At 64.1% G+C, this 56,887-nt stretch carries 54 protein-coding genes, 1 pseudogene and 1 riboswitch (2 of these 56 cut by a window edge); of the genes and pseudogenes, 19 read left to right on the top strand and 36 right to left on the bottom strand.

All coding sequences use genetic code 11. From position 1 onward, the window contains the following. Positions 1 to 152 carry the 3' end of an MBL fold metallo-hydrolase gene (locus tag C8N35_RS01290; RefSeq protein ID WP_107987820.1) on the top strand. 850 nt of this gene lie to the left of the window's left edge, so 152 of the gene's 1,002 nt are visible here — the last part of the coding sequence; its start codon lies beyond the left edge, outside the window; its stop codon occupies positions 150 to 152. A 716-nt stretch (positions 153 to 868) separates the two neighbouring features. Next, complete coding sequence (locus C8N35_RS01295; protein ID WP_245926701.1) at positions 869 to 1,129, top strand: BA14K family protein; 261 nt, start codon at positions 869 to 871, stop codon at positions 1,127 to 1,129. Positions 1,130 to 1,266: 137 nt separating this feature from the next. Here C8N35_RS01295 and C8N35_RS01300 read toward each other — a convergent pair whose 3' ends face one another. Continuing rightward, positions 1,267 to 1,968, bottom strand: a complete 702-nt coding sequence (locus C8N35_RS01300) for a glycosyltransferase (protein WP_170121983.1) — start codon at positions 1,966 to 1,968, stop codon at positions 1,267 to 1,269. Positions 1,969 to 2,138: 170 nt separating this feature from the next. On the opposite strand from C8N35_RS01300, the pseudogene C8N35_RS01305 reads away from it, so the two are divergent. Together C8N35_RS01305 and rnhB are read left to right on the top strand one after the other, a co-directional pair. After that, positions 2,139 to 3,221, top strand: a pseudogene (locus tag C8N35_RS01305) (PA0069 family radical SAM protein); the annotation flags it as partial. Between the two features lie 77 nt (positions 3,222 to 3,298). Next, entirely contained in the window at positions 3,299 to 3,973 is a 675-nt protein-coding gene (gene rnhB / locus C8N35_RS01310; RefSeq protein WP_210203352.1) for a ribonuclease HII, read from the top strand. A 233-nt stretch (positions 3,974 to 4,206) separates the two neighbouring features. On the opposite strand, the gene C8N35_RS01315 is transcribed toward rnhB, so the two are convergent. The 8 genes from C8N35_RS01315 to C8N35_RS01350 form a co-directional block, all read right to left on the bottom strand. Continuing rightward, positions 4,207 to 4,686 carry a F0F1 ATP synthase subunit B gene (locus tag C8N35_RS01315; RefSeq protein WP_107987825.1) on the bottom strand — a complete coding sequence of 160 codons (480 nt, stop codon included), beginning with the start codon at positions 4,684 to 4,686 and terminating at the stop codon, positions 4,207 to 4,209. A 13-nt stretch (positions 4,687 to 4,699) separates the two neighbouring features. Continuing rightward, complete coding sequence (locus tag C8N35_RS01320; RefSeq protein ID WP_107987826.1) at positions 4,700 to 5,287, bottom strand: F0F1 ATP synthase subunit B; 588 nt, start codon at positions 5,285 to 5,287, stop codon at positions 4,700 to 4,702. 170 nt (positions 5,288 to 5,457) lie between these two features. After that, positions 5,458 to 5,685 carry a F0F1 ATP synthase subunit C gene (locus C8N35_RS01325; protein WP_107987827.1) on the bottom strand — a complete coding sequence of 76 codons (228 nt, stop codon included), beginning with the start codon at positions 5,683 to 5,685 and terminating at the stop codon, positions 5,458 to 5,460. Between the two features lie 76 nt (positions 5,686 to 5,761). Continuing rightward, positions 5,762 to 6,511 carry a F0F1 ATP synthase subunit A gene (locus tag C8N35_RS01330; protein ID WP_107987828.1) on the bottom strand — a complete coding sequence of 250 codons (750 nt, stop codon included), beginning with the start codon at positions 6,509 to 6,511 and terminating at the stop codon, positions 5,762 to 5,764. Between the two features lie 189 nt (positions 6,512 to 6,700). Continuing rightward, positions 6,701 to 7,099, bottom strand: a complete 399-nt coding sequence (locus tag C8N35_RS01335) for an AtpZ/AtpI family protein (RefSeq protein WP_107987829.1) — start codon at positions 7,097 to 7,099, stop codon at positions 6,701 to 6,703. A 218-nt stretch (positions 7,100 to 7,317) separates the two neighbouring features. Next, positions 7,318 to 10,776, bottom strand: coding sequence for a chromosome segregation protein SMC (gene smc / locus C8N35_RS01340; protein WP_107987830.1), 3,459 nt, complete (start codon positions 10,774 to 10,776; stop codon positions 7,318 to 7,320). Positions 10,777 to 10,833: 57 nt separating this feature from the next. Next, the gene (locus C8N35_RS01345) at positions 10,834 to 11,484 is read right to left on the bottom strand and encodes a DsbA family protein (protein WP_210203353.1); all 651 of its coding nucleotides are present in this window, start codon (positions 11,482 to 11,484) and stop codon (positions 10,834 to 10,836) included. A 133-nt stretch (positions 11,485 to 11,617) separates the two neighbouring features. Continuing rightward, positions 11,618 to 12,145 (bottom strand): DUF721 domain-containing protein, encoded by a 528-nt coding sequence (locus C8N35_RS01350; protein ID WP_107987831.1) that lies wholly within the window; start codon positions 12,143 to 12,145, stop codon positions 11,618 to 11,620. 221 nt (positions 12,146 to 12,366) lie between these two features. On the opposite strand from C8N35_RS01350, the gene mutY reads away from it, so the two are divergent. Then, complete coding sequence (gene mutY, locus C8N35_RS01355) at positions 12,367 to 13,437, top strand: A/G-specific adenine glycosylase (RefSeq protein ID WP_107987832.1); 1,071 nt, start codon at positions 12,367 to 12,369, stop codon at positions 13,435 to 13,437. A 122-nt stretch (positions 13,438 to 13,559) separates the two neighbouring features. Beyond that, positions 13,560 to 14,108: a 2OG-Fe(II) oxygenase gene (locus C8N35_RS01360; RefSeq protein WP_107987833.1), complete on the top strand. Its 549-nt coding sequence runs from the start codon at positions 13,560 to 13,562 to the stop codon at positions 14,106 to 14,108. 37 nt (positions 14,109 to 14,145) lie between these two features. Here the strand turns inward: C8N35_RS01360 and C8N35_RS01365 are convergent, their stop codons facing one another. Both C8N35_RS01365 and C8N35_RS01370 read right to left on the bottom strand, forming a co-directional pair. Beyond that, positions 14,146 to 16,347: a sensor histidine kinase gene (locus tag C8N35_RS01365; protein WP_170121984.1), complete on the bottom strand. Its 2,202-nt coding sequence runs from the start codon at positions 16,345 to 16,347 to the stop codon at positions 14,146 to 14,148. A 188-nt stretch (positions 16,348 to 16,535) separates the two neighbouring features. Next, positions 16,536 to 17,984, bottom strand: a complete 1,449-nt coding sequence (locus C8N35_RS01370) for an AMP nucleosidase (RefSeq protein ID WP_107987835.1) — start codon at positions 17,982 to 17,984, stop codon at positions 16,536 to 16,538. Between the two features lie 206 nt (positions 17,985 to 18,190). On the opposite strand from C8N35_RS01370, the gene C8N35_RS01375 reads away from it, so the two are divergent. Both C8N35_RS01375 and C8N35_RS01380 read left to right on the top strand, forming a co-directional pair. After that, complete coding sequence (locus C8N35_RS01375) at positions 18,191 to 18,868, top strand: DNA-3-methyladenine glycosylase I (RefSeq protein ID WP_107987836.1); 678 nt, start codon at positions 18,191 to 18,193, stop codon at positions 18,866 to 18,868. Positions 18,869 to 19,045: 177 nt separating this feature from the next. Beyond that, complete coding sequence (locus C8N35_RS01380; protein ID WP_107987837.1) at positions 19,046 to 20,200, top strand: site-specific DNA-methyltransferase; 1,155 nt, start codon at positions 19,046 to 19,048, stop codon at positions 20,198 to 20,200. A gap of 200 nt (positions 20,201 to 20,400) precedes the next feature. On the opposite strand, the gene C8N35_RS01385 is transcribed toward C8N35_RS01380, so the two are convergent. The 6 genes from C8N35_RS01385 to C8N35_RS01410 all read right to left on the bottom strand — a co-directional run bounded on the left by C8N35_RS01385 (position 20,401) and on the right by C8N35_RS01410 (position 26,944). Then, positions 20,401 to 21,096 (bottom strand): VIT1/CCC1 transporter family protein, encoded by a 696-nt coding sequence (locus C8N35_RS01385; RefSeq protein WP_107987838.1) that lies wholly within the window; start codon positions 21,094 to 21,096, stop codon positions 20,401 to 20,403. 109 nt (positions 21,097 to 21,205) lie between these two features. Beyond that, positions 21,206 to 22,786, bottom strand: coding sequence for an aminomethyl-transferring glycine dehydrogenase subunit GcvPB (gene gcvPB / locus C8N35_RS01390; protein WP_107987839.1), 1,581 nt, complete (start codon positions 22,784 to 22,786; stop codon positions 21,206 to 21,208). Then, entirely contained in the window at positions 22,783 to 24,132 is a 1,350-nt protein-coding gene (gene gcvPA, locus C8N35_RS01395; protein ID WP_107989003.1) for an aminomethyl-transferring glycine dehydrogenase subunit GcvPA, read from the bottom strand. Before gcvPA ends, gcvPB begins: the two co-directional genes overlap by 4 nt. Before the next feature lie 259 nt (positions 24,133 to 24,391). Continuing rightward, entirely contained in the window at positions 24,392 to 24,763 is a 372-nt protein-coding gene (gcvH, locus tag C8N35_RS01400; RefSeq protein WP_107987840.1) for a glycine cleavage system protein GcvH, read from the bottom strand. Between the two features lie 28 nt (positions 24,764 to 24,791). Next, a complete protein-coding gene (gene gcvT, locus C8N35_RS01405) occupies positions 24,792 to 25,937 on the bottom strand; it encodes a glycine cleavage system aminomethyltransferase GcvT (protein ID WP_107987841.1) in 1,146 nt (381 codons plus the stop codon). Positions 25,938 to 26,103: 166 nt separating this feature from the next. After that, positions 26,104 to 26,194: riboswitch (glycine riboswitch) on the bottom strand. A gap of 132 nt (positions 26,195 to 26,326) precedes the next feature. Further along, positions 26,327 to 26,944 (bottom strand): hypothetical protein, encoded by a 618-nt coding sequence (locus tag C8N35_RS01410; RefSeq protein ID WP_107987842.1) that lies wholly within the window; start codon positions 26,942 to 26,944, stop codon positions 26,327 to 26,329. Between the two features lie 249 nt (positions 26,945 to 27,193). On the opposite strand from C8N35_RS01410, the gene ispH reads away from it, so the two are divergent. Genes ispH through C8N35_RS01430 form a run of 4 tightly spaced genes read left to right on the top strand, consistent with a single transcriptional unit; the run spans position 27,194 to position 30,584 of the window. Continuing rightward, on the top strand, positions 27,194 to 28,168 hold the full coding sequence (gene ispH / locus C8N35_RS01415) for a 4-hydroxy-3-methylbut-2-enyl diphosphate reductase (protein WP_107987843.1): 975 nt from the start codon (positions 27,194 to 27,196) through the stop codon (positions 28,166 to 28,168). Between the two features lie 9 nt (positions 28,169 to 28,177). Next, entirely contained in the window at positions 28,178 to 29,158 is a 981-nt protein-coding gene (locus tag C8N35_RS01420; RefSeq protein ID WP_107987844.1) for a homoserine kinase, read from the top strand. Further along, the gene (gene rnhA / locus C8N35_RS01425; protein ID WP_107987845.1) at positions 29,155 to 29,634 is read left to right on the top strand and encodes a ribonuclease HI; all 480 of its coding nucleotides are present in this window, start codon (positions 29,155 to 29,157) and stop codon (positions 29,632 to 29,634) included. Before C8N35_RS01420 ends, rnhA begins: the two co-directional genes overlap by 4 nt. After that, on the top strand, positions 29,631 to 30,584 hold the full coding sequence (locus C8N35_RS01430; protein ID WP_210203354.1) for a diacylglycerol/lipid kinase family protein: 954 nt from the start codon (positions 29,631 to 29,633) through the stop codon (positions 30,582 to 30,584). Before rnhA ends, C8N35_RS01430 begins: the two co-directional genes overlap by 4 nt. Before the next feature lie 14 nt (positions 30,585 to 30,598). Here C8N35_RS01430 and C8N35_RS01435 read toward each other — a convergent pair whose 3' ends face one another. The 5 genes from C8N35_RS01435 to C8N35_RS01455 form a co-directional block, all read right to left on the bottom strand. Beyond that, on the bottom strand, positions 30,599 to 33,514 hold the full coding sequence (locus C8N35_RS01435) for an EAL domain-containing protein (RefSeq protein WP_107987847.1): 2,916 nt from the start codon (positions 33,512 to 33,514) through the stop codon (positions 30,599 to 30,601). Between the two features lie 31 nt (positions 33,515 to 33,545). Further along, positions 33,546 to 34,190: a GNAT family N-acetyltransferase gene (locus C8N35_RS01440; protein ID WP_210203355.1), complete on the bottom strand. Its 645-nt coding sequence runs from the start codon at positions 34,188 to 34,190 to the stop codon at positions 33,546 to 33,548. Between the two features lie 30 nt (positions 34,191 to 34,220). Then, a complete protein-coding gene (locus C8N35_RS01445) occupies positions 34,221 to 35,552 on the bottom strand; it encodes a M16 family metallopeptidase (protein WP_107987848.1) in 1,332 nt (443 codons plus the stop codon). A gap of 4 nt (positions 35,553 to 35,556) precedes the next feature. After that, positions 35,557 to 36,963 carry a threonine synthase gene (gene thrC / locus C8N35_RS01450; protein ID WP_107987849.1) on the bottom strand — a complete coding sequence of 469 codons (1,407 nt, stop codon included), beginning with the start codon at positions 36,961 to 36,963 and terminating at the stop codon, positions 35,557 to 35,559. A 259-nt stretch (positions 36,964 to 37,222) separates the two neighbouring features. Further along, entirely contained in the window at positions 37,223 to 37,834 is a 612-nt protein-coding gene (locus C8N35_RS01455) for a YqgE/AlgH family protein (RefSeq protein WP_107987850.1), read from the bottom strand. 396 nt (positions 37,835 to 38,230) lie between these two features. Here C8N35_RS01455 and C8N35_RS01460 point away from each other — a divergent pair, with 396 nt between their 5' ends. Next, complete coding sequence (locus C8N35_RS01460) at positions 38,231 to 38,962, top strand: protein-disulfide reductase DsbD domain-containing protein (RefSeq protein WP_170121985.1); 732 nt, start codon at positions 38,231 to 38,233, stop codon at positions 38,960 to 38,962. 192 nt (positions 38,963 to 39,154) lie between these two features. Continuing rightward, the gene (locus C8N35_RS01465) at positions 39,155 to 39,640 is read left to right on the top strand and encodes a peroxiredoxin (protein WP_107987852.1); all 486 of its coding nucleotides are present in this window, start codon (positions 39,155 to 39,157) and stop codon (positions 39,638 to 39,640) included. 82 nt (positions 39,641 to 39,722) lie between these two features. Here C8N35_RS01465 and C8N35_RS01470 read toward each other — a convergent pair whose 3' ends face one another. From C8N35_RS01470 to coxB, 9 genes are all read right to left on the bottom strand, one after another. Beyond that, on the bottom strand, positions 39,723 to 40,490 hold the full coding sequence (locus C8N35_RS01470; protein ID WP_146177326.1) for an SURF1 family protein: 768 nt from the start codon (positions 40,488 to 40,490) through the stop codon (positions 39,723 to 39,725). Beyond that, entirely contained in the window at positions 40,480 to 40,863 is a 384-nt protein-coding gene (locus tag C8N35_RS01475; protein WP_107987854.1) for a DUF983 domain-containing protein, read from the bottom strand. Before C8N35_RS01475 ends, C8N35_RS01470 begins: the two co-directional genes overlap by 11 nt. Before the next feature lie 32 nt (positions 40,864 to 40,895). Then, complete coding sequence (locus tag C8N35_RS01480) at positions 40,896 to 41,390, bottom strand: L,D-transpeptidase family protein (protein WP_107987855.1); 495 nt, start codon at positions 41,388 to 41,390, stop codon at positions 40,896 to 40,898. Between the two features lie 7 nt (positions 41,391 to 41,397). Further along, entirely contained in the window at positions 41,398 to 42,270 is an 873-nt protein-coding gene (locus C8N35_RS01485) for a cytochrome c oxidase subunit 3 (protein ID WP_107987856.1), read from the bottom strand. A gap of 55 nt (positions 42,271 to 42,325) precedes the next feature. Further along, on the bottom strand, positions 42,326 to 43,000 hold the full coding sequence (locus C8N35_RS01490) for a cytochrome c oxidase assembly protein (protein WP_107987857.1): 675 nt from the start codon (positions 42,998 to 43,000) through the stop codon (positions 42,326 to 42,328). Between the two features lie 7 nt (positions 43,001 to 43,007). Then, on the bottom strand, positions 43,008 to 43,163 hold the full coding sequence (locus tag C8N35_RS23800) for a hypothetical protein (protein ID WP_170121986.1): 156 nt from the start codon (positions 43,161 to 43,163) through the stop codon (positions 43,008 to 43,010). Positions 43,164 to 43,167: 4 nt separating this feature from the next. Continuing rightward, a complete protein-coding gene (locus C8N35_RS01495) occupies positions 43,168 to 44,133 on the bottom strand; it encodes a heme o synthase (protein WP_107987858.1) in 966 nt (321 codons plus the stop codon). Positions 44,134 to 44,238: 105 nt separating this feature from the next. After that, positions 44,239 to 45,885 carry a cytochrome c oxidase subunit I gene (ctaD, locus tag C8N35_RS01500; protein ID WP_107987859.1) on the bottom strand — a complete coding sequence of 549 codons (1,647 nt, stop codon included), beginning with the start codon at positions 45,883 to 45,885 and terminating at the stop codon, positions 44,239 to 44,241. A 172-nt stretch (positions 45,886 to 46,057) separates the two neighbouring features. After that, positions 46,058 to 46,990: a cytochrome c oxidase subunit II gene (coxB, locus tag C8N35_RS01505; protein WP_245926617.1), complete on the bottom strand. Its 933-nt coding sequence runs from the start codon at positions 46,988 to 46,990 to the stop codon at positions 46,058 to 46,060. Positions 46,991 to 47,538: 548 nt separating this feature from the next. Between coxB and C8N35_RS01510 the strand changes: the two genes are divergently transcribed. From C8N35_RS01510 to C8N35_RS01530, 5 genes are all read left to right on the top strand, one after another. Then, positions 47,539 to 48,048, top strand: coding sequence for an invasion associated locus B family protein (locus C8N35_RS01510; RefSeq protein ID WP_170122041.1), 510 nt, complete (start codon positions 47,539 to 47,541; stop codon positions 48,046 to 48,048). 150 nt (positions 48,049 to 48,198) lie between these two features. Beyond that, a complete protein-coding gene (gene tldD / locus C8N35_RS01515) occupies positions 48,199 to 49,623 on the top strand; it encodes a metalloprotease TldD (RefSeq protein WP_107987861.1) in 1,425 nt (474 codons plus the stop codon). 50 nt (positions 49,624 to 49,673) lie between these two features. Next, on the top strand, positions 49,674 to 50,309 hold the full coding sequence (locus tag C8N35_RS01520; protein WP_210203356.1) for an HAD-IA family hydrolase: 636 nt from the start codon (positions 49,674 to 49,676) through the stop codon (positions 50,307 to 50,309). 205 nt (positions 50,310 to 50,514) lie between these two features. Then, a complete protein-coding gene (locus C8N35_RS01525) occupies positions 50,515 to 52,290 on the top strand; it encodes a monovalent cation:proton antiporter-2 (CPA2) family protein (protein WP_107987863.1) in 1,776 nt (591 codons plus the stop codon). A gap of 191 nt (positions 52,291 to 52,481) precedes the next feature. Then, positions 52,482 to 52,691, top strand: coding sequence for a DUF2093 domain-containing protein (locus tag C8N35_RS01530; protein WP_107987864.1), 210 nt, complete (start codon positions 52,482 to 52,484; stop codon positions 52,689 to 52,691). Between the two features lie 28 nt (positions 52,692 to 52,719). On the opposite strand, the gene lpxK is transcribed toward C8N35_RS01530, so the two are convergent. The 5 genes from lpxK to C8N35_RS01555 all read right to left on the bottom strand — a co-directional run. Further along, entirely contained in the window at positions 52,720 to 53,742 is a 1,023-nt protein-coding gene (gene lpxK, locus C8N35_RS01535) for a tetraacyldisaccharide 4'-kinase (RefSeq protein WP_107987865.1), read from the bottom strand. Between the two features lie 48 nt (positions 53,743 to 53,790). Beyond that, the gene (locus tag C8N35_RS01540) at positions 53,791 to 55,074 is read right to left on the bottom strand and encodes a 3-deoxy-D-manno-octulosonic acid transferase (RefSeq protein ID WP_107987866.1); all 1,284 of its coding nucleotides are present in this window, start codon (positions 55,072 to 55,074) and stop codon (positions 53,791 to 53,793) included. After that, a complete protein-coding gene (locus C8N35_RS01545) occupies positions 55,067 to 55,765 on the bottom strand; it encodes a lysophospholipid acyltransferase family protein (RefSeq protein WP_107987867.1) in 699 nt (232 codons plus the stop codon). Before C8N35_RS01545 ends, C8N35_RS01540 begins: the two co-directional genes overlap by 8 nt. A gap of 258 nt (positions 55,766 to 56,023) precedes the next feature. Continuing rightward, a complete protein-coding gene (locus C8N35_RS01550) occupies positions 56,024 to 56,266 on the bottom strand; it encodes a DUF4170 domain-containing protein (protein WP_107989006.1) in 243 nt (80 codons plus the stop codon). Between the two features lie 89 nt (positions 56,267 to 56,355). Continuing rightward, a protein-coding gene (locus C8N35_RS01555; RefSeq protein ID WP_107987868.1) for a 3'(2'),5'-bisphosphate nucleotidase CysQ crosses the window boundary here: on the bottom strand, positions 56,356 to 56,887 show its 3' portion. The gene runs 278 nt beyond the window's last position; 532 of the gene's 810 nt are visible here — the last part of the coding sequence; its start codon lies beyond the right edge, outside the window; it ends in the stop codon at positions 56,356 to 56,358.

Consider the following 56,887-nt stretch of genomic DNA (forward strand, 5'->3'; position numbering starts at 1 on the left):
CTGGCCAGACGAGAAAGCGGCTGTTCGACATGGTGGCGGCCGAGCGAATTCCCGTCGCCGGCTATCACATGCCCTTCCCGGCCGTCGGCCATATCGAGAAGCAAGGCGGCGGATACCGTTGGGTGCAGGCTGCCTACGAACTCTATCTGTAAAGCAGGTATCGCGAGGTGCTTCTCGGTCCCCAGACGGCAGCCGCATTCTGCGCCCATTCCGATGCGGAATGCGGCTGGCCCTTTCCGATCACGACCGGAAGAACAGATTTGAGACACAATCTCCTGTGCCTTCGCCCTGTCGCGCCTGAGCACCGGGCAACGCCCCTCTCCTGAGGTGCCTGCGCGAACAGCAAGAACCGTTGCGTCAATCTGTGCGCTTCAATCCACACATTACGGCCGCAGAATATTTCCTAGAGCTTCCATCTTATGCGCGTATTGTGATGTCAGTTACATCTGTGACGTCGAAAACCGACTAGAAAGGTTCAGTTTTCGGCTGAAACCTGCAGGTTCGAAACAGGTTCGGCAACGATGCAGCCCGCTCAGGCGTTTGTGTCCGGACCGAACGGTTTCACGCCGACATCGCATAACGGCGCTCGGATGTAGCCCGACGTTCGCCCGACAAGGCCTCAAGGCCCAGCACTGTCGGGTTCCGGTTCACGATCCGGCATCAAGGTGACAGGACGGCATTCGCCCTTCGCGTACGATTTTTGAAAGGGAGAGAACCAATGAGATTGGGACTATTGCGACGTATATTGGCACCGGCTGCCATTTTGGCCGCCGTTGTCACGGTCACGCCGGCGGGCGCGTCAACACAAAGCCCGATGACGACATCAACAGAAACGAAACTCGATGTGGAGGCTGCCGCTCTTGTTGGCATGCCCGTCGTCGGCCAGGAAGAAGGCACGTACCAACTGGCCCAGTGGGGACCCCCGCCGCCACGCTGGCGCCATCGCCGCCCGCCGCCGCCGCCGCGCTGGCGCCATCGTCGTCCGCCGCCGCCGCCTGCCTATTACCGCGGCCGGAGGGGACACGTGGACTGGTGCCTGCGGAGATATCGTTCCTACAACCCAAGGACCGACATGTTCATGGGTTATGATGGACGGCACCACCGCTGCAGAAGCCCGTACTGGCGCTAAGACGCGGCAATAGCGATAACCAACAGGCCGGAGGGCAGCCCCTTCTGGCCTGTTGCCATTTCAAGGGCAGCGAAGCGCCCGGCCATCAGGCAAGCCCCAGCCGCTTGCGCGCCCCCCAAATCGCAGCCACAGTCAGATCAGTGCATCGAAGTGCCCACAAGTCGGCCGATCACCGGAGCTGGCACGCGCAGAAAAAACAGCACCATCCCGAGCCCCTGGCGAAACCTGCTTTTCGAGGGGGCGGTCTCTGGCCCCAGGCGACGAACGGCGCGGATGGGTAGATGCGTCATGCGACGCCGCCCGATACGGCGGACGAGATCGGCATCCGCCAGCGGCGCTTTTGGATTGTGCCCCCCGATCCGCTCGTAGAAGCGGCGCGAGAGCAACAATCCCTGCCGGGCGGTGCCGATGCCGAGAATGCGCGAGCGCAGCCACGAGACCTTTTCCGCGACCCGCGCCTTGAAACCAAGATCGTCATTTGCCGCGCGAAAACAGGCCGCCTGCCGGTCACCTCTGCCGGATCTCTCCGCCCGCTCGACGAACTTCGAGACCTCGCGGTACCACCCCGGATCAAGTACCGTATCGGGTTCCAGGAAAAGCAGCCACTCGCCACGTCGCGCCGCTTGCGCCCCGGCAAGAAGGCGGGCACCACGCGTGCCTTTCGCCCCCACCCACCGGCACCCTGCGGCGTCGGCGATCTCTTCCGTCATGTCGCTCGACCCGGCATCGGCGACGATGACTTCGCGAACGACCCCTTCCGCCGAAGCAGGCACCAGCGCAGCCAGCGCCTCCACCAGCGTCGCCTCGTTGTTGAACGTGGATATGACAACAGCAAACATGTCATCTTTCATAGCATTCTTTGTTTCGCATTTGCGAGATACCTTGCCGCACTTGCGCCCCATATTATGTTCTTGATTTGTTCCTTTTCGGGCCCTATCTTTCCCAAATGACCCGCCATCAACCTCACCATCGTGAAACGGACGTCCCCCCGCCGACGGCGCTACCCGAGGGTGGCGAGGACTTGCGCATCGACGCGGAACGGCGACGCGGGCGGGCCGCAGCGCTGAACATGCCGGGGCGTTTCGAGACCGAGGCGCGGGAGATCACGGACGACGGATGGGGCAGCGCGGATGATCTGCCGCCGTTCAAGACCGAAGTTCAGGTGGAAGCGGCGCGAAAGATAATCACGCGCAACGATTCCCCCGACATCGCCTTCGACCGCTCCATAAATCCGTATCGTGGGTGCGAGCACGGTTGCATCTATTGCTTTGCCCGCCCGACCCACGCCTACATGGGCATGTCGGCGGGGCTCGACTTCGAGACAAAGCTGTTTGCCAAGCCGAACGCGGCGGAGTTGCTGGCGCGGGAAATTTCTGCCCCCGGCTACAAGGTGAAGACGATCGCGATCGGCACCAACACCGATCCCTACCAGCCGATCGAACGGCGGATGCGGATCATGCGCGAGATACTGGAAGTGTTGCAGCGTGCGCGGCATCCCGTCGGCATCGTCACCAAGTCCGCGCTGGTGATCCGCGATATCGACATTCTGTCGGAGATGGCGAAGGAGGGCCTTGCAAAGGTCGCTCTGTCGGTGACAACGCTGGACCGCAAGCTTGCGCGTGCCATGGAGCCGCGCGCGGCGACGCCTTCGCGGCGATTGGAAGCAATCGCCGCGCTTACGCAGGCCGGCATTCCGACATCGGTGATGGTCGCGCCGATCATTCCCGCACTCAATGATCACGAGATCGAGCGGATCCTCGACGCGGCGCACGCACAAGGGGCGTGCGAGGCCGGCTACATTCTCGTTCGGTTGCCACACGAGGTCAGCCCGCTCTTTCGCGATTGGCTGCTGCGCAACTATCCCGACCGCTACAGGCGGGTGATGTCCGTGCTTCAGACCATGCGCGGCGGCAAAGACTACAACGCGGAATGGGGAAAGCGCATGCATGGCGACGGTCCCTATGCGTGGCAGCTTGGCCGACGTTTCGAGCTGGCGGCAAACCGGCTTGGTTTCAACAAGCGCCGAAAACGTCTGCGCACGGATCTGTTCGTTCCGCCGCTGAAGGGAGCCGTGCAACTGAGCCTGTTCTGACAAGCAACGCACAGGCCGACAAGGGGATAACTGGGCGCGCCGCTTGCCCGCAAATGCAAGAGCGCTACAGTCGCGCGATGGTTCGTTCTCCCGCATCCCCCAACAGCTCTCTCTCTCGCAAGAAGCTGCTGCCGACGCTTTTGCACGAAAAGCGGCTGGCGCGGCAGCACCACGGGCTTGTCGCGGGAATAGACGAGGCCGGACGCGGCCCCTGGGCGGGACCGGTCGTCGTTGCCGCCGTCATTCTCGATCCGCGCGCCATTCCCGAGGGCCTCAATGATTCGAAGAAGCTGAGCGAGGAACGGCGCGAAGCGCTCTATGGCACGATCCTCTCGCAAGCCAACGTCGGTATCGTCCTGGCGTCGCCCGCGCGCATCGATGCGATGAATATCCGTGCCGCGACGCTGTGGGCCATGCGTGGCGCGCTCTGCGCACTTTCGCAACGCCCCGCGGCCGCGCTTTTTGACGGACGCGACGTTCCCGATGGCTTGCCGTGTCCCGGCGAGGCGCTGATTGGCGGCGATGCAGCGTCGCTCTCCGTCGCAGCCGCCTCCATCGTCGCCAAGGTCACCCGTGACCGGCTGATGGTGCGCCTCAGTGAGGAATTCCCCGGCTACGGTTTTTCCGCGCACAAGGGGTACGGCACGCCCCAGCATCAGGACGCGCTGGCGCGGTTCGGCCCGTGTCCGCACCACCGCTGCTCCTTTGCCCCCATAAGAGCGCTTCTGGAGGCTTCAGGAGCGCCGACGTGAGCGCCCGCCCCCTGCTGCGATGTGCGCAGCCCGCCCGGTGGTCACGGTCTCACAGCCGTAGCGATCTCCGGCGCCGGCCCTGTACCGCTGCCAAGTTGCGCCGGCGAGTTCGTGAAGAGGTAGGCACAGCTCCCGGCGGCATGCTCCAAACGAAAAAGGCCGCCGGCTTTTCAAGCCGGCGGCCTTTTGAAAAATTCCGTAACTGCCAAGCCAATGGCCCGCAATCGCGCAGATCAGTTGATCCGGCTTCCGACTTCCTTGATGCTGTCGGCAAGCAGCTTTTCGGCAACCTTGCCGGTAACCTTCGCCTCAAGGATCTTCTCGGCGGCCGCGACTGCGACATCGGTCGCGCGTGCTTTGACCTCGGCCATCGCCTGGCTTTCCGCCATTGCGATCTTGGTTTCGGCAAGCCTGGTACGGCGTTCGATCATCTCGTTGAGCGCAGCCTCCGTCTGAACGGTCAGAAGCTCGGCTTCGCGACGGGCTTCGGCGACGATCGTCTCCGCCTCTTCCTCCGCCTCGCGATGCTTGCGCTGATAATCGGCGAGCAGCGCCTGGGCTTCCTCGCGCAACCGGCGCGCTTCCTCGAGTTCCTTGCGGATACCGTCGGCGCGGTCGTCAAGCGCGGACGTGATCTTTCCCGGCACCTTTGCCCAGATGACAATGCCGATGAAAATGATCAGACCGACCAGAGCCCAGAATGTTTGATCCATGGTTGGCGTGTCCTCAGCTCATCGAGGCCGAAACGGCCTTGGACGTCTCGGTCTTCGTGGGCGCCTTGCCGAGCAGAGACTCGACCAGAGCATTCGTTGCCTCGTTGGCGATCTCGCCAACATCGGCCAACGCGGCTTCCTTGATGCCGGAGATCCGCTTTTCGGCTTCTTCCAGCTTCGCGTTCAGGTCCTTCTCAACCGCGGCGCGCTTTGCCTCGGTTTCTCCCGCAAGCTTGTCACGGGTCGCCTGTGCGATGCCCCCGGCCTTCTGGCGGGCTTCCGCCAGCGCCTGTTCGTAGGACGCGATCGCGACTTCCGTTTCCTGCTTCAGCCGGCCGGCTTCAGCAATATCGCTGGCGATACGGTCACGGCGATCCTCAAGAATACCACCGATGCGCGGCAGCGCCATCTTCGACATCATGTAGTAGAAGGCGCCGAAAGTGATGGCCAGCCACAGAAGCTGGGAGGGAAACGTCTCGCCGTTGAAAGGCGGAAACATTGTCTGCGCATGCCCACCGTCGTGCGGCACTTCGGTGTGCGCCGTCGTCGCGCCGTGTCCGGCGGACGTCTCGTTCGTTTGAGTCTCTTGAGCCTGAGCCAAAGGCGCCTCCAGATGCCGCAGACGTTACGCCGGCGCATGTCGCGACCGCCCTTATCGGAGCATCGGTCTTGTCACGCGCCGCCGTACCGGAGCACTGCAAAAACCCGCGCCCCTAACGGGCGCGGATGCCGTCTTTACCGGCGAATGGCCGCCGGCGAACCGGTCTTAACTCAGACCGCGTAGAGCAGCAGAAGAGCGACCAGCAGCGAGAAGATGCCAAGAGCTTCCGTCACGGCGAAGCCGAAGATCAGGCGGCCGAACTGGCCGTCCGCTGCCGACGGATTGCGCAGCGCACCGGCGAGGTAGCTGCCGAAGATGTTACCAAGGCCAATGCCTGCGCCGCCCATGCCCAGGCAGGCGATACCGGCACCGATGTACTTTGCTGCTTCAGCTTCCATGATTGTGCTCCTTGAGTGGAAATTCGCGATCAGCAGGATCTGTTGATGGTCGAAAGGTCGTGCCTTCCATCCGGTCCTAGTGGCCAGGATGGATGGCGTCGTTCAGGTACATGCAGGTCAGCACCGCGAACACATAGGCCTGCAGGAAGGCGACGAGGAACTCGAGCGCCGTGAGGCCCACCGTCATTGCCAGAGGAAGGACGGCGCCGGCGACGCCGAGGGCGCCCAGGCTGCCGAGGCTGGCGACGAAGCCGGCGAAGACTTTCAAGGTGATGTGGCCTGCCAGCATATTGGCGAAGAGACGAACCGAGAGGCTGACCGGGCGCGACAGGAACGAGATGATCTCAATCAGCACGACCAGCGGCAGCAGGATCGCGGGGATCCCGGCCGGCACGAAAAGGTTGAGGAAGTGAAATCCGTGACGCATCACGCCGTAGACCACCACCGTCAGGATCACGAGCATCGCAAGCGCGAACGTGACGATGATGTGGCTGGTGATGGTGAAGAAGTAGGGGAACATCCCGAACAGATTGCCGACCAGCACGAACATGAAGATCGAGAAGACGAACGGGAAAAACCGCATTCCGTCCGTTCCGGCCGAACTTCGCAGCATGTTGGCCACGAATTCGTAGGACATCTCCGCCACCGACTGCCAACGGCTCGGCACCAGGCCGCGACCGCCCGTCGCCATCATCAGGAACACTGTCGTCACCGCGACGGTCGCCACCATGAACAGCGACGAATTGGTGAAGGAGAAATCGACACCGCCGATTTCAACCGGGAACAGATTGACGATGTGAAACTGGTGGATCGGATCGTTCGACACCGGGTCGGCCCCTCAAATCTGTTCTTCATGCCGCATCGCGGCGATTTACGTCTCTCGGACCGCCATACGGCGGTTTCTGCATCCGTTGCCCGTTCTCCTGAACGCACGGGACGCATCAGTCAAGAGTTAAGGCCGCGACAGGCTCGCGCCCGGTCCGGCCTTTCGTCCCTTCAGCGACGCCACGACCCCTCAGCGATCGTCACGCCCCTGCTTCTCGGCCGGATCCGCGACAACGCCAGCGGACCGCAGCACATTCAGTACACCGGCCACGAACCCCAGCAGCAGGAAAACGATCAGCCCCCAAGGCTTCGTTCCCAGCCACTGGTCGAACACCCAGCCGATTACCGCCCCCACAGCGACACCCGCGATAAACTCGCTCGACAGCTTGACCGCCTGGGCATAGCCAGCGGCATTGCCGGTGCGCGAGGCGCGCTTCTTTTCCGCCTCATCGCGATCGCTGCGCTCGCTCAGCGAGCGGTTCAACCGGTCCAGACGCTCGGTCAGGCCGTTATCGTCTTCGGGAAGAATGGCCTTGTCACCACCCTCATCCGGTTGCGCTCCATTCGCGGGCCTCTTGTCGTCGGCCATCTGACGTCGCACCTCCGGACATGGGGCATTCAGGCAGTTTCGCCCCCCGAAAAGTCGCGCGCACCATAGTCGGCACCCCCAAACCTGTCAAGAAGCCTTACGGATAGGTTAAGTACTTGTTTCGTAAGAAATTTAGTGCACCTGAAGAAGGCACTCGTCCCGCCATCAGACTTTCGTATGTGTCAGCGCGATCGGCCCCCGGCATCGCCGCAGAGCGCTCAGACCGCCTCCAGGAAGCGTTCCGCCATCTCCAGATCGACAGAGACGAGCTGGGAAACGCCGCGCTCCGCCATGGTGACGCCGAACAGCCGGTTCATCCGCGACATGGTGATCGGATTGTGGGTGATGACGACGAAACGGGTTTGTGTCAGGCGGGCCATTTCCTCCAGAAGGTCGCAGTAACGCTCGACATTCGCATCATCGAGCGGCGCGTCGACCTCGTCCAGCACGCAGATCGGCGCAGGGTTCGTCAGGAACACGGCAAAGATCAGCGCCATGGCGGTGAGCGCCTGCTCGCCACCGGAAAGCAGTGTCATCGTCTGCGGTTTCTTGCCGGGCGGACGGGCGACGATCTCCAGTCCGGCTTCCAGCGGATCGTCCGATTCGATGAGCTGAAGCTCCGCCGTGCCTCCGCCAAAAAGATGTGTGAAAAGTCGCTGGAAATGGTCGTTGACCACCTCGAAGGAGGTCAACAGCCGCTCGCGCGCCTCGCGGTTGAGATTGGAGATTCCCGTTCGAAGGCGCCTGATCGCCTCGATGAGGTCATCCCGATCCGACACCAGCGAATCGCGCTGGGTGGAGATCTCCTCCACCTCCTCTTCGGCGCGCAGGTTGACCCCGCCAAGCCGTTCGCGCTCCGCCTTCAGCCGTTCCAGACGGGATTCGGTCGCACGCACATCGGGGAGCGGCGCGCCATCGCGCAGTTCGGCCACGGCCGGAACCTCTTGCGGCGTCACCTCCAGCGCATCGGCGATGCGCTCGGCCACGTCGGCGGCACGGCCCCGGGCCGATTCGACCCGCTCCTCGGCGCGCACCTTCCCCTCCCGTGCACTTGCAAGAGCCTCAAGGGCCTCGCGCGCCGTGCGGTCGGCATCGCCCAGTGTGCGCTCGGCCCGCAACAACGCATCATCGGTCTGGCTGCGCGCTTCCTCCGCCTTTGCGACTTCGGAAATCAGCGCTCGACGCTGCTCCTCGATCTCGGCCGGCCGCTCGGTCAACTCCGTGATTTCGGCGACGGCTTCTTCCTGGCGTTCGCGCAAGATGGTGAGCTGGCGCTCGGCATTGGCGGCGCGCTCCTGCCAGGAACGGCGCTCGCGGGCGATGCCATCAAGCCGGCGGCGGCGCATGTCGTTCTCACGCTCCAGACCACTCGCAGCCGCCCGCGCTTCCGCGAGAATCGCACGATCGCTCGCGACCTCTTCACGCAGCCGGGCGATCTCGGCTTCCAGCGCCGAAGTGTCGGACAGTTCGGCCGAGATTTCTTCCGCTTCCGCCAGCTCGGTCTGGGCATCTTCCATCTGCCCCGCAAGGCGCGCCTCGGCTTCCTCCAGCGAAGCTCGGCGGACGGACAGGGCAGACAGCGCCCGCTCGGCTTCTGAAAGCGCGACGCGCGTCTGATCGACCCGGCGTTGTCCTTCGCGCGCGGCGTTGCGGGCCGCCTGTTCGGCCTCCACCGCGACAGCCACGGCCGTCTTGTGCCGCTCCAGATCCCATCTGCGGGCCTCGACCTCGCCGGCCAGTTCCTCGATGCGGGCTTCCAGCTCGGCCAGCCGATTGCGCTGGGCGAGCCGCTGGGCGGCGGCGGTCGGCGCTTCGGCGGTGGCGATGTAGCCATCCCAGCGCCAGAGATCCCCCTCACGAGAGACAAGCCTCTGGCCCGGCTTCAGCTGCGGCAGGAGACGCACGGCATCCGCGCGATCGACCAGGCCGATCTGCGCGAGCCGGCGAGACAGCACGGCGGGCGCGCGGACCTGAGCGGCAAGAGCTTCCACACCGTCAGGCAAGGCGGGGTCGTCCGCAACCGTCTGCGATTCGCTCCAGCGCACGGGGGCGGCGGGATCCGCGGGCGCATCGAGATCATCGCCGAAAGCGGCGCCAAGGGCCGCCTCATAACCGGGAGAAACCTCCACGGCGTCGATGAGCGGCACCCAATCCCCCTCGGCGGCGGAGGCAAGCAGGCTGGCAAGCGCACGGGCCTCCGCCTCGTCCGCACCAAGACGGCGTTCGGCATCGGCAAGCGGTTCGCGGGCCGCGGCCTCCGCCGAGCGCGCCTCGCTCGTGGCGATTTCCGTGACCTCGGCGCGCATACCGGCTTCTTCCAGCGCGGCTTCCGCCTGTTCCAGAGCAGCACGATGATCCGCGACGTCGGTCCGGGAGGCGATTTCCTCACGCAGGGCGGAAAGATCGCGCGCGACCTCCCCCGCCTGGACCTTGAAGCGATCAAGACGCTGGCGGGCATCGCTCAATGTCCGCTCCGCCTGCGCGCGACGGGCCATGAACTGGGCGTTTTCCTCTGTCTTTCGCGACAGGACACCTTCGCTCGCCTGAAGTTTTTCCTCCGCCTTCGCAACGCGATCGGCCACCTCTTGCGCGCGCTCGGCGACCATTTCGTTTTCGCTGTTGAGCGCGCGCTCCTCCTCATCGAGGGCAGCCAGAAGCTCCGCGTTCTCCGAGCCCATGCGCTGCTCGCGATCGAGATCCTGAGCAAGCTGCTGGCGGCGCTGATCGAGATCGCGCAACCGCTCGCGAATACGGCGGTCTTCCGCATCAAGTTCGTTACGCGCGATCACCAGCCGTTGCAGCGCGGCGCCCGCACGCGCGGCCGCATCGCGCAGGTCCGGAACCTGGTGGGCCGCGATCGCCTGTTCGCGCGCGCTCGCCGCTTGTGCCGTGGCCGCCTCGTTGACGCTCGCCATGACCGTGGCGAGCTCCGCCTCCGCCGCCTTCAGCGCCTCCCCCGCCTCAAGCCAGCGCAGATAGAGAATCGCCGCTTCAGCCTTTCGGATCTCGCCGGAAAGGTTGCGGTAGCGCGAGGCCTGGCGCGCCTGCCGCTTCAGGCCCTCAAGCTGACCGTCGATCTGGACCAGCACGTCTTCCAGCCGTTCCAGGTTCTGCTCGGCCGCGCGCAGGCGCAGCTCGGCCTCGTGGCGGCGCGAATGCAGGCCGGAAATGCCGGCCGCTTCTTCGAGGATCTTGCGGCGGGAGGTGGGCTTGGCGGCGATCAGCTCGCCAATACGGCCCTGGCCGACGAGCGCGTTGGAGCGGGCACCGGTGGAAGCGTCGGCGAACAGAAGCTGCACATCGCGGGCACGCACATCCTTGGCGTTGATGCGATAGAGCGACCCCGCTTCGCGTTCGATGCGCCGGCTGATCTCCAGCATGTCCGCATCGTTGAAGCCTTGCGGGGCCGTGCGGTCGGAATTGTCGAGAAAGAGGGTGACTTCGGCGGTATTGCGCGCCGGGCGGTTGAGGCTTCCGGAGAAGATCACGTCGTCCATGCCGGACGCGCGCATGTTCTTGTAGGAATTCTCGCCCATCACCCAGCGCATGGCTTCGACGAGATTCGACTTGCCGCAGCCGTTCGGACCGACGACGCCAGTGAGGCCGTCCTCGATCACGAACTCCATGGGCTCCACGAAGGACTTGAAGCCGAGCAGCCGCAGTTTCGTGAATTTCATGGCCGCCCCCCGCGCGCGCAGGTCCGCGCAGTACGCGCGGGGCGGTCCGCAAAAGCGTCAGAGCAGCGGTTTGATGATCTCGTCGAGCTGTTCAACCGTCAGCGCCCCAGGGTGCTTTTCGCCGTTGATGAAAAAGGTGGGCGTCGAATTCACCCCGAATTCCTTGTTCGCCCGCTCCCTTGAGGCACTCACACCATCAAGGATTTCCTGATTCGACAAGCATTCTTCGAAGGTCTTGTCGTTGAAGCCGATCTGCTTCGCCATCGTCTTCAGGTTGCCGAGCGGGTCCTGCGTGAAGGCCCATTGGTGCTGCGTCTCGAAGAAAAGTTTTGTGACATCGTAATACTTGTCTTCAGGAGAACAGCGGGTAAGCATAGATGCTGCAAAGGCAAGATTGTCAAGCGGAAATTCACGCATTATGTAATACACCTTACCCGTATCGATGTATTCCTTTTTCAGATACGGGAGGCTTTCGGTTTCGAAATGCGCGCAATGACTGCAGGTCAGCGAAGCATATTCGATCACCGTGACGGGAGCCTTGGGATCTCCAAGAGAGATATCCTTGAGAGATCCCGGCTTCAACAGCTCCATCGGCGAGTAGGTCTCGGCAAGAGCCGACATCGGAAACGCCGATGCGAGCATTGCGGCCGCACCAAGGGCGGCGGCACCTTCAAGAAACTGTCTACGGGTCACTGTCACGGGCTTCATCCTCAACTCGTCGTGTCTGTCTGTATCGTGCGGAGGATATCGAGACGATATCCCTGCTGCGGTCGTTCTTTCTTCACTCGGCAACAAACTGCCGGGGCAAACTTGAATCGGCGATGAACGTCAAAAACGCGGCTCATTTGCGGCGCCTGGCGATGATCGCCCGCCCGAGCCTGTCGAGAGCGGCCCGCAAGGGGGCTTCATCCACAGCATCGAGCCTGCCTTTCAATTCCGCTTCCTCCGCCTCGTCCAGCGCCCGCAGGGTCGGCGTCGCGCGTTGCGGCAGATGCTTCAGCGGCTTCTGGACAATCTTGATCCGGCCAACCGCGGCCCAGCCGAAAAATGTGTTGATGCGCTGCATCACCTGCGGCAGCTCGTGCTGCAAGAAAAGAGCGCTCGGCCCGTCGCAGCGCACGACCAGCGTGGCGGGTTCGGGAATGCCGCTCCCGCCATCCTGCCGGCGCGGCCAGTGGAGCGCTTCGGGCTGGGTGGTCTCGCCGTAGCGCTCCCCAACGATATCCGGCCACTGGGCAAGAAGGTCGGCGGTGGCAAAACCCCGCTTGCGGCAGGCAGGCGCCATCACCCCGCCGATCAGATCGGCGAGCGGTTTGGCGCCGCGTCTGCGCGCGAAAGACGATTGGGATCCCTGCGACTTCTCGCTCATGCTCTCTCATCACCGGGCATCACGCCCGTTTCCTTCATCCCTCAGACGCCTCGTCCGGCTTCGTCGGGCTTTCTATCGGCGCACCTTATCCTCCGGGCGCCTGTTTGTCCGCCCCATGACGATATGCTTTCCCCGCGAACCACCGTTCCCCCGACCGCCACAGCGAAGCGGTAACCGCTTGGGGCTTGTGTTTGGCCCGGGGCTGCGTTCCTGTTCCGCACATGGATCAACGATTCCCCGCGCCCGAAGCGCAAACCCTGCTCGACTGGTACGACCGGCACGCCCGCGCCCTGCCCTGGCGTGTGCCGCCCGAGGCTCGACAGCGCGGCGTGGTACCCGATCCCTACCGGGTCTGGCTTTCCGAAATCATGCTCCAGCAGACGACGGTCGCCGCCGTCAAGGCATACTTCGAGGCGTTCACGCAAAAGTGGCCGGATGTCAACGCTCTGGCGGCGGCCGACGAGGCCGACGTGATGAAGGCCTGGGCGGGCCTTGGCTACTATTCCCGCGCCCGCAACCTCAAGGCCTGCGCCGATACCGTGGCCCGCGACCACGCGGGCAAATTCCCCGATACGGAAGAGGGCCTGGTGGCGCTTCCCGGCATCGGACCCTACACGGCCGCCGCGATCGCGGCGATCGCCTTCGACAGGCCGGCGACCGTGGTCGATGGAAATGTCGAACGCGTCATCAGCCGGATCCACGCGCTCGAAACGCCCCTTCCGCAGGCAAAACCCGATATCCGCGCGCTGACCGCCGCCATCACGCCAGAAACGCGGCCGGGAGACTTCGCGCAGGCGATGATGGACCTGGGCGCCACGCTGTGTTCGCCGAAACGGCCCGCCTGTTCGCTGTGTCCCTGGCAGGCGCCATGCAGGGCACAGGCGGCGGGAACGTCGGAGACCTTTCCGCGCAAGGCGCCGAAAGCCGCCAAGCCCACCCGGCGTGGCATGGCCTTCGTGGCGGTGCGCAGTGACGGCGCGGTGCTGTTGCGCCGGCGCCCGCCCAAGGGCCTTCTGGGTGGCATGAGCGAGCCGCCCACGAGTACCTGGGCCCCGGATGCGGCGATCGACGACACGAAGGAGGCCCCACTCGATCTCGACTGGAAACGCTGTCAGACGCCCGTGCGGCACACGTTCACGCATTTCCATCTGGAAATGACCGTCTGGCACGCCCATGCGCCATCGACGATGCTGGCGCCCGAGGGGCACTGGTGGTCGCCACGACACGAGCTTGGCGGTGAGGCCCTTCCCACCGTAATGAAAAAGGCTGTCGCGGCGGGGCTGGGCAGTTAGCCGGCGTCAACCGACCGCCCGGAAAACCGCGCATCCGCGAGACGTTTCGACCGAATCCTGTTGCTTTTTGCACGGTAATGAACGACACGCGTGCACCTTCAGCCGTTGCGGAGACTTCGGCCATGTTCACGCATTCGATTTCAGGGCTTTTTTCTTCCAGCGAAGCACAGGAAGTCATCCGGCTTTCCCAGCGCGCGCAGGCCGCCTCCGGCGGACTTGTCGGGGGACTTCATCACCACAACATCCGCCGCGCCACGATAGCCTGGCTTGATGACGGCGCGGATGCCGCCTGGGTCATGACGCGGATCGTCGAGGGGGTCGCACGGGCTAACCGCGACTGCTTCGGTTTCGATATCGCCGAGTTCAAGGAAAGATTGCAGGTCGCAACCTACGACGAGAGCGATACCGGCCACTACGACTGGCATTCGGATATCGGCGAGGGCCCCCTCGCCCGCCACCGCAAGCTCACCATCGTTGTGCAACTGAGCGAGGGCGAAGGCTACGAGGGTGGCGCGTTGGAAATCAATCTGGGCGGGACCATGCTGAGCGCGGCACGCGAAGCGGGCGAAGCGATGCTATTTGCATCTTTCATGCTGCACCGGGTCACTCCGGTCACAAGGGGACGCCGCTATTCGCTGACCTGCTGGAGCCACGGACCACAATTCCGCTAAGGACACGCCTGCGGCGACCCGAGACAGATGCCCGATATCAAGGCCAGGTCTCTTTCGACGGACCTTTCCCGTTGCCGATCTCGAGGACGGGGCAATAGACATGCACCGTGGTGCCCCGCCCCTCCTCCGTTTCGATGATGACATGGCCGCCATTGGCATGGGCACGGTTTCTCACGCGGGAGAGACCGATGCCCAGGGTCTCGCCGACCAGCTTCGATGACTGCTTGGTGGAATAGAACGGATCGAAGGCGTGCTTCAGCTCCGAAGCCGTCATGCCGCGTCCGGTGTCGCTCACTGAAATGTCGACGAAGGTTCCGTTGAGAAGCTCGCCGCAGGTCGAGCAATAGGCGTCTCCGTCCAGCACAAGCCGTTTTGCGCTCAGCAGAATTTCGCCCCCGCCGCTGATCGCATCGCGGGCGTTGCTGATCAGTTCGCTCAGTATCAGCGCCAGATCGTCAAACTCGACCCCCACCTCGTCCATGCCGGTCTCCAGGTCAATCGACAACGCGATATCCCCGGGCAAGGTCGTTCGTTCGATATTCAGGAGGCCACGCACGACCGGCCCCACGGCCAGAACGCCTTGCGAAAGCTGGGAGCCAAGCGACATGGCCGAGATTTTTCCCAGCACGTCGCGCAACCGGTTGGCGCCGCTCAGCACCTTTTCGATATCCGCGCGTATCCCCGACTGTGCGTTCTCCTCGGCGGTATCGGCGGCCAACTCGGCGTAGTTTATGATCGGACCGAGCAAGTTGTTGAAGTGATGCGACAATTGGGCGGAGAGCTGATCGACGAGACGCATCTCGCGCTCCTGCCGTTCATGTTCGTCCGAGACATCGCGGCCGACGGAGACAAGATGCGTAAGCCGCCCCGCCTTGTCGGTCAGTGCAGAGACGTTCTTGCTCTCATAGAACAGAGTGCCGTCCTTGCGCCGGTTGATCCAGAGAGCCCGGACGTGCTGTCGGGTACGGGCGCGTTGCCAGACGGAGGCGTAGAAGCCCTCACTCTGTTCGTCCGATTGAAACAGACGCGGAGTTCTGCCGATAATCTCCGCGCGCGAATAGCCGGTCTTGCGTTCAACTGCGGGATTGGCGAACTGGATGGCCGTGTCCGGCGTGGTCACGAAAACCAGTTCGTCACTCTGTTCGATCACCCGGGCATAGATGCTCGCCCGCAGCTTGTCGCGTTCCGTGCGGCCCCGCCATCCCCCCCACAAGAACGCGACGGGAACGAGGGCGACAAGAAAAACGGCGATGACCACGCTCATGATCTCCAACCGCGCTCTTGAATTCGCATAGAGCTGCTCTTGGCGCACGACCGTCAGCAGGATCCAATACGGCTCCTCACTGACGATATTGCGTTCTATGTCATCGACCAGCCCCGGCGATGCACCGTGACTGTTGAGAAAAATCCGGTTGAACGCGAACTGACCGGCCGGCACCTCAAGTATTCCGCCAATGGGCCTGTCCAATAGCTTACCAAGCCCATCGACATTCGAAATCGTGGTGTTGCGGGAAAGCTGGAACCCCCAGCTCAGTGAAGGATCCTCGTTATAGAGCCAGTAGCCTTGCGGGTTGACGAGCCAGTAGCCGAGATCCGAATTGCGGTCGCGATGCGCAAGAAGTTGAAGGATTTTTTCGCCGTCGAGATTGAGAACAAGCAGGCCGAGTTTCTTTCCGCTCGGCCCGAACACCACCTGCGCAAGACGCATGGTGGGGCGGTGTGGGGTCTCTATCCTGCCGTTCTCGATATTGAGATCGAAACGGGAAAGGTAAACGTCACCCGCAGACAGTTGGATGCCTTTCGTGAAATAGGGCCGATGCGCCTTGTCTTGCAGTTCATCGGCGGGCACGATCCGCGTCTCCGCGTCGCGATGGTTGACCCGCAAACGTTCCATGCCGTCGGGACCGAGCAGGCGAATCTGATCGTAGATCCCCCGGTGACGGGCAAACCGCGCAAAGTCGAAGGCCAGTTCGCCGTTCGGCTGCCATCCGCCAGGATCATAGGCAGCCTGCTCCGCCAGCAGCGACAGGTCGTTCGCGGCCTCGCGCACCGGCGTGAGAAGCGCATCGCTCGCGATGCGAAGCGATGACATCTGCCGGGCCGCCCATTGACCTCGCTCCGTATAGGAATCGGCCCAGTGCAGGACGATCAATACGAGCAGGATCGGTATCGCAATGATGAGATAGAAGGAAACAGCCGCGGCGAGCGTTTCCTTCCACGATAGGTCCGATGGTTTCATCGTGCCCGCCTCGCATGATTCCTCAACGGAGCAGCCAAGCCGGGCCAGCCGCATACCTCACCGAGATTACTAGCTAAGCGCATACTTTGCGTAAATGAATCCACGTACACGTATCAATACATAGATATATTCGCCGTGCGAAAAGCCCGGGGAGGTTTCCAAGCCGCTTCAGTCAACGCGCAGGCGCGCTATTGAAACGCCGTTTCCGCAAAGCTGCGCAACTTGCGCGAATGCAGGCGCTCCTTCGGCATGGCGCGCAACTTCTCCATAGCGCGAATCCCGATCTCGAGATGCTGGGCGACCTGACGCTTGTAGAATTCGGTTGCCATGCCGGGCAGCTTCAACTCGCCGTGCAACGGCTTGTCGGAGACGCACAGCAGCGTGCCGTAGGGCACCCGGAAGCGAAAACCGTTGGCCGCGATTGTGGCCGATTCCATGTCCAGCGCAATGGCGCGCGACTGCGAGAAGCGGCGCACCGGTTCGCGGTAATCCCTGAGCTCCCAGTTCCGGTTGTCGATGGAGGCAACCGTTCCCGTGCGCATCACCCGCTTGAGCTCGTATCCTTCAAGACCTGTCACCTCGGCGACGGCCTCTTCGACCGCGACCTGCACCTCCGCCAGCGGCGGGATGGGCACCCAGGTCGGCAGATCGTCGTCGAGAACGTGGTCTTCGCGCACATATCCGTGCGCCAGCACGTAGTCGCCGAGTTTCTGCGTGTTCCGCAAGCCGGCGCAATGGCCCAGCATCAGCCAGGCATGGGGCCTGAGCACGGCAATGTGGTCGGTGATGGTCTTGGCGTTGGACGGCCCCACACCGATATTGACCATGGTGATGCCGCGACCGTTCGCTGCGGTGAGATGATAGGCGGGCATTTGGGGCAGACGGGCGAGCGCGGTACCCGACGACGGTTCACTCTCTCCGCGCAGCGTCATCAGATTGCCCGGCTCCACGAAACTCTCGTAATCGTTCGCACCATCGTTCAGCAGCGCCCGTGCCGTGTTGCAAAATTCATCGATATAGAACTGGTAATTGGTGAAGAGCACGTAGTTCTGGAAATATTCGACACCAGTGGCGGTGTAGTGCTGCAGGCGTTGCAACGAATAGTCGATGCGTGGCGCGGTGAAGGGCGCGAGCGGATGCACACCACCGATCGGCACCTCGTGGGTTCCGTTCGCGATGGCATCGTCCATGATGGCAAGGTCGGGAACGTCGAAGATGTCGGCGAGCGGCCGGTCGAGGTCGAGCGCATGAACCCCGTCGACGTTGGTCCCGTCGATGAAGGCGAAATGAAGCGGAATGGGCGTGTCCGATTCCCCCACCTCCACGGGAACATCATGGTTGCGAATCAGCAGGTCGATCTGCTCCTCCAGATAGGAGGCGAACAGATCGGGCCGCGTCACTGTAATGCCGTGGCGGCCAGGTCCGGGAACGAAACCATAGGACAGGCGCTGATCGAGGCGAGCGTGGCTCAAGGTTGTGATGCGAACTTCGGGATAGCAGGCGCGCACGGGCATCTGCGGCACGCGGCCGCCGGCAAGTCCGGCGAAGCGCTCTCGCAGAAAAGCCGTGTTTCTGTCAAATATCTGCTGCAGGCGTTCGACGGCGGCGCGGGCGTCGCGGAACGCTTCGAAAGGCATTGCCGGAGGCCGCTCGGTTTGCGACGAAACGGCCTGAGGGGGCTGGGTCCAAGGATCAACCACTATTAAAACTCCGGCTATGTTGTTTGCTAGGCAAGGTCGTTTGCGCCAGACGCCAGGTCAAGCGCTCGTCAGAGTTTCCCTCGCCATGCTCGTCCGAGCACTCGTTCCCGACCGGGACCGCGCAATCTCAATTGAGGAGTGTCATGCACAGCTTCGACGAGATCTTCGAAATGGCAACGAAACGCCATGGCGACAAGGGCGCCGTGGAAGCGAAGCTTGCGGATCTGACCCCCGTGAGCGCGGACGAGCTCGTCGCACTACCGGACGACCGCTGGCTTTCCATGTTCACGAAGTGTGTATTCCAGGCCGGCTTTTCCTGGAAGGTCATTGATGCGAAGTGGCCGGCCTTCGAGGAAGCGTTCTGGAAGTTCGATCCTCACCGGTGCGCGATGATGTCGGACGACGATCTCGACGCGCTTTTGAGCGACAACCGCATCGTGCGCAATGCGGCCAAGATCATTTCCGTGCGGGACAACGCGGTCATGCTTTGCGACCTAGCGGAGGAACATGGGTCCGCCGCGGACTTTCTCGCGCGTTGGCCGGTCGCCGATCATGTCGGCCTGATCGACCTTCTCAAGCATCGCGGCAGCCGGCTGGGCGGCACGACGGCGCAATACGCGTTGCGCTTCATCGGGCGCGACGGCTTCGTACTGACGTCCTCGGTCATTGCCGCGCTGGTGCGTGAAAAGGTTATCGAACGCGCCGTCTTTTCGCGCCACGCACTGACCTCGGTGCAGGCCGCGTTTAACGGCTGGGTCCGTGAATCGGGCCGCCCAATGATGCAGGTCAGTCGTCTGCTGGCGCTCTCGGTAGAGGAATGAGGCGCGAAGGCACCAATGCGCCCGGATGTGTTACAGGGGCTTAACACTTTAGTCAGGAAGCTTAACTTCCGTTAGCAAATGATTGATTCAACTTAAATTTTTCCTTTCGCCCTTAACACTCGATTTACCTAATCCGGTAACCATGACACTCGTAATTGCGTAAGGTTTTGCGTCGCAATGAGTGTACTGCGTACAGGGGCGTCGGCAACGGCGTCCCGCTACCCCTCTCTCCCCGGCACGGGTTCCGACCTTAAGCCGGACTGGCTCGACACCATCCTCGTCGGCGACTGCGTCGCCGCCCTGGAGAGGTTGCCGAAGCATTCGGTCGACGTCGTCTTCGCGGATCCTCCCTACAATCTGCAGCTTGGCGGCGACCTGCATCGGCCTGATCAGTCGCGGGTGGATGCCTGCGACGATGCCTGGGACCAGTTTGCCAGCTTCGAGGCCTATGACGCGTTCACCCGCGCCTGGCTTCTGGCGATCAAGCGCGTCCTGAAGCCCACGGGCACGCTGTGGGTGATCGGCTCCTATCACAACATTTTCCGCGTCGGCGCCAAGATGCAGGATCTCGGGTTCTGGCTCCTGAACGACGTGGTGTGGCTGAAGTCGAATCCGATGCCGAACTTTCGCGGCAAACGGTTCACCAACGCCCACGAGACGATGATCTGGGCGACGCCGTCCAAGGATACCAAGGGCTACACGTTCAACTACGAGGCGCTGAAGGCGTTCAACGACGACCTCCAGATGCGCTCGGACTGGCACCTGCCGCTATGCACCGGCGGGGAACGGCTGAAGGACGATAACGGCGACAAGGTCCACCCGACCCAGAAGCCGGAAGCGCTGCTCTATCGCGTGCTGCTGTCCTCCACCAATCCCGGCGACGTGGTGCTCGATCCCTTCTTCGGAACGGGCACGACGGGGGCGGTCGCCAAGAAGCTCGGCCGCCATTTCGTCGGCGTGGAGCGCGAGCGCTCCTACATCGAGGCGGCGACCAAGCGTATCGCCGCGATCGAACCGGCCGAGGGGATGGTTCTGGAAACGGTCAAGGGCAAGCGCGCGCAGAAGCGCATTCCCTTTGGTTCGCTGCTGGAAGCCGGGCTGTTGAAGCCGGGGGCGGAGCTGACCTGCTCGCGCGGCAAGCATCGCGCAATCGTGCGGGCCGACGGCTCGCTGGCATCGGGCGACTTCACCGGGTCGATCCACAAGGTCGGTGCGCTCGTCCAGGGTGCGGAAGCCTGCAATGGCTGGACCTACTGGCACTTCACGCGCGGCAGTCTGCTGGAGCCGATCGACACGCTGCGCGAGGAAATCAGATCCAGCATGCCGCGGTAATGAGTAACAGGCATGCTGGCCGTTCGCATCCCCGCGAACATGAACGCCCCTTCGCCCCGCTCGGCGAGGGGGCGTTTATGTTTCCAAAGCACCTCTGACGCCGGCCGAAACCGGCAAAGGCAGCCTCGAAAAGGCCAGATCCCCTTCGTCTCGGGGTGAGGATAGAATACATCCGGATCATCCAACGATGACCGGACCGGTCACATCGTTGCGCCGAAGAGCGCGCCCACACCTGCCGTCAGCGCCATTGCCACCGCCCCCCAGAACGTCACCCGGATCGTCGGCCTCGCAATGGCCGCACCGCCCGCCACGGCCCCCAAGGCGCCGAGGCAGCCCAGAAAGACCAGCGTCGAAGCCATGACGGCAGGAATGACGAATGACTGGGGCGAGAGCAGAACCACGATCAACGGCAGCGCGGCGCCGATGGAAAAGGTCACCGCGGAGGTGAATGCGGCCTGTAGCGGGCGCGCGGTGGTCAAGTCGGAAATGCCCAGCTCATCACGTGCGTGCGCGCCGAGCGCATCGGCCGCCATCAGCTGGCGCGCCACCTCGGCGGCGGTCTCGGGCGAGACGCCACGCCCGACATAGATGTCGGCAAGTTCCTTCAGTTCGAAATCCGGCTGATCGATCAGTTCCTGCCGTTCCTGGGCAAGATCGGCCTTTTCGGTGTCGGACTGGGAGCTGACGGAGACATATTCACCCGCCGCCATGGACATCGCGCCGGCAACAAGACCGGCAGCACCTGCAACCAGAACGTCGCTTATCTGCGATGAGGCGGCAGCGACGCCGACGACGAGGCTCGCGGTCGAGACAAGGCCATCATTGGCACCGAGCACCGCGGCTCTCAACCAGCCGACGCGGTGGGCTCCATGCTTTTCGACGTGTCTGGTGTGCATGTGATCCACTCCCCCAAACGGCGCCGAGGCGAGCGCCGGTCGCAGCGTGTGTAGCCGATCGCGGCGCGCGGAGGGAAGCCCTACTTCCCGCCCACGCGCCGCGACGATGCTATTCGGCTGCCTCCACCGACGCCGGCTCGGGCCGCACCCATTTCAGGATCGGCTTTCGCGCGGCGGCCGTTTCATCCAGACGACGACGCGGGCTGTGATAGGGCGCACCGGTGAAGCGCTCCGTCTCGCCCTTCTTTGCCGACATCACCAGATCGCGCAGCGTGGCGATGAAGAGATCGAGGCTCGCGAGGCTCTCCGATTCCGTCGGCTCGATCAGCAGCGCGCCATGGACGACCAGCGGGAAGTACATGGTCATCGGGTGGTAGCCCTCGTCGATCATCGCCTTGGCGAAATCGAGCGTGGTGACGCCGGTGTCCTTCAGGAATGAGTCGTCGAACAGCACCTCGTGCATGTTCGGCCGGTTGCCGAAGGGCAGGCTCATCAGGTCGGCGAGGCCGACGCGGATGTAGTTGGCGTTCAGCACCGCATCTTCCGACGCCTGCTTCAGGCCGTCGCAGCCGTGGCTCAGCATGAAGGAGAGCGCGCGGATGAACATGCCCATCTGGCCGTGGAAGGCGGTCATGCGGCCGAACGGCGTGTCGCCATGCTCCTTGGCCTCGGCACGCGTTTCAATGAACTCGGCCGTTTCGCCCTCGAAGCGCACGTAGGGGACCGGGGCAAACGGGGCGAGCTTGTCCGACAGCACCACCGGACCGGCACCCGGACCGCCACCGCCGTGCGGGGTGGAGAAGGTCTTGTGCAGGTTGATGTGCATGGCATCGACGCCGAGCTCGCCGGGCTTGGCCTTGCCGACGATGGCGTTGAAGTTGGCGCCGTCGCAGTAGAAGTAGGCGCCGGCCTCGTGCACCGCGTCGGCGATCTCCTTGATGTCGCGCTCGAACAGCCCGCAGGTGTTCGGGTTCGTCAGCATGATCGCGGCGACCTGATCGTCCAGCAGTTCGCGAACTGAGGCCGGATCGACCGTGCCGTCCTCGCGGGCGGGGATCGTCACGACCTTGTAGCCCAGAAGCGCGGCGGTCGCCGGGTTGGTGCCATGGGCGCTCTCGGGCACCAGCACCTTGGAGCGGCTTTCGCCACGGGCCTTCAGCGCGGCCTTGATCGCCATCATGCCGCACAGCTCGCCATGCGCGCCGGCCTTCGGGCTCATGGCGACGGAGGCCATGCCAGTGGTGACCAGCAGCCAGCGGCCCAGCTGCGCGATCAGCTCCACCGCGCCCTTGACCGTGGAAAGCGGCTGCAGCGGATGCACGTCGGCAAAGCCCGGCAGCCGCGCCATCTTCTCGTTGAGCCGCGGGTTGTGCTTCATCGTGCACGAGCCCAGCGGATAGAGCCCCATGTCGATGGCATAGTTCTTCTGGGAAAGCCGCACGTAGTGCCGCATCGCCTCCGGCTCGGAGAGCCCGGGCAGATCAATCGGCGCCTCGCGACGGTGGCTGCCCAGCCGCGGTTTGAAATCGAGCGGCACGTCGATATCGACGCCGGTGACATCGTTGCGGCCGGTCTCGAAGATCAGCGGCTCCTCGATCTGCAACGCCTTGTTGCCGGTGAACGTCTTGTGCTCGGCAACCATTCCCGCCTCGTTTGGCGTGGAGGGGCGACCCTGATTGTTCATGCTCATGCCAGCACCTCCTTCAGCGCGGCAGCGTATGCGGCGCGGTCCTCGTCGGTGTTGATTTCTGTGGCCGCGACGACCAGCAGGTCCTCAACGTCCTTCGACACCGGGTCAATGCGCTTGACCGGAACGCCGGCCATGATGCCCTTGTCGGCGAGCGTGTCGACGATGGCCTCTGCATCCTTGCCCTTCAGTCGAAGCGTGAACTCGTTGAAGAACGTCTCGTTGAGAAGCTCCACGCCGTCGATGCCTTCCAGCATCCCGGCAAGCTTCACGGCCGCCGCGTGGTTGGCCATCGCCAGTTGCTCGAAACCGGTCTGGCCCAGCAGCGTCATGTGGATGGTGAAGGCGAGCTGGCAGAGGCCTGCGTTGGTGCAGATGTTCGACGTCGCCTTTTCGCGGCGGATGTGCTGCTCGCGGGTGGAAAGCGTGAGAACGAAACCGCGCTTGCCGTCGGCGTCCACCGTCTCGCCGCAGAGCCGGCCGGGCATCTGGCGGATGTATTTCTGCCGTGTCGCGAAGAGGCCGACATAGGGGCCGCCGAAGGTCAGCGGATTGCCGAGCGACTGGCCCTCGCCCACCACGATATCCGCTCCTTGCGTGCCGGCCGGCTCGATGAGGCCCAGCGAAACGACTTCGGTGAAGACGGCGATCAGCAGCACGCCGCATTCGTGCGCCTTTTCCGCGATCGGCTTCAGGTCGATCAACTGGCCGAAGAAGGAGGGCGACTGCACGACGACGCAGGAGGTCTCGTTGTCGATGCGGGAGAGAATGTCCTCGGCGCCGGTCGGGTCTGCCGGCAGGATATCGAACGTGTCGTCGGCGAGTTCCGACATGGTGCGGATCACCGCGCGGTAGTGCGGATGCAGACCGCCGGAGATCACCGCCTTGTTGCGCTTCGTCACCCGGTGCGCCATCAGCACCGCTTCCGCCGCCGCCGTCGAGCCGTCGTACATGGAGGCGTTGGCCACATCCATGGCGGTCAGGTTGGCGATCTGCGTCTGGAACTCAAACAGCGCCTGCAGCGTGCCTTGCGTGATTTCCGGCTGATACGGTGTGTAGGAGGTCAGGAATTCGGAGCGCTGGATCAGGTGGTCCACCGTCGCCGGCACATGGTGCTTGTAGGCGCCGCCGCCGATGAAGAAGGGCACGGAAGAGGCCGGCACGTTCTGCGCGGCGAGGCGCGAAAGATGGCGTTCCACCTCCAGCTCGCTCTTGCGGCGCGGCAGGTCCATGGGAGCGGTGAGGCGGGCAGCCTCGGGAATGTCGGCGAACAGATCGTCGATCGAGCCGATCCCGATACGGGCCAGCATGTCGGCACGATCCTGATCGCTCAGGGGAAGATAGCGCATGGTTTCAAGATCCGGTTTGGTTTTGGGCACCACGTGGGCCGCGCACTTTCGACAAAATTGCGGACAGAGCGCTGCGCTTTCATCCTTTTCGATGTCATCCCGGGCTTGACCCGGGACCCAGTAACCGCCGGTCGGGGTTGGTTGGCGCGATTGGCGTCTCCCAACGGACCACACCGTTTACTGGGCCCCGGCTCTCCGCTTCGCTGCGGCCGGGGTGACACTCAAGGTTGCGGCAAGCGCGCGCTTCCGCTGCTCGTCTTTACAGGCTTTCCACGAAAGCCTTGTAGGCGGCCTCGTCCATCAGATCCTCAAGCTCGGCCTTGTCGGAGACCGTCATCTTGACGAACCAGGCAGCCCCTTCCGGGTCCTCGTTGACCTTCGCCGGCGCGTCGACGAGCGCGTCGTTGGCTTCGGTCACATCGCCGGAGATCGGGGCATAGACCTCGGACGCGGCCTTGACCGATTCAACAACCGCCGCCTCGTCGCCCTGCGCCAGCGTCTTGCCGACGTCCGGCAGCTCGACGAAGACAACATCGCCAAGCTGGCTCTGCGCGAAATCGGTGATGCCGATCGTGGCGACGTCGCCCTCGACGGCGACCCATTCATGATCCTTGGAGTAGTAGGTAGTCATTTCGTTCGTCCCTGGGGAGGTGCCGTTATCAGGCAGGTTTGCGGTAGTAGCGGTGTTCAACGAAAGGCATGGAGGAAACGCGGGCCGGCAGTTCGCGGCCGCGCACGATGATCTTCACCGGCGTACCGTCTTCGGCATGGCCGGTTTCGACGTAGCCCATGGCGATGGGGGCGCCCACGGTGGGAGCGAAGCCGCCGGAGGTCAGGACGCCGATCCTTGCGCCATCTGCGGACAGAACTTCCGCGCCCTCGCGTGCCGGTGCGCGGCCTTCGAGGCGGAAGCCGACGCGCTTGCGGACAGCGCCTTCATTGAATTCGGCAAGAATGCGGGCGGCACCGGGGAAGTCGGCAGCCTCGCGGCGGCTCTTCTGCAGCACGAAGGTGATGTCGCTCTCGACCGGCGAGGTCGTCTCGTCGATGTCGTGACCGTAGAGGCACAAGCCCGCCTCAAGCCGCAGGCTGTCGCGCGCGCCAAGGCCGATCGGCTTGACCTCGTCGTGGGAGAGCAGCGCGCGGGCGAGCGCCTCGGCGGCACCGGCGGCAACGGAGACCTCGTAGCCGTCCTCGCCCGTGTAGCCGGACCGCGAGAGCTTCACGTCGATGCCGTCGAAGGCGCCGTCCATGGAGGTCATGAAGCCCATCTCGTCGGCGCCGGGCACGTGGCTGGCCAGCACCTCGGCCGCCTTCGGGCCCTGCAGCGCGATCAGCGCCCGCTCGTCCAGGATTTCCAGACGCACGCCTTCGGGCAAGGCGGCTGCGATCATCGGGAAATCGACATCCTTGCGCGCGGCGTTGACGACAAGGAACAGCCTGCCGTCAAGCTCGGGCTCGGCGGGCCGGGTGACCATCAGATCGTCGACGATGCCGCCCTCGCCGTTCAGCAGCACCGTGTAGCGGATGCGGCCCGGCTTCAGCGTGGCGATCGCGGACGGCACGATTGTCTCGAGCGCCTTCGCGGTGGTTTCATGGTCGGGGCCGATCAGGAAGGCCTGGCCCATGTGGGAAACGTCGAAAAGCCCCGCGCTTTCGCGCGTCCAGGTGTGCTCGGCGAGGATGCCTTCATATTGTACCGGCATATCGTAGCCGGCGAAGGGCACCATGCGGGCACCAAGTTCCACATGAAGATCATGCAACGGGGTATCGAGTAGCTGTCCGCTCGCGGCGGGATCGGCCATGGGCTTACCTTCGGTCCAGAGTCACGGGAGCGATATGGAAAACATCCATCCGCGCCCCCTCTGTCCGAGTACCTGAGAGATTTCCCTGGCAAGCCCCCCTGGGCACGCCTGGTTACTCCTTCGGTGAGCCGTCACGCCTTTTTGCGCGGCCGCTTTCCAGAGTGTCGCTTGCCTTGCGGTCCTTTTGCCTGAGAGTTTCCGGGGCGGTTGCTCCTTCGGCGCCGGGCGAATCGCCCGACCTCTCCCGCTTGGCCATTTCCAATCCACAACCGACTCGCGACCAACTGCCGGTGCAACTTATAATCGAGAGGCGCGACATCAGAGTCAATCGTCAGCCGCGCGAGTCCTCTTCCGATTCACTGCATTCGCGTGCGGTTTACGTGCCCGTTTCAGCGCTTCGCTTCCTTGGTGTCGAAGCCGACATAGACCTTCGTCGCACCTTCGATCGGCACGCGAATATCGTCGATCACGCGCGACCAGCCGGCGGATCCGTCGGATTCGGCGAGCCCAACCTCGACCGGGATGAGCTGGGAGGCGAGAACCTTGTTGTCCGCACCGGTCACGGCGATGCGCACGGGCAGCACGACGGGGCCCTTTGTCGGCGCAGGACCGGCGACGACGCGGCCGGACACCCCGACCTTGATGGCCATCTCGCCATTGCCGACGCGATCGCACTCGCGCGCGTACTTGCGGATCGTGCCCTGGTACTTGAGCCCTTCCGGCTGGTCCTGCTTGCCGCGCTCGTAGACCGCCAGGATGTAGGTGTCGGCCCGAACCTCGATGGGCGGGCAGTAGCTCTGGGCGGCGAAGACGGAGGGATCGACATCCGGCCCGGTGGTGCCGCCACCGGACACGAAGGTCTTGGTGAAGCTGTCGCCGCCACTGGGGCTGGCGGAGCTATCGGATCCACCGGTGAGCTTCGAGATGCTGCCGCACCCGGCCAGCGCCGCCACACAAAGCGCGCCCGTCAGCGCCGCCAGAAATCGTCCGGAGATCCTCAACCGCATCGTACCACTCGTCGAAAGAACCATGACGTAAGCCGGGCCCGGAATTGGAAACCGCGCCCGTTCAAGCCTGCCTCTATATCAGGGGAACAAGACTTTGGCGACAGCCGGGCAACGCATGCACAAAGGATCGACTTGCACGGGCTTTTCCGTGTCCGGCCCACGTCCGGACACGCACAGGGATCGCCAAGCCTTGACAGAGTGGGGGGACGTTCCTCTATTGCCTTTCAAGAAACCCGCGAGGAACCTTCGATGGTCGATCAAGCCGCTGCCAAGCCGAAGCTGACGGTGCTGTTGTGCGCTCCGCGCGGCTTTTGCGCCGGCGTCGACAGGGCTATCCAGATCGTGGAACTGGCGCTGGAGAAATACGGCCCGCCCGTCTACGTGCGTCACGAAATCGTGCACAACAAGTTCGTGGTGGAAAGCCTGCGCGCCAAGGGCGCGGTCTTCGTGGAGGAACTCGACGAGATCCCTGAAGGCGACCGACCGGTGATCTTCTCCGCCCACGGCGTGCCGAAATCGGTGCCGGCGGACGCGAGCGCGCGCAACATGTTCTTTCTCGATGCGACATGCCCGCTCGTTTCCAAGGTCCACAAGGAAGCCCAGCTTCATCACAAGCGCGGCCATGACATCGTGCTGATCGGTCACGCCGGCCATCCGGAGGTGATCGGCACGATGGGCCAGTTGCCCGAAGGCACCGTGAGCCTGATCGAGACGGAAGAGGACGCGCGCGCCTTCCAGCCGAAGGATCCCGACAATCTCGCCTGGATCACCCAGACGACGCTGTCGATCGACGACACAAGCGCCATTGTCGCGATCCTCAAGGAACGCTTCCCCTCCATCCTCGCCCCGCACAAGGACGACATCTGCTACGCCACGACTAACCGCCAGGAAGCGGTGAAGGAAGTGGCGCCGCGCGCCGATGCGATGATCGTGGTCGGGGCGCCGAATTCGTCGAATTCGCAGCGTCTGCGGGAAGTCGCGGAGCGCGCAGGTTGTCCCCATTCGGCCCTCGTCCAGCGTGCCAGCGAAATCGACTGGCAGGATTTCGAGGGCATTTCCACACTGGCCGTAACCGCAGGCGCCTCCGCGCCGGAGGTGCTGGTGGAGGAAATCATCGAGGCCTTCGCCAACCGCTTCGACGTCACCGTGGAGGTGGTGCGCACGGCGGAGGAGACGATCGCCTTCAACCTTCCCCGCGAACTCCGCGCCACCGCCGCCGAGTGATAAAAATCCATGGCCGTCTATACGGACGTTACCGACGAGGAGCTTCACGCCTTCGTCGCCCAATACGACATCGGTTCCGTTCTCGCCTTCAAGGGCATTGCCGAGGGGGTGGAGAATTCCAACTTCCTGCTGCATACGGAAGCTGGCTACTTCATCCTGACGCTCTATGAGAAGCGGGTGAACCCGGCGGAGCTGCCGTATTTCATCGGGTTGATGGAACATCTGGCGGCAGCCGGCATCTCCTGCCCGACACCGCTCGCCAATCTCGACAGCGAGACGCTGGGAACGCTTGCGGGAAAGCCCGCGGCGATCTGTACGTTTTTGAACGGCATGTCGGTGCGCCGCGCCAAGGCGGTGCATTGCCAGGGGCTCGGCAACGCGATGGCGGAAATGCATCTGGCAGGTGCCGATTTCACCATGCACCGCAAGAACGCGCTGACAGTCGACGGCTGGCGACCATTGTTCGACCTTTCGCAGGATCGCGCCGACGAGGTCTGCCACGGGCTGGCGGCGGAGATCGAACGCGAACTCACGGTGCTGGAGGAACGTTGGCCGCGCGATCTGCCGGTCGGCGAAATCCACGCGGACCTGTTCACCGACAACGTGTTCTTCCTTGGCGAGGAACTGTCCGGCATCATTGATTTCTATTTCGCCTGCACCGACGCCTTCGCCTACGACGTGGCGATCTGCCTGAACGCCTGGTGCTTCGAGGCCGACGACTCGTTCAACGTCACGAAGGCGCGTGCGCTGCTCAAGGGATATTCCAGCGTTCGCCCGTTCACGGCGGCCGAATTCGAAGCCCTGCCCCTCCTGGCGCGCGGCTCCGCCCTGCGCTTTCTTCTCACCCGCCTCTATGACTGGCTGAGCGTGCCCGAAGGGGCGCTCGTCACCCCGAAGGATCCGATGGAATACCTGAAAAAGCTGCGTTTCCACCGCCACGTGACGAGCGCGCGCGACTATGGCCTCGCTCTGGGAGACGTCGTGGCATGAGCGATCGGGTACAGATCTATACCGACGGCGCTTGTTCCGGCAATCCGGGCCCCGGCGGCTGGGGTGCGGTGTTGCGGTTTGGCGATCATGAGCGCGAACTGAATGGCGGCGAGGCAGACACCACCAACAACCGCATGGAACTGATGGCCGCGATCGAGGCGCTCAACGCGCTGAAGCGGTCCTGCGCGGTCGATCTCTTCACCGATTCCGTCTATGTGCGCGACGGCATCAGCAAGTGGCTGTTCGGGTGGAAGAAGAACGGCTGGAAGACGGCTTCCAAGAAACCGGTGAAGAACGCCGAACTGTGGCAGGCGCTGGACGAGGCGCGGCGGCGGCACGATGTGGAATGGCACTGGCTGAAGGGCCACGCAGGCCACCCGGAAAACGAACGCGCGGACGAACTGGCACGCACCGGCATGGCACCCTACAAGGCGCGCCGGGGCCGACCGCGCCCGCCGGGAGACACCTCTGCATGAGGAACGGTCCGTCCCCCGTTTCGATGCCGACCGCCGGGGCCGACCGGACGGAGCACCGGCACGACGAAGAAGCCCACACGGCAGGGCACACGCTCATTCTTGCCAACCCGACCTCGGGCGGCTTCGATGCGAAGGCTCTTCGGCGCATAGCCGCGCGCTTGCGCGATGCGGGCCGCACGGTTGAGCTGCGACTGACGACCCATGCCGGCGAGATCGGCGAGATCTGTTCCGATCCGCAGCTTGCGGTGGACGTGCTCGTGATCGCCGGCGGTGACGGGTCCATCAACGAGGCGCTGACGGGGTTCCAGTCGATCCTCGCGCCACCCGCTCTCGCCGTCGTGCCATGCGGCACGGCAAACGTGCTCGCCCAGGAGCTTGGGCTGCCGTCCAGGCCGGACAGGATCGCCGACATGATCCTTAGGCGGCGAACGAAAAATCTCCATTATGGGCTGGCCGATGGCCGGCCCTTTCTGCTTATGGTGTCGGCCGGGTTCGATGCTCTGGTGGTTCATACCGTGCCGCTCACGTTGAAGCGCCGGCTGGGAAAACTGGCCTATGTGATCACCGCTTTCAAGCAGGCGACACGCCCTCGCCACAGCGATCTGGTGGTGGAGGCTGATGGAGAGCAGATCACCTGCCGACTTGCCGTGATCACCAAGGCCGCCCATTACGGTGGCCCTTTCGTCATCTGCGGCAAGGCGAATGTGAGCGAACCCGGACTTTATCTCGTTGCCTTGACGAACGACCGGATTCCATCGCTGGTTCGCGCCGGCGTCGCCCTCCTGAGAGGGCGAATGGAAAGATGCAGGGACGTCGTCATCCGGCCGCTGACTCGTGCCACGGTCACGTCGGCCGCCCCCGTCGCGGCGCAGATCGACGGCGACCCCTTCGGCATCACGCCACTCACCATCGAACAGGGTCCGCGTTCGCTGACGATGATCGTGCCCTGAAATCGGCCCGTACGTCAGCCCTGCATCCGGGAGAGCTGGTTGCTCAGCATCCGGGTGGCGTCCTCGGCCGGCATGGGCTGGCCATAGAGGAAGCCTTGCGCGTATTCGCAGCCCATCTGCAGCAACTCCAGCGCATCGGACTCCGTCTCCGCCCCTTCCGCGACCACGTCCATACCGAGGTCGTGGGCGAGCGTCACAATCGAGCGCAGGATGACCGGACGGGCCCCATTGTGGTTCTTCTGGTCGTTGCGCACGAAGGACTGGTCGACCTTGATCGTGTCGAAGGGAAAGCGCTGCAGGTAGCTCAGGCTGGAATACCCCGTGCCGAAATCGTCAAGCGACAGGCCGGCGCCGAAAGAACGAAGGCGCTCCAGCACCTTGGCGGAATATTCAGGGTTTTCCATCACCAGCGACTCGGTGATCTCCAGCTTCAGCGTGCCGGGCGTCAGCGCCGAGCGCGACATCACCGCCTTCACGTCATTGATGAGATCGTGGCGCAGAAGCTGGCGGGAGGAGACGTTGACCGAGGTGAACAGGCGGTAGTTGTCGTGGTGTTGTTGCTGCCAGTAGGCAAGCTGACGGGCGGCACGCTCCAGCACGTAAATGCCGAGCTCGTTGATGAGGCCGGATTCCTCCGCCAGCGGAATGAACTCATGCGGCCCGAGCCAGCCCTGCTTGGGATGCTGCCAGCGTACCAGCGCCTCGAAACCGGCAATGGCGCGGTCGCTCAGGCGAATGATCGGCTGGTAGAGAATGCGTAGCTCGCCGTTGCTGATCGCCGACTTCAGATCGTTTTCCAGAACCACCCGGTCGCCGGTCACAGTCTTCAGTGTCGGGCGGTAGGCCTCGATGCGATCGCCGCCGAGCATCTTCGCCTGGTACATGGCGATCTCGGCATCGCGCACAACTTCGGCAGCGGTGGTGTTGGCCTCGTCACCGATGGCAAGGCCGATGGATCCGGTCAGGTAGATCTCGTGCTCGCCGAATGTGAGCGGCGCGCGCACCGTACGGCGCAACGCCTCGCCAAGGCCGGCGATGCGGTCTGCCTGCTGCTCAGACAAGAGCACGATGCCGAACTGGTCGCCCGCCAGCCGGCAAAGCGAATCCTGCGGCTTGATCTGACGGGCGAGCCGCCGCGCCATGGTCAGCAGGATCGAGTCCCCGACCGAGATGCCCTGATTGTCGTTGACCTGCTTGAAACCATCCAGATCGAGCACGATCGCGGTGGGCCGACCGGCGCCTTCTGCCCGATAACGGGACATGGCGGCATCGAAACGGTCCAGGAAGATCTGGCGGTTGGGAAGGCCGGTGAGGTTGTCGATGACGGAATCGTGCAGCAGCCGTTCCTCGAAGGTTTTCTGCTCGGTGGCGTCGTGCAGCGTGCCGACGCAGCGCACGACCTCGCCATCGGCGCCCAGAAGCGGGCGCGCGCGCAGAAGGAACCAGCGGAAATGGCCGTCCTCGGAGCGCAAGCGGAAGACCTGCGAGATCCGCCCGCGACGCTGATCGATGATCGCGTCGAGTGTGGCGCGGAAGCGGTCGCGATCCTGCGGATGGATGACGTCGAGCCAGTCGCGCGCAGGACCTTCCAACGTTCCGGGCTTCAATGCCAGCAGCATCTCCAGTTCGCCCGCGGTGTGAATGCGGTCGCGATCGACGTCCCAATCCCAGACCATGTCGCCGGAGCCGGTCAGCGCGAGCGCCCGGCGCTCCACATCGCCGATGGATCCCTGCACGAGGGCGCCGCCGGCAAAGGCATGCTGCATCACGGTGAAGCCGATCAACAGCACGATCAGCACCATGCCGCCATCGAGTGCCGGCTGGACGAGATCATTGGAAAGACCGCCGGTGACGGCAAGCGCAGACCCGCAGAGCCAGGCCAGCAGCAGCACCCAGGTGGGAATAAGCATGATCGCCCGGTCGTAGCCCTGAAAGGCCAGTACCAGCACGACACCGAAACCAAGCAGCCCGATGACGCCCAGCGACAGCCGCGCGATACCGGCCGCGATGGCGGGATCGGCAATGGCGATGCCGAACAGGCCCAGCAACAGCACCAGCGCCGCAATCGCGACATGGCTGTAGTGGATGTGCCATCGGTTGAGATTGAGATAGCCGTAGAGGAACACGATCAGGCTCGCCGCCAGCAGGACTTCTCCGCCGGCACGGTAGAGCTGCTCACCGCCGGCACCCAGGCCGAAAACCCTGTTCCAGAAACCGAAATCGACGCAGAGATAGCCCAGGACCGTCCACGCGAGGGCGGCAGTCGCCGGGAACATGATCGTTCCCTTGATCACCACGATGATGGTGAGGAACAATGCCAGCAGGCCGGAAATGCCAAGCACGATCCCCTTGTAGAGGGTGTAGGCGTTGACGCTGTCCTTGTAGGCCTCCGGTTGCCACAAATAGAGCTGCGGTACGTTCGGCGTGCGCAACTCGGCAACGAAGGTGACGACGGCTCCGGGATCGAGCGTGATGCGAAAGACGTCGGCTTCCGGGCTGGCGATACGCTCGGGAACAATGCCCTGGCTGGGAGAGAGCGAGGCGACACGCGAGCGCCCGAGGTCGGGCCAGATGATGCCGGAGCCGACAAGCCGGTAGTATGGGGAAACCAGCAGCCGGTCGATCTGCTCGTCGGAGGGATTGGACAGCGCGAAGACGATCCAGTCCGTGTTCGAGCCGTCGCGCGAGGTTACCTCAATGCGCCGAACGATGCCGTCCGCGCCCGGGGCGGTGGAAACCTGCAGATTGGGGCCGTGATTGACGTATCGCTCAACAGAGCGCGTCAGATCGATCGCATCGGCATTGGCCGGCACCGATATCGCTTCCACCGCGCGCGCCGGCGTTGCCACGCCAGCCACGCCGACCAGGAGAAGCGCTATCAATACGAGACACAGACGATGCACCGAAAACTCCAGTCGGGAAGCGAACATGGCGGCAAGAAGTACCGACTTGTCTGGGCCATCACAAGCGATGTTTCAGGACGTCCCCAAAGGCCGCCGCCTGGCCATGAGGTCGGACCGGCGGCTCGGGATCCTCAGCCAGCCGCGCAAAGAGAAGATGATCGCGCCATTGCGCATCAATACGCAGGTAGGCGCGCGCATGGCCTTCATGGGTAAAGCCGGTGCGACGTAACAGGGCGATTGAGGCTTCATTGTGGGGCAGGCATGCCGCTTCCACACGATGCAGGCCGAGCTTGCGGAAAACGAAGGCCAGGACGCACTCCACCGCTTCGCTCATGTAGCCATGGCGCGCGTGAGGTTCGCCGATCCAGTAGCCCAGCGCGCAGGATTGGGTGACACCACGCCGCACATTTGAAAGCGTCAGCCCCCCGACGATCTCGCTGGTGTCCTGCCGATAGACAAAGAAGGGATACCCGGTCTCGTTGCGCACCTCGCGTTGATAACGGCGCAGGCGGCGGCGAAAGGCCGCGCGAGTGAGATCATCCGCCGGCCAGGTCGGTTCCCAGGGCTTCAGGAACGCGTAGGAACGCTCGCGCAGCAGGGCCCAGGCGGCATGGTCCGCCATGGTCGGCAGACGCAAGACCAATCGTTCGCAACGCAAAACCGGGCTCGGTTCACTGTAGCCGATCGAGCCCAGCAGAGCCATCGCCAGTCCCCCTTCCCTTCCCGTCCCCGATCAGTGCGGCCGGCCGGCGCCCAGGCCGGCATAGCTGCCCTCTTTGCTGGCTTCGGGCGCCGCCGCGCGCGCGCCGCCGAGACGTTCCGCGATATCGCCGGCCTCCATGAGCTTGCCGACCGGGCCGACCGCCGACAGGGTCGGCACACGGCTTGCGAACGTCTCCGCGGCCACACGGCGGACATCTTCCGCGGTCACGGCATCTATCCGCTCGACGATCTCCGTCGGATCAAGGCACCGCCCATAGACCATCATCTGCCGCGCAATCTGGCCGGCACGCGCCACCGGACTTTCCATCGCCATCATCAAGGACGCGCGGATCTGGGCGCGGGCGCGGGCGACCTCCTCCTCGTCGATCCTTTCGCCCGCCCGGATGAGCTCGCCGAGCAGCACGGGCATCAGTTCTTCGAGATCCTCCTCACCGGAGGCGGCGTGAATGCCGAAAAGACCGGTGTCGGTGAACGCCCAATGGAAGGCGTAGACGGCGTAGCAAAGCCCGCGCGTCTCGCGCACCTCCTGAAAAAGGCGGGACGACATGCCGCCACCGAGAATCGCCGCCAGGATCTGAATGGCGTAATAGTCGGGGTGCTTGTAGGGCTTGCCCTCAAAGGCCAGCAGCAGCTGCGCTTCCATGAGCTCGCGTACGCGCCGGTTTTCCCCGCCGCGATACGAGGCGGCGGGAAAACCCGCGCCCGGGCCTTCGGGGAACCTGCCGAAACACTCCCCGGCAAGCTTGACGATGGCATCGTGATCGACCTTGCCGGCCGCCGACAGGACCATGCTGCCGGCGCGATAGTGCTTGTCGAGATATTCGCGGATGCTGTCGGGGCTGAAGGATCGCACGGTCTGCGGCGTGCCGAGGATCGTGCGCCCGATCGGCTGGCCCGGCCAGGCGGTCTCCTGCATCAGGTCGAAGGCCCAGTCTTCCGGCGAATCCTGTGCGCCGCCGATCTCCTGCAGGATGACGTGCTGTTCGCGCTTCAGTTCCAGCGGGTCGAACATCGAATTGCCGAGAATGTCGGACAGAAGATCGACCGCGAGCGGTACGTCGTCGGCCAGAACGCGGGCATAATAGGCCGTATTCTCGACACTGGTCGAGGCATTGAGCTCACCGCCCACCGCCTCGATCTGCTCCGCGATCTCGCGGGCGGAACGCCGTTTTGTTCCCTTGAAGGCCATGTGTTCCAGAAGGTGCGTCAGGCCATGCTGCGTTTCGGTCTCGTTGCGCGACCCTACCCTGACCCACACCCCAAGCGCTGCCGTTTCCAGATGCGGCATGTGATCGGTGACAATGGTCAGGCCGTTGTCGAGGCGGCTGATGCGGACATCCATGGCTTCAGGCCTCCGCCGCGAGGGCGCGTGCGCGCGTTTCGATGAGATTTTCAACCGCCGAGATATCGTTCGCCACCACCTCGAAGCGCTCCTTGCGTTGCATCAGGTCCGAAAGCCAGTCCGGCAGGGCGGGCGTTACACCGCTCGCCGCCTTGACGGCATCGGGGAACTTCGCCGGATGGGCGGTCGACAGCACGATCATCGGCGTTTGCGAAGCCCCCTGTTCTTGCGCGACCGACAGCCCCACAGCCGTATGCGGGTCGGCCAGATAGCCTGCCTCGCGCCAGGTGCGCGCGATGGTCTGCGCGACCGCAGCCTCGTCGGCCCGGCCGGCGGCGAAGACCTCGCGGATCGCGGACAGACTTTCTGGCGGAAGGCCAAAAGCTCCGGACTGGGAAAGCCCGTCCATCTGTCGCTTGACCGCCTCCGCATCCCGGCCGGCGACCTCGAAGAGTAGCCGCTCGAAATTCGAGGAAACCTGAATATCCATAGAGGGCGAGGTGGTCGCGGTCACGCCGCGCGTCTCGTAGCGCCCGGTTTCGAGCGTCCGCGTCAGGATGTCGTTGATGTTGGTGGCCACCACCAGCTTCTCGACCGGCAGGCCCATTTGGGCCGCGACGTAGCCCGCGAAGATATCGCCGAAATTGCCCGTCGGTACGGTGAAGGACACCGGGCGGTGCGGCGCGCCCACGGCAACACCGGCCACGAAGTAGTACACCACCTGCGCGACGATGCGGGCCCAGTTGATGGAGTTGACGCCGGCAAGGCCCACCTTGTCGCGGAAAGTGAAGTGGTTGAACATTCCCTTCAGCATCGCCTGGCAATCGTCGAAATTGCCCTTGAGCGCCAGCGCGTGGACGTTCGCCTCGCTCGCGGTCGTCATCTGCCGGCGCTGCACATCGGAAACGCGACCGTCGGGGAAAAGAATGAAGATGTCGGTGCGTTCGCGTCCGCGGAAGGCCTCTATCGCGGCCCCGCCCGTATCGCCCGAGGTGGCGCCGACGATGGTGGCGCGCTGGTCGCGTTCGGCAAGCACGTGATCCATCAGCCTGCCGAGAAGCTGCATCGCCACATCCTTGAAGGCGAGCGTCGGCCCATGGAACAGCTCCAGCACGAACCGGTTGTCGGCGACCTGGACGAGCGGGGTGACGGCGGGATGGCGGAAGGCGGAGTAGGTTTCGCGCAGCATTCCGGCAAGCACGTCGTCGGGCATGGTATCGCCGGTAAAGGGCCGAATCACTTCGAAGGCGACTTCGTGATAGGGCTTGCCGGCGAAGCCTGCGATGGTCTCGCGGCTCAGCTGCGGCCATTCGGCCGGTACATAAAGTCCGCCGTCGCGGGCGAGGCCGCTCAACAGGACGTCGGCAAATTCGAGTTCGGGCGCGCTGCCGCGCGTGCTCACATATTTCAAGCCGGTTTCCTTCCCTGACGCGGATCCGTGCGGGGAACCCGTGTCCGGTTTCAGTGTTCCTGGCCGGGCGTTTGTCGTCCGACCCAAAATAACCGAGGCGCGCGCAGCCGACGATTTGACTCCTGTGCCGGCGCAGCGTTCAAACGGACAGGTCGCATTGCGCAGACCCTAGAACAGCCCGCTGCATACGAAAACCGAATTCGTTCGAAAAATGGCGGCTAAACCGTTAACCCCCCAAACAAATGACGATGCAAACCGCTCAGGCGTGGCCCGCGTCACTCGACAGCATGCCGGGTGATATTCCGAGCCGGCCGAGCGCTTCGTCGTACTTGCCTTCAAGGCTGCCGCCGAAGACCAGAGCATCGTCGGCAGGGCACGTCAGCCAGCCATTGGCCTGGATCTCGGTTTCAAGCTGACCCGCCCCCCAGCCGGCATAGCCCAGCGCCAGAAGCGCATTCTCCGGGCCGCTGCCATCTGCAATCGCCTTGAGAATCTCCAGCGTGGCGGTCAGGCAGATGCCCTTCTCGATCGCCAGCGTCGAGTTCCGGACGAAGTAGTCGGCGGAATGCAACACGAAGCCGCGACCGGCTTCCACCGGGCCACCACGATGCACCGGCATCGTTTCCACCGCCTCGGGCAGGCGGATGGGGTCTTCGTCGCCGATAATACCGAGCTGGGAAAGCAATTCGGGAAAGGAGAGATTGCCAATGAGCTTGTTCAAGATGAGCCCCATGGCACCTTCGGCCGAATGGGCGCACAGATAGATCACCGTGCGCTCGAAACGATCATCCATCATTCCCGGCATCGCAATCAGGATCTGGCCGTCCAGGTAGTTTCCCACCGGTTCAAGGGGTCCCGTATCCAATGCCATCTGCACCTTCCTCACTACACCCGCATTCCCCACGGGCCCTATGGACAAGTCTAGCCGCTGCAACGCGATTTGTTAACGCCGGAGCCGCCGCCAGCGTTTCCGATCCGTCACGCAATCATGAAATGGGGCGTTGCGCTTGCACCTTTAAGGGGGCGGCATCATCTTCTAGGCTTGCGTGACAAACAGGATAGAAAGAGGCTCATGACAAGGGACGCGGACCAAGGGACCCAAAGAGCAGCGGCTCACCCGACAACAGGAAATGGATCGCTTGGCGTCGTCTCTTTGGCCCGGATGACGGCAGCGTTTTTCGCGACCCTCGCGCTGTGCGCCGTGGCCAACAAGCCCGCCGCGGCCGCCACTTCCCCTTGGTTCCGCTCAACTGGCGGGGAAGTCCGGTTGATCACGGCCGGCGGGCCGGCGGACGGAGACGGCAGCTACCGCGCAGCGCTGGAGATCCGCACCGAAGAGGGATGGAAGACCTACTGGCGCTATCCCGGCGACAGCGGCATAGGCACGACGGCCGATTTTTCGGGGTCCAGCAACGTTGCGTCCGCGATGCTTGCATTTCCCGCCCCCGAACGTCATGAGGATCCCTACTCCACGACGATCGGTTACGAGGGCGGCGCCGTGCTGCCCATCACGGTGAAACCGGGCTCGCCGGACGCACCGGCGATGCTGGTTGCAGACGTCAGTCTGGGGCTGTGCAAGGACGTGTGCGTCCCCGTCACCGCGCATCTGGAAGTCCCGCTCGGCCCGGATACGGCCAGGGACGCAACGAGCGGCAACGCGATCGCCGCAGCGCGCGCGAAAGTCCCCCTGCCCGCCAGCGCCGGTGATCCGCTTTCGGTGACCGACATCGCGATTGAGCCCGGCACAAAGCCTGTTCTGCGTTTCACGGCGCGGCTGGCAAAACCCGATCAACCGGCGGACCTTTTCGTGGAAGGCCCGGACGGCTCCTATCTGAGCGTTCCCGAACGCGCCTCGCAGGACGGCGAGAAAGCTGTCTTCACCCTCTCGTCTGACGGGCTGATGCACAAGGGCGATACGGCCGAGCTCCGCCTGACCCTCGTCAACGGCGGCGAAGCGGTTGACCAGCGCTGGACCCTCGATGCATCCACACTCGACTAGGCCCCTCTGCCTACCTGCCCGTCGAGCATCCACGCGGGGGAATTTCCCGCCCCAGTCCCAAAGACCTACAAGCGGCTCGCAAATCCGGTATGGTCACGCAACGTCGGCCACCTCGACGCCCTCCGATTACGCGCTATTTCCTGTGCGACGGGCGCGAGAGGAAAGGCGCCTTCACTCAAGGGAGACCAATACATGGCTATTCAGATCGGCGACCGCCTGCCCGATGCCACTTTCAAGATCATGACCCCGGACGGCCCCGGCGAAACCACCACGAGCGCGGTGTTCGGCGGCAAGAAGGTTGTCCTTTTCGCCGTGCCGGGCGCCTTCACGCCGACCTGCCACAACAACCACCTGCCGGGTTTCCTGGAAAATCTCGACGTTCTGAAGAGCAAGGGCGTCGACACCGTGGCCGTGACCTCGGTCAACGATGTCTTCGTCATGGACGCCTGGGCGAAGGCAACCGGCGGGGACGGCAAGATCGTCTTCCTCGCTGACGGCAGCGCCGATTTCGCCAAGGCGATCGGCCTTGAGCTCGACGCCGCCGCCGGCGGGCTGGGCATCCGCTCGCAGCGTTATTCGATGATCGTCGAGGATGGCAAGGTCACCGCGCTGAATGTGGAAGGCTCGCCCGGTCAGGCAACGGTTTCCGGTGCGGCCGGGATCATCAACCAGCTTTGAACAGGTGCGCGGGCACGCAAGGTGCCCGCGTTCCACCCCGGCATTTCGCCGCGCGATGGGCAACCACGCCCCAGGCCCGCCATCATCCCGCGCGCTTCAGCCGTCCTGCGGCGAACGCCACGAAAACCCCGAGCGCGGCGGCTGCCAGGCCATACCAGGTCATCGCGTATCCCAAATGCGGGTTGTTGAAGGTGACCTTCGTTTCGCCCGGTTGCGGCAGACCACCTTCAGGCGCCATCGACGCATTGAGGTCAATCGTGTAGGGCGCAACACTGCCCGCATCGAGACCGGCCGCACGTGCCAGCTCCGCCGGGTCGCGGCGGTACCAGATGTTCTTTTCAGGATCGGCGGCAAGCGATGAGCCGTCCTTTTCCGCGTGCCGAATCGTTCCTTGAAGAGTGACGTCGCCCTTCGGCGCAGAACTGCCGGGCCTCTTGCCGGGATCCTTCAGATCCTGCGGAACGAAGCCGCGATTGACGAAGACGATCCAGCCGTCGGACGTGGCGAACGGCACCATCACCCAGAACCCCGGCCCACCGTAACGCCCCTTCGGTTCGCCAAGCGCGGTGAAGACATGCGTCTCGCCGGGCAGATAGTGGCCGCCAAGATGCACCTGCCGGTAATCGATCCGGTCCTGATCGAGCTTCGGCCACTCCGCCGGCCCCGGCGGCGGGACGGGGGCGACCTTGAGACGGCTTTCCACCCTGTCGATCAGATCGAGCTTCCACGAGAGCCGACGCATCTGCCAGTTGCCGAGCGACACCAGAACGGCGAGCACCGCGACCAGAAGCACGCCCGGCACGACAAGACCGCGCCAAGCCGGCCCTGGAGGAGAGACCTCACTCGCCAAGACGGCCCTCCTGGGCGCTCTGCTTGTATTGCTGCGCGATCATGAGGCCTTTCAGCGGCCGCAGCATGCCGATGGAAAGCCCGAGGGTCAGCGGCGTCCACAACACCAGATGAAGCCAGATCGGTGGCGTGAAGGTGACTTCGACCGCAAGGGCGGCGCCGACCACGAGAAAGCCGACGATCATGATGATGAACACGGCGGGGCCGTCGCCTGAATCGATGAACTCGAAATCCAGCCCGCACACCTCGCACGTCTTCGCCGTATTGAGAAACCCGTCGAAGAGCCGCCCCTGGCCGCAGCGCGGGCAGCGGCCCCGCAGGCCGGTCTGCGTCGCGGGAAGCGGCGGATAGCGAAGGTGCGGGGGCTTGCTCATCGTTGTTCCTTTTCACCAACCGCCACCCGCCGTCAGGGCAGGATGCGAACGGGTGTCCCGTCCGCGACAAGCGACCAGATCTCCTCGATCTCCGCATTCGTCACCGCGATGCAGCCGTTGGTCCAATCAAGAGCCGTATGCATCGAGCCAATCCACCCCATGCGACGGGGCAGGCCGTGGATCATGATCATGCCGCCGGGATCCTCGCCCCTGCTGCGGGCAGCGGCCCGATCGGCGGCATCGGGATACGAAACGTGCAACGAAAGGTGATAGGCGCTTTTCGGATTTCGCCAGTCAATCAGGTAGTTGCCTTCCGGCGTGCGCTCGTCGCCCTCGCGCTGCTTGTGACCGACGGGATTCCCGCCGAGCGCCACCTTGTACGTCCTCACCTCGCTGTCATCGGCGCCGAGGAGGATCATCTGCCGCTCACTCTTGCGGATCTCGATCCGGACCACCTCCGCTGCGACCGCGGCAGTCGATGCCGCCGCGGCCACGAGGAGGAGGAGAAAGAGGGCGACGCCGCGCATTGCGGCGCTAATGCGCGGCTGGCGTGCCGGCGCCCCAGACGTAGATGCACACGAACAGGAACAGCCACACCACGTCAACGAAGTGCCAGTACCAGGCCGCCGCCTCGAAGCCGAAGTGCTGCTTGGGCGTGAAATCGCCGGCAACCGCACGCGCCAGACACACGGCCAGGAAGATCGTGCCGACGATGACATGGAAACCGTGGAAGCCCGTCGCCATGAAGAAGGTGGCGCCGTAGATGTTGCCGGAAAAGTCGAAAGCGGCGTGACCGTATTCGTAGGCCTGGCACAGCGTAAAGATCATGCCGAGAGCGACGGTCAGCGTCAGCCCCCATTTCAGTCCTTGACGGTCATCATGCAGCAGGGCGTGGTGCGCCCAGGTGACAGTGGTGCCCGAGGTCAGCAGGATCAGCGTGTTCAGCAGCGGCAGGTGCCAGGGATCGAAGGTGGCGATGCCCGCCGGCGGCCAATGCCCGCCGGTCGCTTCCACGCGAGCGAACTGGATCGCCTCGTGGGGAAAGAGCGCGGCGTCGAAATAGGCCCAGAACCACGCCACGAAGAACATCACCTCCGAGGCGATGAACATGATCATGCCGTAACGCAGGTGCAGCGAGACCACGCGGGTATGGTGCCCCTGATGGCCCTCGCGGATGGTGTCACGCCACCAGCCGAACATTGTGTAGAGGATGATCAGCAGCCCGACGGCGAAGACGCCCCAGCCGCTGAGATCGAGCCCCAGGACGCGGAATTCCTCGCCCATGTTCCACTTCATGAAGCCGATGGCGCCGAGCGCCATGATCAAGGCGCCGACGGATCCCAGGAACGGCCAGGGACTGGGCTCGACGAGATGGTAATCGTGCTTTTTGGTATGGGCCTCGGCCATGTTCTCTCCCCCGGGTTAACCCACGTAAATGCTTGCGGAAACCGGCCCCGCGCTGTCAAAGTTCTCCAGAATTCGAAGGCTGCGCCACCGTGGCGACGGGCCGCTCCGGCGTCTTTGCCGGAAAAAACGTGTAGGAAAGCGTGATCGTGTCGATGTGGGCGAGGTTCGGATCCTCGTCCATCGCCGGGTCGACGAAGAAGACGACTGGCATGTCGCGCGCCTCGCCGCCGGCGAGATCCTGTTCGGTGAAGCAGAAGCAGTCGAGCTTGTTGAAATAGGCGCCCGCCTCGAACGGCGTGACGTTGAAGGTGGCGGTGCCCGCCGTCGCGCCGTTGCCCAGGTTGACGACATGGTAGAGTTCGGTCGCGACCTCGCCGAGGCGCAGCTCCACCTGCCGTTTCACCGGCTTGAAGGACCAGGGCAAGGCGGTGCCGACATTGCCGTCGAAACGCACCTTGATATGCCTGTCGATGGGCTGAACGGGCGCCGCCTGCGCGCGCTGCGTGGTGCCGCCATAACCGGTGACCGCACAGAAGATCTGGTAGAGCGGGACGGCCGCGTAGGCGGCTCCCACCATGCAGCCGACAAAGGCGACGCAAGCGAGAGCCAGCGTGCGGTTGCGCCGCGCGAATCCCCGCCCGGCCCCGTTATTGGGGCGTTCCGGTGCTCCGGCCCGCACATCCTGCCGTTCGCTCCTCCCGGAGCCCGCCTCTGTTTTCCTCCCGGGCATCCTTCCCTCAGCCTCCCACGCCTTCGAGATTGACGCTCATCTTGGCGATCGTCACTGCGTAGAACAGCACCACCAGAGCGGCGAGCACCACCGCGATCGCGATGGAGCGCGTTCGCCGTCGCTTCTTCTGTTCCGGGCTCAGTACAATTCGGTCGTCACTCATGCCGTCAGCCTCCCCACCCGAACAGGGCGCCGGAAAAGGCCAGCGTCACCAGCCGTTCGGCGAGCAGAAGCGCGAAGAGGGCGAAAAGGTAGAAGATGGAGAACAGGAACAGCCGCACCGCCGCGCGCGTCGCCAATGGCCCCTCGCGGCGGCGCCAGACATCGACAGCCAGCCAGACGAAGACCGCACCCAGCGCCATCGCGGCCACACCGTAGACGGGGCCGGCAAGGCCGATCAGCGTCGGCGTCAGGCCGACGGGTGCCAGCAGCAGCGAATAGACGAGGATGTGGTTACGGGTGGATTGCGCCCCACGCACCACAGGCAGCATCGGAACCCCGGCCGCCTCGTAATCCGCCGACTTGAACAGCGCCAGCGCCCAGAAGTGGGGCGGCGTCCACATGAAGATGATGAGAAAGAGGACAATGCTCTCCAGGCTCACGGAGCCCGTCACCGCCGCCCAGCCGATGACCGGCGGCAATGCCCCCGCGGCGCCGCCGATGACAATGTTCTGCGGCGTCGATCGCTTCAGCCACATCGTATAGACCACGACATAGAAGAAGATGGTGAAGGCGAGCAGGCCGGCCGCCAGCAGGTTGACCGCAAGGCCGATCATCAGGACAGACCCGCAGGCGAGCGTCATGCCGAAGGCGAAGGCTTCGTCGCCCGTAACCCTGCCGGCCGGCACGGGACGCTTGGCCGTGCGTGTCATCACCCGGTCGATATCGGCATCGTACCACATGTTCAGTGCGCCAGAGGCGCCGGCCCCGATGGCGATGCACAAAAGAGCGGTTCCGGCGAGAACCGGATGCAGCCCGCCCGGCGCCAGCACGATGCCGACGAGCGCGGTGAAGATGACCAGCGACATGACGCGCGGCTTCAGCAGGGCGAAATAGTCGCCGACCGATCCGGTACCGCCATCCCACGCGGCCGCGGCCGCTGTAGTGCTGTCGTGACGCTCGACGAGCGACATGCGCGAATTCCTGTTTTTCTCGGCCTTGACGGCTCTTTCATTTGCCAGGCCGGCGTCGGATGCGGATCCGGCGCCGGCCCTATACTCAAGCGCGTTCTGAGCGCCCTACTTGATACGTGGCAGCGTCTCGAACTGATGGAAGGGCGGCGGCGAGGACAGGGTCCATTCGAGCGTCGTCGCACCCTCGCCCCACGGATTGTCGCCGGCCACGCGCTTCTTAGCGAAGGCCTCGACGACACCGGCCAGGAAGATCAGCACGCCCACGGCAGAGATATAGGAACCCATGGACGAGATCCAGTTCCAGTGCGCGAAGGCTTCCGGATAGTCGATGTAGCGTCGCGGCATACCGTTCGCACCCAGGAAGTGCTGGGGGAAGAAGATCAGATTCACGCCGATGAAGGTGACCCAGAAATGGGTCTTGGAGATCGTCTCGTTGTACATGTAGCCGAACATCTTCGGGAACCAGTAGTACCATCCACCGAAGATGGCGAAGACGGCACCCAGCGACAGCACGTAATGGAAGTGCGCCACCACGAAATAGGTGTCGTGCAGCGACCGGTCGAGGCCGGCATTGGCGAGCTGAACGCCCGTCACGCCGCCGATCGTGAACAGGAAGATGAAGCCCATCGCCCACAGCATCGGCGTGCGGAAGCTGATCGAGCCGCCCCACATGGTCGCGATCCAGGAGAAGATCTTCACGCCCGTCGGCACCGCGATGACCATCGTTGCGAAGACGAAATAGGCCTGCGTGTCGACGTCGAGGCCGACCGTGTACATGTGATGGGCCCAGACGATGAAGCCGACCACGCCGATGGCGACCATGGCGTAGGCCATGCCGAGATAGCCGAAGATCGGCTTTCGGGAGAAAGTCGAGACGATGTGCGAAACGATGCCGAAGGCCGGGAGGATCAGGATGTAGACCTCCGGGTGGCCGAAGAACCAGAACAGATGCTGGAACAGGATCGGATCACCGCCGCCGGCCGGCGCGAAGAACGTCGTGCCGAAATTGCGATCGGTCAGCAGCATGGTGATGCCGCCGGCCAGAACCGGCAGGGACAGCAGCAGCAGGAACGCGGTCACCAGCACCGACCAGGCGAACAGCGGCATCTTGTGCAGCGTCATGCCCGGCGCGCGCATGTTGAAGATCGTCGTGATGAAGTTGATCGCCCCCAGGATCGAGGAAGCACCGGCGATGTGCAGAGACAGAATCGCCATGTCCATCGCCGGTCCGGGCTGTCCGGAGGTGGAGAGCGGCGGATAGATCGTCCAGCCGCCGCCGACGCCGTAGGCGCCGGGCGCCGAAGGCGCGAACATGGACAGCAGCAGCAGGATGAAGGCCGGCGGCAGCAGCCAGAACGAGATGTTGTTCATGCGGGGGAACGCCATGTCGGGCGCGCCGATCATGATCGGCACGAACCAGTTGGCGAAGCCACCGATCAGCGCCGGCATGACCATGAAGAAGATCATGATGAGGCCGTGCGCCGTGGTGAAGGCATTGTACATGGATTTGCCGACATCAGTCGCGGCGGCCCCTTCCGCGCCGTAGACCATCGCAGCCAGACCGTGGAAGATCTGAATGCCCGGCTCCTGCAGCTCCCAGCGCATCATCACCGAGAGAAAGCCGCCGATAACCCCCGCCGTGATGGCGAAGATCAGGTACATCGTGCCGATGTCCTTGTGGTTCGTCGAATAGACGTAACGCCGCCATCCATGCGGATGGTCATGCACTGCATGGGCCTCGGAAGCCGCCATCTTGTCTTTCTCCCCTAAAACCTTTTCGTCCCGGTCGCAGCCGCCCGCTCCAGCGCGCCAACCGGCATCGTGTTCGTCGCGGCGCGCCACACTTCGAAGCATCGCTTCGGCCCCGGTGCGCGCCGGCGGTCAATCGTCCTCACCTGGATCTTCCGGCATCGCGACGGCGTCTTCAGCGCGCCGCCACTTCCAGATTTCCGGCCTCGCCATCGCGCGCCGCCAGCGGCCGCTGCTTCGCGATCAGGCCGGCCAGCAGCTTGTTCGCCTCGTCCACGTCCTCCTTGGCAGCGTCCGCCCAGGCGGCGAACTGCTCGTCGGTGACGACGCGAATGACGATCGGCATGAAGGCATGGTCCTTGCCGCACAATTCGGAGCACTGGCCGTAATACACGCCCGGCTCCTCGGCCTTGAACCAGGTCTCGTTCAGCCGGCCCGGAATGGCGTCCACCTTCACACCGAAAGCGGGCATGGCGAAGGAATGGATCACGTCGGTGGACGTGACCTGAACCCGCACGATCTTGCCGGCCGGCACGACCACGTCATAGTCGGCGGCAAGCAGACGCGGCAGGGACGCCTCGCTGGCGCCGGCCGCGATGCGCTTGGCCCGGTCCTCATCGCTCAGCATGTAGGAGTCGAACGAGATGCCCGCATAGGCGTCGTCCGTATACTCATAGCCCCAGGCCCACTGATAACCGGTCGCCTTCACCGTCAGGTCCGCAGGCGGAACGACCAGTTCCTTGTAGAGCAGACGGAACGAGGGAATGGCGATCGCCACGAGGATGAGGATCGGCAGAACCGTCCACAGAACCTCGATCAGCGTGTTGTGAGAGGTTCGCGATGGCGTGGGGTTTGCGCGCGCGTTGAAGCGTACGATGACGATCCCCAGAAGGATCGTCACCAGCGCCACGATCGGCACGATGATCCACAGAGTGAAATTGGAAAATGCGTGGATGTCGCTCATGACATCCGTTGCGGCCGGCTGGAGGTTGACGGCCCACGGCTCGGGCTCGGCTGCAAGCGCCACCGTCGCGGTTCCTGCAAGCGCGACCGTTGCCGCACCGCCGATCCGCGCCCCCTCCCAGATACGCTTAAGCGGGTTTATCACCTTGATGCGCTCCCTCTCCATCTCGGTGCCTATTCCAGGCCTCCGCCCCCTCGGGCGACCGGTTTCTATTCGAATTCTATTCAATACCAGACATTACGCTACGGCCACCACCACAACAACTCGCCGATGCCGTCAGGCTCGCTTGCAATGCCCGGATACTAGGCACAAACCTGAAGGCGCCATAGGCACTTGCCCGTGTTGGCGTCCATTTGCCGCACCTCTAGCATATTGTCGCAGGGGCCCCAAGTGGACATTCGGATGGTTTCGTCAATCAAAATCCATTTCCCCTACGAAAGCGCCATGGTCGATGTCTTGGCCGGCGATACCGGAAAACGCTTGATATCCGCGCTATTTCAAAGCGCGCGGACAATGCCGGCGGCCTCAATTCCGCCATGGCGGCGGGTCAGCAGGAAGGGGGACTGGAACGGGACATGCAACTCGGGCAATGTCGCACCAGATCAGGCGTTTGCGGTCGCGGTGATTCGCGGACGTTTGACGTATCGCAATGACTGACATCCGATTCGGAGGTTGACGTGTTCGATTTGTCCATGCGCATGGCCCGGGCCGGCTTAGCGTGTCTCCTCGTCGCCGGCGCGATGATCGAGGGCCTGAGCGCTCCGGCCATGGCACAGGGCGCGGTCAAGGAAGTCCATGGCGACTGGCAGATCCGCTGCGATACGCCTCCCGGCGCCAAGTCCGAGCAATGCGCGCTCATCCAGAACGTCACCGCGGAGGACCGCGAGAATGTCGGTCTGTCGGTGATCGTGCTAAAGACCGCCGACAAGGAAGCCAAGATCCTGCGTGTGCTGGCGCCGCTCGGCGTGCTGCTGCCCTTCGGCCTCGGCCTCAAGGTCGACGGCGAGGATATCGGCCGCGCCGGCTTCGTGCGTTGCCTGCCCAACGGCTGCATCGCGGAGGTTATCCTGCAGGACGAACTCCTGAAGAAGATGCGCACCGGCAAGCTCGCCACCTTCATCATCTTCCAAACCCCGGAAGAAGGCATCGGCATCCCGATTTCGCTGAACGGCTTCACACAAGGGTATGACGCGCTGAAGTGAGCACTCCTCTTCAGCTGCACATTCACCCGATTTTCTCGCGCCACTGGCTCTGCCGGACCCGACGTACCATATTGTCGGTCGACGGGCCCGTGCGAGCGGGCCGCTGCGGGCCGAGCGCGGCCATACCCAACACCATTTTCGGAGACAGCCATGAGTACCCATGACATCGACCTGCTGGAAAGCTCCGGCGTCGGTCTTGAGACGGCGCTCCGCATTACCGGCGACGCCCTGTCCAATGCCGATGACGGCGAGCTCTTTCTCGAATATTCCCAGTCCGAGGCGCTTGGCTGGGACAATGGCCGCCTGAAATCGGCAAGCTTCGACACCTCGCAAGGGTTCGGCCTGCGGGCTGTTGCCGGCGAAGCCGCGGGCTATGCCCATTCCGGCGAGATTTCGGAAGCCGCGCTGACACGGGCCGCCGACGCCGTTCAAGCGGTGAAGTCGGGCCACACCGGCACCTATGCGGCGGCACCGGGGCGCACCAACGCCATGCTCTATGGCGCGACGAACCCGCTGGAAACGCCGGGCTTTGAGGAAAAGGTGCAACTTCTCCAGCGCGTCGATGCCTATGCGCGCGACAAGGATCCCCGCGTGCGGCAGGTCACCGTGTCGCTGGCCGGCTCGTGGCAGGTGGTCGACATCCTGCGCGCCGACGGCCACCGCGTGCACGACGTCCGCCCGCTGGTGCGCTTCAACGTCTCCGTCGTTGCAGGCGAAGGCGACCGGCAGGAATCCGGCTCCTACGGTATCGGCGGGCGCCAGCCCTATGGCGAGTTCATCGCCGAAGGCAGCTGGAAGCATGCCGTGGACGAGGCGCTCCGACAGGCATTGGTCAATCTGGATGCTGTCCCCGCCCCCGCCGGCACGATGGACGTGGTGCTGGGCTCAGGCTGGCCGGGCATCCTGCTGCACGAAGCGGTCGGCCACGGGCTGGAAGGTGACTTCAACCGCAAGAAGACCTCCGCCTTTGCCGGCCTCATGGGCCAGCGCGTCGCCTCGCCCGGCGTCACCGTGGTCGATGACGGCACCATCGCCAACCGCCGCGGCTCGCTGACGGTTGACGACGAGGGCACGCCGACGTCGGAAACGGTGCTGATCGAGGACGGTATCCTGGTCGGCTACATGCAGGACCGCCAGAACGCCCGGCTGATGGGCATGAAGCCCACCGGCAACGGACGCCGACAGTCATTCGCCCACATCCCGATGCCGCGCATGACCAACACGATCATGCGCGCGGGCGAGCACGATCCGGCGGAAATTATAGCTTCGGTGAAGAACGGCATCTACGCCGTGTCCTTCGGCGGCGGCCAGGTCGACATCACCTCCGGCAAGTTCGTCTTTTCCTGCACCGAGGCCTACCAGATCGAGAACGGCAAGATCGGTGCGCCGGTGAAAGGCGCGATGCTGATCGGCAACGGCCCCGATGCGCTGACCCGCGTGCCCATGATCGGCAATGACATGGCGCTCGATCCGGGCATCGGAACCTGCGGCAAGCAGGGACAGGGCGTGCCGGTGGGCGTCGGCCAGCCGACGATGCGCATCAACGCGCTGACCGTCGGCGGTACCGCCGCATAAGTTTCCTGGGGGCGCCGATGGTGGAGCAGATCACCTTCGTGATCTTCGATATGGACGGCGTGCTCTACGACAAGCGCGACGGCGCACGGCTGCGCGCGCTTTCCGCGTTGAGCGGCCGGGAGCCCCATGAAATCGGCGAGGCGATCTTCAAATCCGATTTCGAAAAACGGGCGGAAGCGGGAGATCCACCGACCGGTTCCGCCTACCTGGAGGGCTTCAGCGAGCGGCTGGGCAGCGCGATCGACCGCGCGACCTGGGCAGATATCCGCCGCGACATGATGAGCGTGAAGCCCCGCGTCTTCGAAATCGCGCGCCGCCTGAAGCGACATGTCGATATCGCCCTGCTCACCAACAACCCGATCCTGCTCAAGGAAACGCTCGCGGCGTGTGCGCCTGAGGCGGTTGCGCTGTTCGGGGCGTCGGCCCATGTCTCGGCGGAATTCGGCGCGCGCAAGCCCGATCCGGCGGTCTATCGAAAAATCTGTGCCCTGCATGGCCACGCGCCGCAAAACGCGGTGATGATCGACGATGCCCGCAAGAATGTGGATGGCGCGCGGCAGGCCGGACTCAATGGGATCCTCTTCACCAACGCGATCGCCTTGGCAACGCAGCTCAGGCTGCTGCGCCTGGCGGGTTCCCCACACGGTGCGGCGTCGATCCCGAAATCCCGGCACCGTTACAGTTAGGACGAGGGCGTTCCTTTCTGTCCACGAGGCAGTCCTCCCCGTTGCAGCCTGTACTTGCAGCTCCAGCCCGCTCGTTGGAGCAAACGGCGCAAACACCTGCCCGAACTTCAGGGCAGAACGGAAAATAAATCGGCATAACAGCGTTTTCCCGGAGGTTTGGTCTGCTACCATGTGCGGGTCTCCTTAAGTCAGATCCGGAAATCTCATGGCCACAGAAGCCGCACCGCCGTTCCTGCTTGAATCCGTTGTCCTGCTCGGTACCGCCGTTATCGCCGTGCCGCTGGCGAAGCGACTGGGGCTCGGCGCGGTACTGGGATACCTGGGTGCGGGCATCCTGATCGGCCCGCATGGCCTGGGGCTTTTCCGCAACGCGGAAACCGTTCTCCAGGTCTCGGAACTGGGCGTGGTGCTGCTGCTGTTCCTGATCGGGCTGGAACTCACGCCAAGCCGGCTGTGGCACATGCGACGGGATATTTTCGGCCTCGGCACCGCTCAGGTCGTCCTTACCGGCCTCATCCTGACCGCGCTGATCTCCGCATTGGCCGACAGCTGGCGGGTAGCGGCGGTGGCGGGCTTCGGCATGGCGTTATCCTCGACAGCCTTTGCCTTGCAACTGCTGCAGGAACGCGGACAGCTGCAAACAAGCTACGGCCAGCGCGCCTTCGCCATCCTGCTGTTGCAGGACATCGCCATCGTGCCGCTTCTGGCGGGTGTCGCGCTGATGGCACCGGGCAGCGGCGAGCCGAAAGGGCCGTTGTGGCAGGAAGCCGGCACGGCGGTGGCCGCCATCGGCAGCGTTCTGGTCGTCGGGCGCTACGGGCTCAACCCGCTGTTTTCCTTTCTCACCCGCTGGGGCGCGCGCGAGGTGATGCTGATCGCCGCGCTGCTGGTGGCGCTGGGCAGCGCGAGCGTGCTGCATCTGGCTGGACTGTCCATGGCGTTGGGCGCCTTCATCGCTGGCGTGCTGCTGGCCGAATCCTCTTTCCGCCACACACTGGAAGCCGATATCGAGCCCTTCCGCTCACTGCTCATGGGTCTGTTCTTCATGGCTGTGGGCATGACCTTCGCGCTCGACGTGGTGTTCGCCTCCTGGCCCGTGATCCTGGCGGGTGTCGTACTTGTGATGAGCGTCAAGGGTTTGCTGCTTTGGGCGCTGGCGCGCATCTTCGGCGCCTCCAACACCGACGCCTTGCGCATCGCCACCACCCTTCCGCAAGGCGGCGAGTTCGCCTTCGTGCTGTTCTCTTCAGCCGCCGCGCTCAACCTGATGAACCAGAACGACAAGTCCGGCCTCATCGCCGTCGTCATCGTGACGATGATGATGACGCCGCTCGTCTGCGCCGCCTACGACAGGATCGCGGCACGCCTGCGCGCGCGCGGCGTGGCTCCGGAGGTGGTGGAGAGCTTCGAGGAGGCGAAGGCGAGCGTACTGATCTGCGGCTTCGGCCGCTTCGGCATGGTGGCGGCTCAAATGCTGTCGGCGGAGGGCATCGCGATCACCGCCATGGATCGCAACGCCCGGCGAATCGATTACGCGCGCAAGCTCGGCTACAAGGTCTACTACGGCGACATCACGCGAGCCGACGTTCTGCGGTCAGCTGGCGCCGATCAGGCGGCCGTCATCGCGCTGTGCGTGGAACGCGACGATATCATGCGCAAGGCGATCGACTGCATCCGCGAGAATTTCCACAATGCGCGCATCTATTGCCGGGCCACGGATCAGGCGCATGCCATCGACCTGACCAAGCTCGGGGTCGACTTTCATGTCCGCGAAACCTTCGAATCCGGCATCCTCTTCGGGCGCGCGGCCCTGGAAGCGCTTGCCATTCCGGCCGACCGCATCGCCACGATCGAGGAGGACGTGCGCCAACGCGACAGCGAGGTGCTGCGACTGCAGCTCACCGGTGGCCTCTTCGCGGGCGCGGATATCCTCCACGCCCGCACCCCGCGTAAGGAACCGAAACACAGCGAAGACGCCTGAGCGTGACCTTGATCCGGGCGCTTTGCACTGGCAAAGGGGGGCGTGCGCGACTATCTTCGCAACAAAGCAAGGCGCCGTTTCTCGTAGCCATGTGCGAAGAGGGGCGCCGTTTACCCGTCACATGAGCACCTGCCTGTCTCCTTGCCGAGGCGACAATGTCAGGTCTTTTCGCTGCAACAGGCGCGACCCCTATGAACCGCTACGAATCCCCCCGCTCCGGCGGAGAAGCCCGCATTCGCTATCTCGACGGCGATTTCCAGATTCTTTCGCCCGGCAATTTCGTGCGCTGCGCCGTCACCGGCCAGACGATCCCGCTCGACGAGCTGAAATACTGGAGCGCGGAACGCCAGGAAGCCTATATCGACGCGGCGGCCGCCATGAGCCGCATGCGACCGGAATAACCGGTCGCGGCAATGGTCTGGCGCGTCCTCACCGGAAGGGGTGATCGCGGATCACCCGGCGCAGCAACTCCATGACCCGGCCTTCATCGCGGAACACCAGATCGACCTCGATCACCCGCGCCGAGCCGGCCAGCCAGCGCATCAGTTCCTGGTCATCCCCCTCCAGCCGCCGCATGTCCTTGGCGGTGGTGACCGCAACGAGGCTCTTTTCCTCCGCGGTGGTCAGGATCTCCTGCACCTCCTGTCGCGTCAGGACATGATGATCGGGAAAGGTGCGGCGCTCGACGATCTCCGCGCCGGTTTCCTCCAGCGTATCGAAGAACTTCTGCGGTCGCCCTATGCCGGCGAAAGCGAGCACGCGCCGTCCCGACACATCCGGATTGGGCCGGGGCTTGAGATCTGCACGCAAGACCGTCAGCCCGCGACGGGCTGCCTGACGCACCAGCCGCGCGCCCCCCTCGCCCGGGCCGATGACGATCAGCGCGTTGGCCTTCACCATCTGATCGCGCAGCGGAACCCGCAACGGGCCGGCGGGAATGGTCATGCCATTGCCAACGCCCACCGCCCCTTCCGCCACCACAAAGGCGAAGTCGCGGAAGAGAGCGGGGTTCTGGAACCCGTCGTCCATGAGGATGATGTCGGCCCCCTCGGCAATCGCCGCGCGTGCGCCAGCGCCACGGTCGGCGGAGACGATCGTCGGTGCGGCTTCGGCCAGAAGCAGCGCCTCGTCGCCGATCTCGCGGGCCCCATGGGTATCGGGATCGGCCCTGACCGGGCCTTCGAGATTTCCGCCATAGCCGCGCGTCAGGATGAAGGGCGCGCGCCCCTCATTGCGCAAAAGCCTTGCGAGCGCGATGGTCGTGGGTGTCTTGCCGGCCCCGCCGGCGACGAAATTGCCGACGACGATAACCGGAACCTCGACGCGGTCGCGCGAGGATTTCAGCATCCGCGCACGCGCAATACGGCCGTAGACGAACGCTACCGGCGCCAGCGCCAGCGCTTTCAGCCCGATCCGTTGCCGCCACCAGAAATCAGGTGCTGTGCGCTGCACGTGCCCATCCTCGTTGATCCGCCGCGCCGGCCCAACCGGCGGGTACGCCTAATCCATCAGCCTGGCGAGTTCGCTTTCGAGCGCGCTCTTCACCGCAGCAAGCGCGCCCTGACCGGACAGCGCGCAGTCATGTGCAGCCCTTGCAAGGTGCGCCGCGGCCGCGTCGTCGTCCAGAAGCGTCGCCAGTTCCGTGCGAAGACTGTCTCCATCCTTCACGATGCGCGCGCCACCAGCCTCCCCAAGCGAACGATAGATACCTGAAAAGTTGCGCACATGCGGACCCGACAGGACGACGCAACCGATCTGGGCCGGCTCGATCGGATTCTGCCCGCCATGCGGAACGAGCGAACCGCCGATGAAGGCGAGGGACGCGAGCCGGTAGAAAAGTCCCAGTTCACCGATCGTATCGGCGACATAGACATTGGAGCCACGACGGATTGCTTCGCCGCGCGAACGCAGGCTCACGTCATGACCGGCGCGGGCAAAGATCTCGGCGACCTCGCGCCCGCGTTCTGGATGACGGGGAACCGAGATCAGCAGAAGATCCTCAACCTCCGGGCGCAAGGCGCGGTGAACGTCGGCCAGCATCTCTTCCTCGCCCGGATGGGTGCTGGCGGCGATCCAGACCGGCCGCGCGCCGATTTCGGTGGCCAACGCAGTCCGTGCCGCCTCGTCGAAGGGAAGCGGAGGAACATCGAATTTCAGGTTGCCGGTGGAGCGTACCGTGCGCGCGCCAAGCATCGCATAACGCCGCGCATCGGCCTCCGACTGGGCGAGGCACAATGTGATGCAGCCGAAGATGGCCCGCGCTCCGGCGCCCAGACGCGCCCAGCCACGGCAGGACCGTTCGGACATGCGGCCATTGACGACGACAGTGGGAATATGCCGGGATGCAAGTTCGCTGAATGTCGCCGGCCAGATTTCCGACTCCACCATGATCGCCAGTTTCGGTCGCCAGGTTTCCAGAAACCGGGAGACCAGCGGCGCCACGTCATAGGGCACGAACTGGTGAACGGCGCCTTCCGGCAGACGCTCGGCCGCCAGACGCGCGGACGTCACCGTGCCGGTGGTCAGAACGACGTCATACCCCTGCCCGACGATCCATTCGATCAACGGCAGGACGGCATTGGTCTCGCCGACGCTCGCCGCATGCACCCAGACATGGGATCCCGGCCCGGGCGTCAGGCCGCTGTGGCCGAAACGCTCGCCACGGCGCGCAGGATCCTCCTTGCCGGCCCGCACGCGTCGGGCATACAGAAGCCCCAATGCCGGCACGGAAAGCCGACCTGCGAGCCGATAGGTGGTGAGCAGGGCGCTGCCCGCTTCAGCCATGGCGTTTTTCCGTCATTTCGTAGGCGCGTGCCGTCACCGCGTCGAGGCCCTCCTCGACCATGACCCTTGCCGCCTCCAGCGCCGCATCATCGGCATCCTTCGGCACGCGGATGAAATCGCCGCCAACCAGCGCCATCCGGCTGAAGGGCAGGTTGATGCTCGCCCGGTCCCACGTGTCGAGATCGATATGCCGGCTGGTTGCCACGGCGACCGGCAAAATGGGACAACCGGAATGCCTGGCGAGCTGCACGATGCCGCGGCCGGCGACCCGTGCGGGGCCCTTCGGCACGTCGGCGGTCAGCGCCACGCTCGATCCCGCTTCCAGCGCGGCAAGACACTCGAAGAAACCGCGCATGCCGCCACGCTTGCGCATCTGCCGGCTTTTCTGCGATCCGGATGCCCGGATAAGACCGATGCCAAGCATTTCGGCGGCGACAGCGTTCACTTCGCCGTCGGCCGAACGCGAGATCATCACGCTGGCTTTCAGGCTTTCGGGCCTGACGAGCGGTATCATGAAATGCTGGCCGTGCCACATGGCGATGATGAGTGGTGTTTCGGGAGGCAAGCGGTCATAGAGATCCGCCGGCTCGATAGCGAGCGATGAGGTCTTTCTCACGAAAGTCAGATAGCGGGCCAGCATTCGCCCGACGAAGCGCAGGACCGCCGGTTTGCGCGCGATGCCCTTCAGCATGTTGCGGCCCGTTCCAGGAACCCTGAGCCCGCGAAACGTCTTCCCGCGATCTGACTGTTGCGGTTCGCACAAGCGGCAACGCCGCGCGGGAAGTCGATCGGAGGACGTTTCAAGGGCGAGGCGCCTCTCATCGGTTCGGGGATGTCGCATCGTGGCGGCGCGCGTCAAATGCCGCATCGCCGGCCCCCGGCATGGTCTTGATGGAGCCGGCAATAGCGTCCCGCGTGCGTGCGGGCAAGGGCCTAGAGCGTTCGCTGCCTACTTCTTGGGCTCTTCAGGGTCCAGCAGACGGTGCATGTGGACAATGAAATAGCGCATGTGGGCATTGTCGACGCTGGCCTGAGCCTTCGCCTTCCACGCATCGTAAGCCTTGGCGTAGTTCGGATAGATGCCGACAATATCGAGCTTGTCGAGATCGCGGAATTCCACCTTGTCGATTTCGGTGAGCTCGCCGCCGAAGACGAGGTGAAGCAACTGGGTGGGGGTTTCCTGTTCGCTCATGATCCGTCCTGCCTGGGTCCGTTCTGTCTGAATGCCGTTCATGTTTCCGCCAGCCGTTTCGACCGCGGGCGCGGTCCGAAACCGCCGCCCTAGCCCAGAACGCCGCGCACGACGGTTCCAAGCGCCTCCCTCAGGGCAGGCGACGTCGCGATCAGCGCGGGATGGCGGACATCTGCGCGATTGTAGCGAAGTGTGCGACCATCGAGGTCGGTAAGCTGGCCGCCCGCTTCCTGCACCAAAAGATCGGCCGCCGCAAGATCCCAGTCATTCGAACGCGCCGTCGCGATGGCCGCATCGCGCCGACCGTCGGCGACAAGAGCGATCCTCAGCGCCAGTGAGCGGATCGGATCGTCCTGGTTGATCCCGGCTTCCAGCAACGCCGTCCTCTCGCGCAGGGCGCGCGGTCCCGCCACATGCGCGCCGGACAGCTCGCTGCGTCCGTTGACCGCGATCGCCATTCCGTTGAGACGCGCGCCGTCGCCTGCGGTGGCGAGGTAGAGTTCCTCCTGTACGGGAACATAAAGCGCGGCGGCGATCGGCCGGCCGCCCTCGACGACAGCAACGCTCACCGACCAGTCCATCTCGCCGAGAATGAAGGCGCGTGTACCGTCGATCGGGTCG

Source organism: Breoghania corrubedonensis, from assembly GCF_003053845.1.
In the GTDB taxonomy this organism is placed as follows: domain Bacteria; phylum Pseudomonadota; class Alphaproteobacteria; order Rhizobiales; family Stappiaceae; genus Breoghania; species Breoghania corrubedonensis.

Coding starts and splice junctions, on each gene's coding strand:
- C8N35_RS01295 (WP_245926701.1), top strand. CDS start 869: ATGCCCGTCGTCGGCCAGGAAGAAGGCACGTACCAACTGGCCCAGTGG.
- C8N35_RS01300 (WP_170121983.1), bottom strand. CDS start 1,968: ATGTTTGCTGTTGTCATATCCACGTTCAACAACGAGGCGACGCTGGTG.
- rnhB (WP_210203352.1), top strand. CDS start 3,299: ATGGTTCGTTCTCCCGCATCCCCCAACAGCTCTCTCTCTCGCAAGAAG.
- C8N35_RS01315 (WP_107987825.1), bottom strand. CDS start 4,686: ATGGATCAAACATTCTGGGCTCTGGTCGGTCTGATCATTTTCATCGGC.
- C8N35_RS01325 (WP_107987827.1), bottom strand. CDS start 5,685: ATGGAAGCTGAAGCAGCAAAGTACATCGGTGCCGGTATCGCCTGCCTG.
- C8N35_RS01335 (WP_107987829.1), bottom strand. CDS start 7,099: ATGGCCGACGACAAGAGGCCCGCGAATGGAGCGCAACCGGATGAGGGT.
- smc (WP_107987830.1), bottom strand. CDS start 10,776: ATGAAATTCACGAAACTGCGGCTGCTCGGCTTCAAGTCCTTCGTGGAG.
- C8N35_RS01345 (WP_210203353.1), bottom strand. CDS start 11,484: ATGAAGCCCGTGACAGTGACCCGTAGACAGTTTCTTGAAGGTGCCGCC.
- C8N35_RS01350 (WP_107987831.1), bottom strand. CDS start 12,145: ATGAGCGAGAAGTCGCAGGGATCCCAATCGTCTTTCGCGCGCAGACGC.
- mutY (WP_107987832.1), top strand. CDS start 12,367: ATGGATCAACGATTCCCCGCGCCCGAAGCGCAAACCCTGCTCGACTGG.
- C8N35_RS01360 (WP_107987833.1), top strand. CDS start 13,560: ATGTTCACGCATTCGATTTCAGGGCTTTTTTCTTCCAGCGAAGCACAG.
- C8N35_RS01365 (WP_170121984.1), bottom strand. CDS start 16,347: ATGAAACCATCGGACCTATCGTGGAAGGAAACGCTCGCCGCGGCTGTT.
- C8N35_RS01370 (WP_107987835.1), bottom strand. CDS start 17,984: ATGCCTTTCGAAGCGTTCCGCGACGCCCGCGCCGCCGTCGAACGCCTG.
- C8N35_RS01375 (WP_107987836.1), top strand. CDS start 18,191: ATGCACAGCTTCGACGAGATCTTCGAAATGGCAACGAAACGCCATGGC.
- C8N35_RS01380 (WP_107987837.1), top strand. CDS start 19,046: ATGAGTGTACTGCGTACAGGGGCGTCGGCAACGGCGTCCCGCTACCCC.
- C8N35_RS01385 (WP_107987838.1), bottom strand. CDS start 21,096: ATGCACACCAGACACGTCGAAAAGCATGGAGCCCACCGCGTCGGCTGG.
- gcvPB (WP_107987839.1), bottom strand. CDS start 22,786: ATGAGCATGAACAATCAGGGTCGCCCCTCCACGCCAAACGAGGCGGGA.
- gcvPA (WP_107989003.1), bottom strand. CDS start 24,132: ATGCGCTATCTTCCCCTGAGCGATCAGGATCGTGCCGACATGCTGGCC.
- gcvH (WP_107987840.1), bottom strand. CDS start 24,763: ATGACTACCTACTACTCCAAGGATCATGAATGGGTCGCCGTCGAGGGC.
- gcvT (WP_107987841.1), bottom strand. CDS start 25,937: ATGGCCGATCCCGCCGCGAGCGGACAGCTACTCGATACCCCGTTGCAT.
- C8N35_RS01410 (WP_107987842.1), bottom strand. CDS start 26,944: ATGCGGTTGAGGATCTCCGGACGATTTCTGGCGGCGCTGACGGGCGCG.
- ispH (WP_107987843.1), top strand. CDS start 27,194: ATGGTCGATCAAGCCGCTGCCAAGCCGAAGCTGACGGTGCTGTTGTGC.
- C8N35_RS01420 (WP_107987844.1), top strand. CDS start 28,178: ATGGCCGTCTATACGGACGTTACCGACGAGGAGCTTCACGCCTTCGTC.
- rnhA (WP_107987845.1), top strand. CDS start 29,155: ATGAGCGATCGGGTACAGATCTATACCGACGGCGCTTGTTCCGGCAAT.
- C8N35_RS01430 (WP_210203354.1), top strand. CDS start 29,631: ATGAGGAACGGTCCGTCCCCCGTTTCGATGCCGACCGCCGGGGCCGAC.
- C8N35_RS01435 (WP_107987847.1), bottom strand. CDS start 33,514: ATGTTCGCTTCCCGACTGGAGTTTTCGGTGCATCGTCTGTGTCTCGTA.
- C8N35_RS01440 (WP_210203355.1), bottom strand. CDS start 34,190: ATGGCTCTGCTGGGCTCGATCGGCTACAGTGAACCGAGCCCGGTTTTG.
- C8N35_RS01445 (WP_107987848.1), bottom strand. CDS start 35,552: ATGGATGTCCGCATCAGCCGCCTCGACAACGGCCTGACCATTGTCACC.
- C8N35_RS01455 (WP_107987850.1), bottom strand. CDS start 37,834: ATGGCATTGGATACGGGACCCCTTGAACCGGTGGGAAACTACCTGGAC.
- C8N35_RS01465 (WP_107987852.1), top strand. CDS start 39,155: ATGGCTATTCAGATCGGCGACCGCCTGCCCGATGCCACTTTCAAGATC.
- C8N35_RS01475 (WP_107987854.1), bottom strand. CDS start 40,863: ATGAGCAAGCCCCCGCACCTTCGCTATCCGCCGCTTCCCGCGACGCAG.
- C8N35_RS01480 (WP_107987855.1), bottom strand. CDS start 41,390: ATGCGCGGCGTCGCCCTCTTTCTCCTCCTCCTCGTGGCCGCGGCGGCA.
- C8N35_RS01485 (WP_107987856.1), bottom strand. CDS start 42,270: ATGGCCGAGGCCCATACCAAAAAGCACGATTACCATCTCGTCGAGCCC.
- C8N35_RS01490 (WP_107987857.1), bottom strand. CDS start 43,000: ATGCCCGGGAGGAAAACAGAGGCGGGCTCCGGGAGGAGCGAACGGCAG.
- C8N35_RS23800 (WP_170121986.1), bottom strand. CDS start 43,163: ATGAGTGACGACCGAATTGTACTGAGCCCGGAACAGAAGAAGCGACGG.
- C8N35_RS01495 (WP_107987858.1), bottom strand. CDS start 44,133: ATGTCGCTCGTCGAGCGTCACGACAGCACTACAGCGGCCGCGGCCGCG.
- ctaD (WP_107987859.1), bottom strand. CDS start 45,885: ATGGCGGCTTCCGAGGCCCATGCAGTGCATGACCATCCGCATGGATGG.
- C8N35_RS01510 (WP_170122041.1), top strand. CDS start 47,539: ATGCGCATGGCCCGGGCCGGCTTAGCGTGTCTCCTCGTCGCCGGCGCG.
- tldD (WP_107987861.1), top strand. CDS start 48,199: ATGAGTACCCATGACATCGACCTGCTGGAAAGCTCCGGCGTCGGTCTT.
- C8N35_RS01520 (WP_210203356.1), top strand. CDS start 49,674: ATGGACGGCGTGCTCTACGACAAGCGCGACGGCGCACGGCTGCGCGCG.
- C8N35_RS01525 (WP_107987863.1), top strand. CDS start 50,515: ATGGCCACAGAAGCCGCACCGCCGTTCCTGCTTGAATCCGTTGTCCTG.
- C8N35_RS01530 (WP_107987864.1), top strand. CDS start 52,482: ATGAACCGCTACGAATCCCCCCGCTCCGGCGGAGAAGCCCGCATTCGC.
- C8N35_RS01540 (WP_107987866.1), bottom strand. CDS start 55,074: ATGGCTGAAGCGGGCAGCGCCCTGCTCACCACCTATCGGCTCGCAGGT.
- C8N35_RS01545 (WP_107987867.1), bottom strand. CDS start 55,765: ATGCTGAAGGGCATCGCGCGCAAACCGGCGGTCCTGCGCTTCGTCGGG.
- C8N35_RS01550 (WP_107989006.1), bottom strand. CDS start 56,266: ATGAGCGAACAGGAAACCCCCACCCAGTTGCTTCACCTCGTCTTCGGC.